The organism is Amycolatopsis silviterrae, from assembly GCF_042684085.1.
Taxonomy (GTDB): domain Bacteria; phylum Actinomycetota; class Actinomycetes; order Mycobacteriales; family Pseudonocardiaceae; genus Amycolatopsis; species Amycolatopsis silviterrae.
Window position 1 is genome coordinate 170,301 of sequence record NZ_JBHUKS010000015.1, and the last position, 57,671, is coordinate 227,971.

At 69.7% G+C, this 57,671-nt stretch carries 45 protein-coding genes (2 of these 45 cut by a window edge); 25 read left to right on the plus strand and 20 right to left on the minus strand.

The features are described 5' to 3' along the window. Positions 1–682 carry the 3' portion of a class I adenylate-forming enzyme family protein gene (locus ACFSVL_RS21445; RefSeq protein WP_378306783.1) on the plus strand. It extends 674 nt beyond the left edge of the window, so only the last 682 of its 1,356 coding nucleotides appear in the window; its start codon lies beyond the left edge, outside the window; the stop codon is at positions 680–682. Here the strand turns inward: ACFSVL_RS21445 and ACFSVL_RS21450 are convergent. The 5 genes from ACFSVL_RS21450 to ACFSVL_RS21470 all read right to left on the minus strand — a co-directional run bounded on the left by ACFSVL_RS21450 (position 583) and on the right by ACFSVL_RS21470 (position 6,785). After that, a complete protein-coding gene (locus ACFSVL_RS21450; RefSeq protein ID WP_378306785.1) occupies positions 583–1,512 on the minus strand; it encodes an AfsR/SARP family transcriptional regulator in 930 nt (309 codons plus the stop codon). The two genes, ACFSVL_RS21445 and ACFSVL_RS21450, sit on opposite strands and share 100 nt — an antisense overlap. A 4-nt stretch (positions 1,513–1,516) precedes the next feature. Continuing rightward, a complete protein-coding gene (locus ACFSVL_RS21455; RefSeq protein WP_378306787.1) occupies positions 1,517–2,539 on the minus strand; it encodes a methyltransferase in 1,023 nt (340 codons plus the stop codon). Next, positions 2,536–4,152, minus strand: a complete 1,617-nt coding sequence (locus ACFSVL_RS21460; RefSeq protein WP_378306789.1) for a class I adenylate-forming enzyme family protein — start codon at positions 4,150–4,152, stop codon at positions 2,536–2,538. Before ACFSVL_RS21460 ends, ACFSVL_RS21455 begins: the two co-directional genes overlap by 4 nt. Positions 4,153–4,250: 98 nt before the next feature. Further along, a complete protein-coding gene (locus ACFSVL_RS21465; RefSeq protein ID WP_378306791.1) occupies positions 4,251–5,489 on the minus strand; it encodes an FAD-dependent monooxygenase in 1,239 nt (412 codons plus the stop codon). Between the two features lie 51 nt (positions 5,490–5,540). Beyond that, complete coding sequence (locus ACFSVL_RS21470) at positions 5,541–6,785, minus strand: MFS transporter (protein WP_378306793.1); 1,245 nt, start codon at positions 6,783–6,785, stop codon at positions 5,541–5,543. Positions 6,786–6,877: 92 nt separating this feature from the next. On the opposite strand from ACFSVL_RS21470, the gene ACFSVL_RS21475 reads away from it, so the two are divergent. The 3 genes from ACFSVL_RS21475 to ACFSVL_RS21485 all read left to right on the plus strand — a co-directional run bounded on the left by ACFSVL_RS21475 (position 6,878) and on the right by ACFSVL_RS21485 (position 11,750). Then, complete coding sequence (locus ACFSVL_RS21475; protein WP_378306795.1) at positions 6,878–7,354, plus strand: RrF2 family transcriptional regulator; 477 nt, start codon at positions 6,878–6,880, stop codon at positions 7,352–7,354. Positions 7,355–7,894: 540 nt separating this feature from the next. Next, positions 7,895–9,388 carry an FAD-binding oxidoreductase gene (locus tag ACFSVL_RS21480; RefSeq protein WP_378307294.1) on the plus strand — a complete coding sequence of 498 codons (1,494 nt, stop codon included), beginning with the start codon at positions 7,895–7,897 and terminating at the stop codon, positions 9,386–9,388. 4 nt (positions 9,389–9,392) lie between these two features. Next, a complete protein-coding gene (locus ACFSVL_RS21485) occupies positions 9,393–11,750 on the plus strand; it encodes a penicillin acylase family protein (RefSeq protein WP_378306797.1) in 2,358 nt (785 codons plus the stop codon). Positions 11,751–11,809: 59 nt separating this feature from the next. On the opposite strand, the gene ACFSVL_RS21490 is transcribed toward ACFSVL_RS21485, so the two are convergent. The 3 genes from ACFSVL_RS21490 to ACFSVL_RS21500 form a co-directional block, all read right to left on the minus strand. Beyond that, positions 11,810–13,234 carry a class-II fumarase/aspartase family protein gene (locus tag ACFSVL_RS21490; RefSeq protein WP_378306799.1) on the minus strand — a complete coding sequence of 475 codons (1,425 nt, stop codon included), beginning with the start codon at positions 13,232–13,234 and terminating at the stop codon, positions 11,810–11,812. Next, positions 13,231–15,216 (minus strand): FAD/NAD(P)-binding protein, encoded by a 1,986-nt coding sequence (locus tag ACFSVL_RS21495; protein WP_378306801.1) that lies wholly within the window; start codon positions 15,214–15,216, stop codon positions 13,231–13,233. Before ACFSVL_RS21495 ends, ACFSVL_RS21490 begins: the two co-directional genes overlap by 4 nt. 117 nt (positions 15,217–15,333) lie before the next feature. Beyond that, positions 15,334–16,872, minus strand: coding sequence for an MFS transporter (locus ACFSVL_RS21500; RefSeq protein WP_378306803.1), 1,539 nt, complete (start codon positions 16,870–16,872; stop codon positions 15,334–15,336). 82 nt (positions 16,873–16,954) lie between these two features. On the opposite strand from ACFSVL_RS21500, the gene ACFSVL_RS21505 reads away from it, so the two are divergent. Next, positions 16,955–17,503 carry a TetR/AcrR family transcriptional regulator gene (locus ACFSVL_RS21505; RefSeq protein ID WP_378306805.1) on the plus strand — a complete coding sequence of 183 codons (549 nt, stop codon included), beginning with the start codon at positions 16,955–16,957 and terminating at the stop codon, positions 17,501–17,503. On the opposite strand, the gene ACFSVL_RS21510 is transcribed toward ACFSVL_RS21505, so the two are convergent. Beyond that, positions 17,504–18,436: an AsnC family transcriptional regulator gene (locus ACFSVL_RS21510; RefSeq protein ID WP_378306806.1), complete on the minus strand. Its 933-nt coding sequence runs from the start codon at positions 18,434–18,436 to the stop codon at positions 17,504–17,506. Positions 18,437–18,515: 79 nt separating this feature from the next. Between ACFSVL_RS21510 and ACFSVL_RS21515 the strand changes: the two genes are divergently transcribed. From ACFSVL_RS21515 to ACFSVL_RS21530, 4 genes are read left to right on the plus strand one after another with little or no spacing between them, the layout of a single operon-like run. Continuing rightward, a complete protein-coding gene (locus ACFSVL_RS21515) occupies positions 18,516–19,148 on the plus strand; it encodes a nitroreductase family protein (protein WP_378306808.1) in 633 nt (210 codons plus the stop codon). Between the two features lie 29 nt (positions 19,149–19,177). After that, the gene (locus ACFSVL_RS21520; protein WP_378306810.1) at positions 19,178–20,089 is read left to right on the plus strand and encodes an aldo/keto reductase; all 912 of its coding nucleotides are present in this window, start codon (positions 19,178–19,180) and stop codon (positions 20,087–20,089) included. 1 nt (position 20,090) lies between these two features. Beyond that, positions 20,091–20,699, plus strand: a complete 609-nt coding sequence (locus tag ACFSVL_RS21525) for a hypothetical protein (RefSeq protein WP_378306812.1) — start codon at positions 20,091–20,093, stop codon at positions 20,697–20,699. Continuing rightward, positions 20,696–21,802 (plus strand): FAD-dependent oxidoreductase, encoded by a 1,107-nt coding sequence (locus ACFSVL_RS21530; protein WP_378306814.1) that lies wholly within the window; start codon positions 20,696–20,698, stop codon positions 21,800–21,802. Before ACFSVL_RS21525 ends, ACFSVL_RS21530 begins: the two co-directional genes overlap by 4 nt. Positions 21,803–21,814: 12 nt before the next feature. Here ACFSVL_RS21530 and gdhA read toward each other — a convergent pair whose 3' ends face one another. From gdhA to ACFSVL_RS21555, 5 genes are read right to left on the minus strand one after another with little or no spacing between them, the layout of a single operon-like run. Beyond that, positions 21,815–23,149, minus strand: a complete 1,335-nt coding sequence (gene gdhA, locus ACFSVL_RS21535) for an NADP-specific glutamate dehydrogenase (RefSeq protein WP_378306816.1) — start codon at positions 23,147–23,149, stop codon at positions 21,815–21,817. A 13-nt stretch (positions 23,150–23,162) separates the two neighbouring features. After that, positions 23,163–24,602: a TIGR00366 family protein gene (locus ACFSVL_RS21540; RefSeq protein ID WP_378306818.1), complete on the minus strand. Its 1,440-nt coding sequence runs from the start codon at positions 24,600–24,602 to the stop codon at positions 23,163–23,165. A 31-nt stretch (positions 24,603–24,633) separates the two neighbouring features. Further along, the gene (locus ACFSVL_RS21545) at positions 24,634–24,825 is read right to left on the minus strand and encodes a hypothetical protein (RefSeq protein ID WP_378306820.1); all 192 of its coding nucleotides are present in this window, start codon (positions 24,823–24,825) and stop codon (positions 24,634–24,636) included. A gap of 31 nt (positions 24,826–24,856) precedes the next feature. Further along, positions 24,857–25,798, minus strand: a complete 942-nt coding sequence (locus tag ACFSVL_RS21550; RefSeq protein ID WP_378306822.1) for an ornithine cyclodeaminase family protein — start codon at positions 25,796–25,798, stop codon at positions 24,857–24,859. A 10-nt stretch (positions 25,799–25,808) separates the two neighbouring features. After that, positions 25,809–29,156, minus strand: coding sequence for a molybdopterin-dependent oxidoreductase (locus tag ACFSVL_RS21555; RefSeq protein ID WP_378306824.1), 3,348 nt, complete (start codon positions 29,154–29,156; stop codon positions 25,809–25,811). Positions 29,157–29,255: 99 nt separating this feature from the next. Here ACFSVL_RS21555 and ACFSVL_RS21560 point away from each other — a divergent pair, with 99 nt between their 5' ends. Beyond that, on the plus strand, positions 29,256–29,912 hold the full coding sequence (locus ACFSVL_RS21560) for a GntR family transcriptional regulator (RefSeq protein ID WP_378306826.1): 657 nt from the start codon (positions 29,256–29,258) through the stop codon (positions 29,910–29,912). Positions 29,913–29,928: 16 nt separating this feature from the next. Here ACFSVL_RS21560 and ACFSVL_RS21565 read toward each other — a convergent pair whose 3' ends face one another. Together ACFSVL_RS21565 and ACFSVL_RS21570 are read right to left on the minus strand one after the other, a co-directional pair. Next, positions 29,929–30,576, minus strand: a complete 648-nt coding sequence (locus tag ACFSVL_RS21565) for a response regulator transcription factor (protein ID WP_378307296.1) — start codon at positions 30,574–30,576, stop codon at positions 29,929–29,931. A gap of 17 nt (positions 30,577–30,593) precedes the next feature. Next, the gene (locus tag ACFSVL_RS21570; protein ID WP_378306828.1) at positions 30,594–31,796 is read right to left on the minus strand and encodes a sensor histidine kinase; all 1,203 of its coding nucleotides are present in this window, start codon (positions 31,794–31,796) and stop codon (positions 30,594–30,596) included. Between the two features lie 171 nt (positions 31,797–31,967). Here ACFSVL_RS21570 and ACFSVL_RS21575 point away from each other — a divergent pair, with 171 nt between their 5' ends. The 3 genes from ACFSVL_RS21575 (at position 31,968) to ACFSVL_RS21585 (ending at position 37,953) form a co-directional block, all read left to right on the plus strand. Next, entirely contained in the window at positions 31,968–32,549 is a 582-nt protein-coding gene (locus tag ACFSVL_RS21575; protein WP_378306830.1) for a DUF4190 domain-containing protein, read from the plus strand. A 332-nt stretch (positions 32,550–32,881) separates the two neighbouring features. Continuing rightward, complete coding sequence (locus tag ACFSVL_RS21580; RefSeq protein ID WP_378306832.1) at positions 32,882–36,949, plus strand: phage tail protein; 4,068 nt, start codon at positions 32,882–32,884, stop codon at positions 36,947–36,949. Next, entirely contained in the window at positions 36,946–37,953 is a 1,008-nt protein-coding gene (locus tag ACFSVL_RS21585) for a hypothetical protein (protein WP_378306834.1), read from the plus strand. Before ACFSVL_RS21580 ends, ACFSVL_RS21585 begins: the two co-directional genes overlap by 4 nt. 17 nt (positions 37,954–37,970) lie before the next feature. Here the strand turns inward: ACFSVL_RS21585 and ACFSVL_RS21590 are convergent, their stop codons facing one another. Next, positions 37,971–38,774: a hypothetical protein gene (locus ACFSVL_RS21590; RefSeq protein ID WP_378306835.1), complete on the minus strand. Its 804-nt coding sequence runs from the start codon at positions 38,772–38,774 to the stop codon at positions 37,971–37,973. Positions 38,775–38,871: 97 nt separating this feature from the next. Between ACFSVL_RS21590 and ACFSVL_RS21595 the strand changes: the two genes are divergently transcribed. From ACFSVL_RS21595 to ACFSVL_RS21615, 5 genes are all read left to right on the plus strand, one after another. Continuing rightward, positions 38,872–39,696, plus strand: a complete 825-nt coding sequence (locus tag ACFSVL_RS21595) for a hypothetical protein (protein WP_378306837.1) — start codon at positions 38,872–38,874, stop codon at positions 39,694–39,696. Between the two features lie 29 nt (positions 39,697–39,725). Next, a complete protein-coding gene (locus ACFSVL_RS21600) occupies positions 39,726–42,785 on the plus strand; it encodes a BTAD domain-containing putative transcriptional regulator (protein WP_378306839.1) in 3,060 nt (1,019 codons plus the stop codon). Positions 42,786–42,877: 92 nt separating this feature from the next. After that, positions 42,878–44,092 carry a cytochrome P450 gene (locus ACFSVL_RS21605; protein WP_378306841.1) on the plus strand — a complete coding sequence of 405 codons (1,215 nt, stop codon included), beginning with the start codon at positions 42,878–42,880 and terminating at the stop codon, positions 44,090–44,092. A 499-nt stretch (positions 44,093–44,591) separates the two neighbouring features. Beyond that, positions 44,592–45,425 (plus strand): helix-turn-helix transcriptional regulator, encoded by an 834-nt coding sequence (locus tag ACFSVL_RS21610; RefSeq protein WP_378306843.1) that lies wholly within the window; start codon positions 44,592–44,594, stop codon positions 45,423–45,425. A gap of 128 nt (positions 45,426–45,553) precedes the next feature. Next, positions 45,554–45,907 (plus strand): hypothetical protein, encoded by a 354-nt coding sequence (locus ACFSVL_RS21615; RefSeq protein ID WP_378306845.1) that lies wholly within the window; start codon positions 45,554–45,556, stop codon positions 45,905–45,907. 2 nt (positions 45,908–45,909) lie between these two features. Here the strand turns inward: ACFSVL_RS21615 and ACFSVL_RS21620 are convergent, their stop codons facing one another. Together ACFSVL_RS21620 and ACFSVL_RS21625 are read right to left on the minus strand one after the other, a co-directional pair. After that, on the minus strand, positions 45,910–47,067 hold the full coding sequence (locus tag ACFSVL_RS21620) for an FAD-dependent monooxygenase (RefSeq protein WP_378306847.1): 1,158 nt from the start codon (positions 47,065–47,067) through the stop codon (positions 45,910–45,912). Next, complete coding sequence (locus tag ACFSVL_RS21625) at positions 47,064–48,437, minus strand: MFS transporter (RefSeq protein WP_378306849.1); 1,374 nt, start codon at positions 48,435–48,437, stop codon at positions 47,064–47,066. The genes ACFSVL_RS21620 and ACFSVL_RS21625 overlap by 4 nt, the downstream gene beginning before the upstream one ends. A 168-nt stretch (positions 48,438–48,605) precedes the next feature. On the opposite strand from ACFSVL_RS21625, the gene ACFSVL_RS21630 reads away from it, so the two are divergent. From ACFSVL_RS21630 to ACFSVL_RS21645, 4 genes are all read left to right on the plus strand, one after another. Next, complete coding sequence (locus ACFSVL_RS21630) at positions 48,606–49,757, plus strand: sensor histidine kinase (protein ID WP_378306851.1); 1,152 nt, start codon at positions 48,606–48,608, stop codon at positions 49,755–49,757. Then, positions 49,754–50,407, plus strand: coding sequence for a response regulator (locus ACFSVL_RS21635; RefSeq protein WP_378306853.1), 654 nt, complete (start codon positions 49,754–49,756; stop codon positions 50,405–50,407). Before ACFSVL_RS21630 ends, ACFSVL_RS21635 begins: the two co-directional genes overlap by 4 nt. 248 nt (positions 50,408–50,655) lie before the next feature. Next, positions 50,656–51,525, plus strand: coding sequence for a serine hydrolase (locus ACFSVL_RS21640; protein ID WP_378306855.1), 870 nt, complete (start codon positions 50,656–50,658; stop codon positions 51,523–51,525). A 278-nt stretch (positions 51,526–51,803) separates the two neighbouring features. Beyond that, positions 51,804–52,820, plus strand: coding sequence for a S1 family peptidase (locus ACFSVL_RS21645; RefSeq protein ID WP_378306857.1), 1,017 nt, complete (start codon positions 51,804–51,806; stop codon positions 52,818–52,820). A gap of 53 nt (positions 52,821–52,873) precedes the next feature. Here the strand turns inward: ACFSVL_RS21645 and ACFSVL_RS21650 are convergent, their stop codons facing one another. Continuing rightward, on the minus strand, positions 52,874–55,810 hold the full coding sequence (locus tag ACFSVL_RS21650) for a S8 family serine peptidase (protein ID WP_378306859.1): 2,937 nt from the start codon (positions 55,808–55,810) through the stop codon (positions 52,874–52,876). Positions 55,811–56,275: 465 nt separating this feature from the next. Between ACFSVL_RS21650 and ACFSVL_RS21655 the strand changes: the two genes are divergently transcribed. The 3 genes in view from ACFSVL_RS21655 to ACFSVL_RS21665 are tightly spaced (at most 53 nt apart) and all read left to right on the plus strand, a layout consistent with a single transcriptional unit that may run on beyond the window. Continuing rightward, on the plus strand, positions 56,276–56,845 hold the full coding sequence (locus ACFSVL_RS21655) for a papain-like cysteine protease family protein (RefSeq protein ID WP_378306861.1): 570 nt from the start codon (positions 56,276–56,278) through the stop codon (positions 56,843–56,845). Between the two features lie 3 nt (positions 56,846–56,848). Then, a complete protein-coding gene (locus ACFSVL_RS21660) occupies positions 56,849–57,601 on the plus strand; it encodes a hypothetical protein (RefSeq protein WP_378306863.1) in 753 nt (250 codons plus the stop codon). Positions 57,602–57,654: 53 nt separating this feature from the next. After that, a protein-coding gene (locus tag ACFSVL_RS21665; RefSeq protein WP_378306865.1) for an Lrp/AsnC family transcriptional regulator crosses the window boundary here: on the plus strand, positions 57,655–57,671 show its 5' portion. Its footprint extends 1,003 nt past the window's final position; 17 of the gene's 1,020 nt are visible here — the first part of the coding sequence; the start codon lies at positions 57,655–57,657; the stop codon falls past the right edge of the window.

The window sequence follows — 57,671 nt, forward strand, 5'->3', positions numbered from 1 at the left end:
TCCGCGGCATTTCGAACTCCTCGCCGCCACCCCGGACGCGCTGTCGCTGCCCAGGCTCCGGCTCGCCGTGTCCTGCGGGGAAATCCTGCCGCAGCGCGGGTACGACGATTTCGCCGAACGTTTCGGGGTGCTCATCGGACAGGCCTACGGCACCACCGAAACCGGGATCGTCGCGACCGATCTCGGCGGCCGGTCCGGGCCGCGGAGCATCGGCCTGCCGGCGCCGGGAATCCGGATCGCCATCACCGGAGGCGTCCTGCACGTGCACGTTCCCCAGTCGCCGTACCTCTACGAGCACCATCCGTGGGTCGGCGGCTGGCTGTCCACTCAGGACCTGGTCGCCTGGAACCCGGAGCACCGCGCGCTGCGGTTGCGCGGGCGCGTCGACGCCGAACGCGCCCGGGGCACCGACGTCGACCTGCTGGAGATCGAGACCGTGCTGCGCGCGCACCGGCTGGTGTCGAACGCGGTGGTGCTCGGCGATCCGGTGGAGGCGCACGTCGTCGGCGCGGCCGGACTGGACGAGGCGGAGCTGCGGGCGTGGTGCCGCGGGGTGCTGCCGGACGGGAACATCCCGTCCCGCTACCACCTCATGCGCGAACTTCCCTTGACTCCCAACGGAAAGACCCTGCGCAGCCGGAGCGGGCTGCGGGAGCACCGGCTCGCGGTGGAGAGCCGCTGAACAGGTCCCTCGGGGGGNNCCCCCCCGAGGGCGCCGACCATGTCGAGGGAAAGCCTCGACGGAGTGCTCGACGGCGGATCCAGGGTGGCGTCGGCGGACAGGATGTTGGTGTAGAACTCGTGCAGCCGCCGCGAAAGCGCGCCGCCCGAATCCTCGGCCACCGCCTTGCGCAGCTGGTGGAACGCGGCCAGCGCGTCCACCTGGCGGCCCGAACGGTAGAGCGCGAGCATCAGCTGCGCGGTGAACTCCTCGTGCGTGCGGTGGTGGTGCACGAGCGCGGTCAGTTCGCCGATCAGGTCGTGATGCCGCCCGAGCGCCAGATCAGCGTCGATGCGGTGGCTGATCGCGTCGAGCCGTTTGCGCTGGAGCACGGTGATCGCGGCCCGCAGGATCGGCCCGGCCACCACGTCGACCAGCGCAGGCGCGCGCCACAGCCGCAGTGCCTCGCGCAGATCGTGCGCCCGCATCGCGGTGTCGCGCACGGCCAGAGCCGCGCGCGCCCGGTGCTCGAACACGTCGAGGTCGAGTTCGCCCGGGTGCACCACGAGTTCGTACCCGCCCTTGCGGGTGAGCAGCCGCGCGCCGGACCCGTCGGGCAGGCGCAGCTGTTCCAGCGCCTTGCGCAGTTGCATGACATAGGTGTGCAGGGCCGCGACGGCCCGCACAGGCGGGGCGTCCTCCCACAGTTCCTCCACGAACTGCGGGAGCGGCACCACGCTGTTGGCCTTCAGCAGCAGCAACACGAGAGCCTGGCGCTGCTTCGCCGCGGTGGGCGTGCGGCAGCAACCACGGTCCTCCACGGACAACGGCCCGAGTACCCGGAAGATCATCGGCTCATCCCGGGATCGTCGCCGGAGCCGCGACCAGGAGATGGGTCTCCAGCGGCAGTGCGTGCACCGAAGTCAGGGTGAACCCGGCCTTGTCGAGCATCGTGCGGTACTCGGCCTCGTCCCGTTCGCGGCCGCCCCCGAGCACCACCAGCATGTGCATGTTGAAGCCCAGCGCCAGCGACGCGTCCTCGCCGGTGATGAGCCGTTCCAGGATCACCAGCTTCCCGTCCGGGGCCATGGCGCGCCGGATGTTGGCCAGGATCCGGTGGCACGCCTCGTCGTCGAAGCAGTGCAGGATCCGGGACAGCAGGTAGACATCCCCGGATTCCGGGACCGACACGAAGAAATCGCCGCCGACGCGTTCGCAGCGGTCGCCGTGGTCGAGGGCGATCGGGTACCGCTCGGACTCCTCGATCACGTGCGGCGCGTCGAACAGCACCGCACGCGGTTCCGGATTCTCCCGCAGGAGGCGGTCGAGCAGCGACCCGTGGCCGCCGGCGACGTCGACGATGAGCCGGGCCCGCGAGAAGTCGCAGGCGCGGCCGACCTCGGCGAAGAACGGCGCGCCCGCGTCCATCATCCGTTCGTAGGCGTGCGAAGCCTCGGGATTCTGCCGGAGGTAGGAGAACAGGTCGCTGCCGAACACCCGGGAGAACGCGGCCCCGCCGCCGCGCAGCGAATGCGCGAGCTCGCCCCACGCGCGGTAGAAGTGGTCGCCGTAGAGGCGCATGTGGTGGCGCATGGCGCTGGGCGAATCCGAGCGGAGCAGCTCGCCGACCTCGCTGAGCGCGTAGCCGTCGGCCTCGTTGCCGCGCACCACCCCGAGGCTGCCGAGGTAGGCCAGCAACCGGCCCAGCGCGTCCGCGTCCAGATCCAGGGCCAGCGCCAATTCGGTGCCGGACATCGGCTTCGACCCGGTGAGGCGGTCGATGACGCCGAGCTCGGTCGCGAAGTAGACGGCCTCGGTCTTCCAGAAGCCGGTCATCAGCTCGATCAGGTGCCGTTCGGCGGAACTCGCGGTCGTCATGCGCCTTTCCCCTTTCCAGTCGCGGTGCGCGCGGCCGCGCCACGGTCTTCCCGCACCAAGGTGGCCAGCTGGTGCCGCTGGATCTTCCAGGTCGAGGTCCGGGGCAGCTTGGCGAAATCGAGCTGCCACGGCGGAGCCATCGCGGGCAGGTCGCCGGTGGCCCGCCGCCAGCGCTCCCGGTCGAGCGGGCCGTCGTCGCGGGTGGCCACCACCGGCACCGGTTCGCCCTGCGGCCCGGCCACGATCACGATCTCCCGCAGTTCGTCGAGCCGCGACATGAGGATGTCCTCGACCTCGAGGTTGCTGGTCATCGACTCGATCTGGTCGACCTCCCGGTCGAGCAGGTGCAGCAGGCCCCAGCGATCCCGGTAGCCCATGTCGCCGAGCCGCCACCAGCCGTCGCGGACCTCCTTCGCGTACCGCGCGTCCTCCCCGAGATAGGTGAGGATGCGGGTCCGGCTGCGCACCTCGAGATGGCCGACCGCACCGGTTTTCACCCGGGTGCCGTCCGCCCCGACCACGCGCATCGAAATGAATCCGGGCAGCGGCATCCCGACGCACCGGCCGTCGGCGTTCTTCGCGCTGCGCCGGGTGTACCACCGGCCGGCCACCGGGCCGATCTCGGATTGCCCGTACGCCTGCAGGAAAAGCGGCCGCCGCCGGTGCGAGGCCCCCAGCATGCGCTGGATGGTCCGCGGGTGCATCGCGTCGAAGGTGGCCCCGAAGTAGCGCACGCCGGACAGCGGTTCGGCCGGATCGTCCGCGAGCACTTCCCAGTCGACGAAGTTGTTGGGATGCGTCTCGACGTAGCCGGGCCGGGTCCGGGCGAACAGCGGGCCGATCCGGCGCGGGTCCGCGTCCACCGCGATCACGAGCGGGTTGCCCAGCTCCAGCCACATCGCCAGGCCCTGGTAGAACCGCGAATGCACGAACGTCATGCACAGCGCGGCTTTCTCCTTGCGCCGGACCGGCCAGGCCACGAGCTTCTGCGGGATCAGGCGGTGGTAACCGGCTTCCGGGCAGTGCACCGCGAGCTTCGGGATCCCGGTCGTGCCGGAACTGTGCGAGATCAGCGAAGGCTGGCGCGGATGCAGCAGAACCGCGTCGCGGCGCGGAGCCTCGGCGATGGCGGACAGGTCGACGGTGCCGACCCGTTCGGTCCCCGCCGCGAGCAGCACGCCCCGGGTCGCCGCGGCGACCGGGATCTCGTGCAGCGGGCCGTCGATCGTGTCGCCGTCGGTGAGCAGCCACGGCCGCTCAAGCCGGTGCAGCAGCGTGAAGACGATCTCGCCGTCGAGGAACGGCGACAGCAGTGCGGGCACCGCGCCGATCCGGGCCACCGCACAGGCGAACAGCGCGATGTCGAAGTTGTTGGTCTTGTACAGGGCCACGCGTTCGGCCGGTCGCACCCCGGCCGCCCACAATCGGGCGGAGAGGTCGTCGACGAGGTCGGCCAGCTCGGCGACGGTGAATTCGGTGCCGCGGTCGGGTGCCCATCGCAACGGCTGGTCGAGGGTCACCTCGAGCCGGGGATAGCGGCGGGCGGCTTCTTCGAAGATCGTGCCGATGTAGAAACCGTTTCCGCGCAACATGCGGCGGATCAAAGAATGCATCAGTCCTCCAGGACCGCTGAATGCGAATACTCGCCCGGCGCCGCAAAGACCACCCCAGATGCGGTGTGCCGGGTTCGCTGACCGATCGCGCGCGAGGTCTAGGAAACGACCTCGGGCCGATGGTCCCCCAGCGCGGCCCTGCCGTTCAGCGCTTCGCGCTGCGCCGGGGTCAGTGCCGCGTCAAAACCGTAAAGCCATGCCAGATCGTTCAGCGTTTCGCCCGCCAGGCGGAAATCGCGTTCGCGCTGCCGCGTCCCGTCAGCGAGATGGAAGGTCTCCGCCCGGGCCCGGGACTGCCGGTGCACCTCGGCGGTCCGTGGCCGGCGCAGCGCCTCGTAGTGCCTCAGCGACCGCACTGGATCACGGCCGGCGTCGGCGAGACAATCGGTCAGCACCACGGCGTCCTCGAGCGCTTGGTTCGCGCCCTGGGACAGATACGGAAGCATCGGATGGGCCGCGTCCCCCACGAGCGCGAGCCGTCCGCTGACATACCGGTCGGCGAGATCCCGGTCGAACAACCCCCAGCGGGTCACCGAAGCCGCGGCGGTGACCACCCGCCGCACCTCCGGATTCCACCCGGCGAACGCCGCGGCGAGTTCTTCGGTTTCGGTGCCCGTCGTCGAAGCGCCGGACCGTCCGTCGCCGGTGGCGCACACCGCGCTGAAGTGGACGGTTTTCCCGGCGGAGATCGGGTAATACGTCACATGCCGCTGCGGGCCGAGCCAGAACAGCACCCGGGGATCGGCCGCGAAGGAAGGCACCACCTCGGCGGGGATCAACCCGCGATACACGGAATATCCGGAAAACTTGGGCTCGTCCCGCACGACGGCGCGGCGGACGGCGGAATGCACTCCGTCGGCGCCGATCACCAGCTCCGCCGTCGTATGGCCCCCGTCGGCGAAGTGCAACTCGACGTGGTCGGCACGCTCGACCACGCGAGCCACACTCCGCCCGAGGTGAACCGTGCCGGGGGCGAGCAGGTTCACCAGGCAGCGCTGAAGATCAGCGCGATGGATCAGGTAGTACGGCGCGCGGAACAACTCCTCGCACGCCGTCCCGTGCGGGACCTTGGCCAGCAATCCGCCGTCGTCCCAGCGCCTGGTTTCGATCGAACGCGCTTGCACGCCGTTCTCCGCCAGTGCCGGGGCGACGCCCAGCCGGTGCAGGATCCGCACCCCGTTCGGGGAAAGCTGGATTCCCGCGCCGACCGCGTCGAACACCGGAGACTGTTCGTACAGTTCGCATCGCACGCCACGTCTGCGCAGGACGGTCGCGATCACCAGCCCGGCGATTCCCGCGCCGACGATCGCGACCCGTGCTCTTCTTTCGGAAGCCACCTCGTCCAAACCCCCCAGCTCGGATTTTCGATTGAAGGTGTCCGGTTCCCCTTACTTCGACCGGGCCAGCCGTCGGGGCGACAGACCCGCGATCGGGAGAACCATCAGTGCGGTGACCGCGGCCAGCAGGATGAACGCCAGCTTGAAATCACCCGAGGCGTCCCGCAGGAAGCCGACGAGCAAAGGACCGACCGCGGCGCAGGCGTAACCGATGAAGAACGCCATTCCGCTGATCCGCCCGGCATGCGTCGCGTCCCGGGCCGCGGTGACCGGCAGCGCGAGCACGAGCGGGAACAGCCCGCCGTGGCCGACGCCCATGAGAATGATCCACAACCAGGTCCCGGTACCCGGGCTCAGTGCGAAGCCGAGGAATCCGGCGGCCGTCATCAGCGTGGTGACCGCGAGGCCGAGCCGCTGGTCGGTCCGCTCGCCCAGCAGCGCGGGCACCGCGAGCATGGCCACCACCTGGATCGAGATCATCGCGGTGAGCAGGCCGCCCGCGGCGGAAACGCTGCGTCCGCCGTCGTTGGTGAGCAGCGGCGCCACCCAGGCCAGTTCGCAGTAGTACAGCGCGGAGTTGCCCGCCGAGATCGCGGTGATCTTCCACGCCGTCGCGCTGCCCCAGGGCAGGCCCTTCGTCGCGAGCTTGCGCGGGGCCGCGTCGCCGAGGTTCAGCGACCGTTTGGCCGCCGACCACATCACCATTCCGGCGAGCGCGAGGACCGCCCACGACCCCACGGCGATCGGCCACGAGCCGAACGCGTCGGCCAGCGGCACGGTGACGCCGGCGGCCACCGCGCCGCCAAGGCCGAGACCCGCGGTGTAGATGCCGGTGACCAGTCCCGCGCGGCTGGCGAACCGCGCCTTCACCACGGCCGGAAGCAGGGTCTGGGCGACCGCGATGCCCGCGCCCACCACGAACGCGGTGGTCAGCTGCAGCCAGGTGGCGTGCCCGAGCGCCCTGGCGATGGTGCCCACGCCGATGATCGCCAGCCCGATGAGGACCCCGCCGTGCAGCCCGGACCGGCGCGCGACCACCGCGGCCGCCGGGGCGCACAGGCCCATGGCCAGCGTCGGGATCGTGGTGAGCAGGGAAGCGCCGACGGCGGACAGGCCGAGATCCGCCCGGATGGTGTCCACCAAGGGGGAAATGGCGGCGATCGCCGGCCGGAGGTTCACCGCCGCGACGAACAGCGCCACCGCGGCGAGTCCCAGCGCGGCCCGGTCGGCCGTCGTCGCGGTGCCGGAGTCCGCGGCGGGACTCGGCGACCGAGGCTGATTCTCAGTGTTGGTCAAGGCAAACCCCTCAACTCGGACAGTTAGTGTCCGGACCGTACCACGCAGCGGGGCGACTTGGACATAATTTGTCCGAGACGTACGATGAGGCCATGAAGCTGTCCAACGGCATCGAGTGGGTGCTGCACTGCTGCGTCACGCTCAGCCAGGCGCAGGGCCCGGTGCCGGCGCAGCGGCTCGCCGAATTGCACGACATCCCGCCGGCGTACCTCGCCAAGCACCTGCAGGTGCTGTCGCGGGCCGGGGTGGTGCACTCGTCGCAGGGGCAGGACGGCGGATACGGGCTCACCCGGCCGCCGGGGGAGATCAGCGTGCTGGACGTCGTCGCGGCGATCGACGGGCCGGGAGGATTCTTCCGCTGCACGGAGATCCGCAAGCGCGGCCCGCTCGCGGCGGCCCCCGAACGCTGCACGACGCGGTGTTCCATCGCCCGCGCGATGGCGGACGCCGAACTCGCCTGGAACGAAGCCCTGTCCAAGATCACGATCGCCGATCTGGCCGAGAACATCGACGCCGACAGCGGCGGCACCGCGCTGGGCGACGTCCGGGAATGGCTCGAAGCGCGCTGACCCGGATATCCCGCTACGGCACGTCCTCGGACACGGCACGCTCCAACGGGATCGCACCGGCGCCGGCACGCGGTCCGTCTTCGATACCGGATGCGGTACGGGATGGACAATGGTTTCCCCCTTGTCGCCACTGATACGACAGCCGCGATATTCGCGCCGTCGGATTTCGTTGCGGGATAAGGCGATCAGGTCGTTTTTCTCAGTCCGGTCGAGGCCAGGAAACTTACCGCGCCGCTCTGAATTATTGGTCAAGCCGCCGCGGAAACAGGTCCCCCAGATCAAGGGACGCCGCCGCACTAGGCTGGATGTCGTAATCACCGCCGGCTTGCCTTGACGGCCTCGTCCGCCTGCCGCTAGCGTGCGTGGACCCGCCAAGCGCGCACATATCACTCTGGGGCCGAATTCCATCGGAAAGCATTGCGCTTTTGGCTGACTTCATTCCGTTCTCTTGCAGGCTGCCCGGTCCACGCAAATGGCCGGCGCCTGCGCACGCGGTAAGAAAGAGGCAATTGCATGTACACGCGAAGGTCATTCTTGCGAGTGGGCTCCGGGGTCGCCGCGGCCGGCGCGCTGAGCGGGGCCGGAGTGTTCGGCCACGTCTCGAGTGCGTCCACAACGGACTGGAGCCAGCTGCGCGCACAGCTCGCCGGCACTCTGGTCCTTCCCCCGGATTCGGGCTACCTGGAAGCCAAACGGCTGATCAGCGCGGAGTTCGACCCGGTCAACCCGCAGGCGATCGCCTACTGTGTGTCCACTGAGGACGTCCGCCGGTCCGTGCTGTTCGCGCGAGAGCACGGGGTGCCCGCGACGCCCCGCAGCGGCGGGCACAGTTTCAACGGCTGGTCCACCACCCCCGGGCTGATCATCGACACCTCGAAGATCAACCACGCCGCGGTGGGCTCGACCGTCCGGTTCGGTCCCGGGCTCAAGGGCGTGGACTCGATCCCCGCGCTGAAGGCGCACGGGGTCACCCTGCCCATCGGCGGCTGCCCGACGGTCAGCCCCGGCGGGTTCCTCCTCGGCGGCGGTCTCGGCTGGCAGACCCGGAAATACGGCCTCGCCGCCGACCGGCTGGTCTCCGCCCGCGTGGTGCTCGCCGACGGCCGCGTGGTGCGCGCCTCGGCGAGCCAGTACCCCGACCTGTACTGGGCGCTGCGCGGCGGGGGCGGCGGGAACTTCGGCATCGTCACCGAGTTCGAATCGCGCCCGACCGTGGTGGACAAGGTGATCAGCTACCGGGTGACCTGGCCGTGGGCCAAGGTCGCCGACGTGATCGCCGCCTGGCAGCCGTGGCTGATCGCGGGCCCGGACGAACTGGCCACCACGCTGGTGATCGTCCTGCCGGACGCCGCGCCCGGCGCGGTCCCGATCGTGCAGGTGGTCGGCGCCTACCTCGGCCCGAAGGCGGACGCGGACGCCGCGATCAACGGCCTGATCTCCGCGGTCGGCTCCCCGCCCGCCACCAACGCGGCCGAGGAACTGCCCTACGACACGGCGATGATGCGTGCCTTCGGCTGCGGGGACAAGACCGCCGACCAGTGCCACGTCGTGGGCCAGACGCCCGGGGCGCTGCTCGGCCGGACCAAGTTCGTCGCACACCGGTACCGCACGTTCACCGGCCCGATCCCGGCGGCCGGGATCAACCCGGTCGTCACCGCCTTCGACGCGGACCGGCGGTCCGGGCAGAACCGCTCGCTCGTGTTCGCGGGCTGGGGCGGGCAGGCCAACCGGGTGCCCGTCGGCGACACCGCCTGGCCGCACCGGGACGCCCAGTTCGCCGTGGGCTTTTCGGGCGAAGTCACCAAGGCGGATCCCACCCCGGACGACACCGGCTCGGCGACGGCATGGGCGAACAACGGTTTCGCGGCCATCGACCCGTATTCGAGCAGCCACACCTATCTCAACTACGGCCACAACGGACTGCCCGACTGGCAGTGGGCGTACTACGGGTGCAACTACGACCGGCTGGTGACCGTGAAGCGGAAATACGACCCGGGCAACTTCTTCAAGTTCTCGCAGAGCATCGGGAGCTGAGCGCATGGGAAGACGTCGCCGGTTCTCGATCACGATCCTCGCCGGTGTCCTCCTCGGCGGCGGGCTGAGCCCGGTCGCGCAGGCGAGCGCGGAGGGCACTGGGTTCTCGGTACCCGGGCTCCGGCAGCCCGTTCAGCTCATCGTGGACACCTGGGGGGTCCCGCACATCTACGCGGCGAACACCGACGACCTCTTCCTGGCACAGGGGTTCAACGCCGCCCGCGACCGGCTGTTCCAGATCGACCTGTGGCGCCGGCGCGGGCTCGGCGAGCTTTCCGCCGTCCTCGGACCGTCCTATGTGGACCAGGACCGGGCCACCCGGCTGTTCCTGTACCGCGGGAACATGCGGCGGGAATGGGAAAGCTACGGGCCGGAGGCGAGGCAGGCGGCGACCCGGTTCACCGAGGGTGTCAACTCCTACGTCGACTGGCTGGCGAAGAATCCGGCCGCGATGCCGGAGGAGTTCCGCAAGCTCGGCTACCTGCCCGCGAAGTGGAGCCCGGAGGACGTGGTGCGCATCCGCACGCACGGGCTCAGCAAGAACCTCACCAGCGAGGTGCAGCGCGCCAAGGTGGCCTGCGCCGGGGACGTGCGGCTGGACAAGATCCGGGTGAAGCTCGAGCCCGACGTGGATCCGGCCGTCCCGGCGGGACTGGATCCCTGCACGGTGACCGACGACGTCCTGAACACCTTCAAGCTCGCGACCCAGGACGTCGTCTTCGCCAACGGCGCGGTGCGGGCAGCCGCCGCGGAGGACGACGCGCCCGCCGAGGGGTCCAACAACTGGGCGGTCTCCCCCACGCGCACCACGACCGGGCGGCCCATCCTCGCCAACGATCCGCACCGCGCGCTCAAGGCGCCCTCGCTGCGGTATCTCGCGCAGCTGTCCGCGCCCGGGATCGACGTGGTCGGCGCGGGCGAACCGTTCCAGCCAGGCATCTCCATCGGGCACAACGGAACCGTGGCCTTCGGGCTCACGGTCTTCGGGCTCGATCAGGAGGATCTGTACGTCTACCAGCTCGATCCGAACGACCCGTCCCGGTACCGGTACGGCGACGGCTGGGAATCCTTCCGCACGGTCACCGAGCAGATTCCGGTGGCCGGGCAGGCGTCCCGTCCGGCGGAGCTGCGGTTCACCCGGCACGGCCCGGTGCTCAAGGTGGACGAACAGCGACACCTCGCGTTCGCGCTGCGCACCGGCTGGTCCGAACCCGGGATGTCGCCCTATTTCGGCAACCTCAAGCTGATGCGGGCGCGCAACCTGGACGATTTCACCCGCGCGATGCGCAACTGGGGCGCGCCCGCGGAGAACCAGGCGTACGCGGACACCAGCGGCACCATCGCCTGGATACCTGGCGGGCTGGCCCCCAAGCGCTCCGGCTACGACGGCCTGCTGCCGGTGCCCGGCGACGGCCGCTACGAATGGACCGGGTTCTACTCCGGCGACGAGCTGCCCCGTTCGGTCAATCCGCCGGAAGGGTTCGTCGCCTCGGCCAACCAGTACAACCTGCCGCCGGATTACCCGGCGCGGGAACGGAAACTAGGCTTCGAATGGGCGAATCCGTCGCGGTACCAACGCATCACCGACGTGCTGTCCGCCACGCCACGCAGTTCGGTGGAGAGTTCGATCGCGTTGCAGAACGACCAGCTCGACCTGCCCGCGACCCGGTTGCGCGCGGTGGCGGCCCACCTCGCCTCAGCCGATCCGGACACCCGCGCCGCACTGGACCTGCTGCGCGGCTGGGACGGGGTCGACCGCGCGGATTCCGCCGCGGCGGCGCTGTACCAGGTGTGGTTCTCCCGTCAGCTGCTGCCCGGTTTCTCGCGTGCCGTGGTTCCGCCCGCGGTGCAACCACTCATCCCGGTCCCGGACGCGGCGGTCGCCGTGGAGGCGCTGGAACATCCCGAGCCCTGGTTCGGCCCGGACGCGGCGGCGAAGCGGGACGCGCTCCTGCTGTCGACCCTCGCGGCCGGCTACGCGGACACGAAACGCCTGCTCGGGCCCGACCCCGCCGCCTGGCGCTGGGGCAACCTGCACCAGACGACCTTCGGACATCCGCTGGGTGCCAACGTGGGCCCGCTCCCGCGCGGCGGCTCGGCGTACACAGTGGACGCCTCGACCTATCCGGCGAACGGTGCCTTCGGCCAGACCAACGGGGCGAGCTTCCGGATGGTGCTCGACGTCGGCGGCTGGGACAACTCCCGCGCTGTCAACGCTCCCGGCCAATCCGGCGATCCGGCCAGCCCGCACTACCGCGATCTCGCCGAACGCTGGCACGCCGGTGGGGTGTTTCCGCTGCTCTACACCCGGGCGGCGGTGGAACGGAACGCTGAGCACCGGTATCTGCTCCGGCCCTGGTGAGCGGGGTTCGCGGTCCGTGAGGGGAACCCTGAGGGAATCTGATTCCCTCAGGGTTCCCCTCACGGACGCGAAAATACCGTTACGCGAGCATAAGTGCCGAGAACGGCGGCGGCGCGAGCGAGGACCCGGCCAGTCAACTCCCCCGAAGCGCCCAGATACCGTTCCGGGTCAAGAAGTTCCGCGACATCCACCCGGCCAGCGAGGCCGCCGGCGAGTTCCGGGGCCGCGGCGAGCAACTCGGCGAAGGGGCGGCCTTCCTCAGCCGCGCGGCGCGCCACCCCGGCGAGCAGTTTCTTCGCGTTCGCCTTGCCCAGTGCCCCGGCCAGTTCGGCGTTGAGCCGTTCGGAGACGATGCTCCCGCCGGTCAGCCCGAGATTTTCGCGCAGCCGCACCGGATCCGCGGTCAAGCCCTCGGCGAGTTCGGCGGCGGTGCGCGCGGCCCCGGCGGTGAGCCGCAGCGATTCCCGCAACGGCTGCCATTCCGCGTGCCAGCCGCCCGCCGACCGCTCGTCCTCGGACACCAAGCTCTGCACCAGGATCGACGCGTACGCCGGTGCCTGGCGCGCCGCGGAAACCAGCAGTGTGGCCAGCACCGGATTCCGTTTCTGCGGCATGGCCGAGGAAACTCCCCGGCCGTCGGCCGCCGGTTCGGTCACCTCGCCGATCTCGGTGCGGGACATGATCTGCACGTCGGCCCCGAACTTCCCGAGCGCCGCGGCCACGAACGCGCACACCGATCCGAGATCCGCGATCGGCGTGCGCAGCGCGTGCCACGGCACGACCGGTTCGGCCAGCCCCGTCTCCTCGGCGAAGGCACGCATCAGCTCTGCGCCCCCGCCGGCCGGGGACCCGGTGGCGAGCCGGGCATAGGCCGCATAGGACGCACACGTACCCGCCGCGCCGCCCAGTTGCGCCGGAAGCACCACCCGCGACACGCGTTCCAGCGCGTCAAGCGTGAGCTGCAGCCATCCGGCGGCCTTGAGCCCGAACGTGATCGGCACCGCGTGCTGGGTCAGCGTGCGCCCGGCCATCGGGGTGTCCCGGTGCTCGGCCGCGAGCCGCGCCAGAGCCCGTCCCACCCGCCGCAGATCCGCCTCCACCGCGGCAAGCACCTGGCCCGACAACACCATCGCCGCCGAGTCGAGGATGTCCTGGCTGGTCCCGCCGCGGTGCACGAACTCCGCGGCGGCCGGATCCCGTGCGGCAACCGCGGCGGTGAACCGCTCCACGAGCACCACCACCGGATTCGCCGCGCCCCGCGCCCGTTCGGCGACTTCGAGGAGGTCGACCCCGTCCTCGCGCGCGACCGAAGCGATGACCGCGGCCGCCGATTCCGGCACCACGCCCAGCCGCGCCTGTGCCCGGGCCAGCGCCGCCTCGACGTCCAGCATGGCCCGCAACCAGGCCTCGTCGGACACCAGCGCCCCGAGCCCGGTGCCCGCCCACACCGGGGCCAGCAGACCGGAATCGGTGCCGGGAGTCACGGTCGGTTCTCCTCGCGCCGCGGCCGGGTTTCGCTCAATGCGTCGGGCTGGTCCATCGCCAGCGCGGCCCGTGCGATGGCGTCGGCGTCGCCGAGGATCACCGAGTTCACCCCGGGCCGGATTCCCGCCGCGGTCAGCCAGTGCACGGTCTCGGTGGGCACCCCGAACGCGAACCGTTTCGGATGCGCCCGGCCGGTGACGTCGACCAGGCGGTACGGGCGCGGGGTCACCATCAGCCCGCCGGTTTCGTAGGCCACGGCAGGCGTGTGGTCGCCTTCGGGAATCCGGTATCCGCGGCCCTGTCCGGTGGAAACCAGGTAGCGCAGCAGCGGATCGGTGGTCCGCGCGATGTCGTTTTCCGGCAGCCGCGCCTCGACGAGGGTCGTCACGTCGTAGTGGGTGCCGGGCAAACTCGTCGCGCCGACGCGGAACTTCCGGCCGCTCGGCGCGGGCCCGGCCACCATGCCGGGCGGCAGCACGCGCAGCACGCCCGCCTCGATGAGCGCGATCATCTCCTCGATCCGCCGCACCGGCGGGCCGATCGACAGGAACGCGTTGAGCGGGTTGTACCACTGCTCGAGTTCGTCGCGGTACGAACTTCCGCTCAGCCCGCCGTGGTCCACCACGAGCCGGATCTCGTTGCGCAGATCGCGCAGCACGTCCACGGCGGCTTTCAGCGGGCCGCGCACGTTGCCGAGTTTGGCCTGTGCCACGTCTTCGGCCAGATAGCCGAGCAGCCAGCGCAGGTACTCGTCGTGGTCGCGGAAGAACCGGGGGCCCCACGGCCGGGTCACCCGGTCCCAGTTCCACCGGTGCACCGGCGCGACCCGGTACCGGTCCAGCAGCGCCGACTCGGACAGTCCGTCGACGTCCAGTTCGGCCAGCGCCACGTAATCCCGCGCGAACGCGTCCCCGGCGGCCGCGCCGTCCCGTTCGGTGAGAAGGGTGCGGTGGTAGGCCAACTGCACCTCGCGGGTGATCAGCGGCCACAGGTCGCGCCGGAAGCGCAACGGTTTTCCGTCGGCGACCCGGGAGCGGAACCAGCGGATCACCTCCGGGGTAAGGAACATCGGCTCGTGCCGCCCCGAGGCGCCCTTCTGGTTCTCTCCCCTTGCGTGGTAAGGAATCCCACGCCGCGAACCGGCGTACATCAGGGGTTCGCGGCCGGACGGCCGGTACTTCAACCGGCCGGACGCCCGGCGAAAGGTCCCGCCGCGGCCGACGGTCAGCAGGGCCAGGTAGTCGAAGAAGTTCAGGCCCATTCCGCGCAGTGCCACGGATTCGCCCGCGCGGATCCGGCTCAGATCCACATCGGCGGGATTGCCCGGCGGGAAATACCGGAGCCCGCGTTCCCCGGCGAACCGCAGCAACGCGCGTTCCGGTTCGGCCGGCTCCATGCCGACATGCCCCTGCGCCAGCACCACCACGTCCACGTCACCGAGCCGGGTGCCGTCGTCGAGGGTCACCACCTGCGTGCCGTCGACGTTGTCGTCGAGCGCGACCGCGACCCGGCGGTGCGAGACGACCGAAACCCTCGCTGGCGCGGTGCTCACCACGCGCCGCAGCACCCAGCCCACGTAATGGCCGTAGAACGACCGGGACGGATAGGAGTCCGGGGTCAGCCGCCGCGCTTCGGCGTGCACTGTCTCGGGATACTCGTCCAGCCCGTCCATCACCATGACGACCCTGGCCCAGTCGTACAGGCTCGGTCCGGTCACCACCGGACCGCGGCAGTCCACGCTGTCGTCGGTGAACATGGTCACCTGCGAGGCCACAGTGTTCATCAGCAGCTCGCCGGGCTGCGCGGTGCGCCACACCCGGCCACCGCCGTCGCAGACCGCGTCGACCAGGTGCACGACCACCGGTGCGCCGGGCGCGAGCGCGGCATTGGCGCAAACGCGTTCCACCACCGAGACGCCGCGCGGGCCCGCACCCACGACACAGATCACCAGGGAAGCAGAACCGACCTCGTCGACCGACATCATTCCTCCGGCTATGTGCCGTACTCGATCCCGGCGGCAGTTGACGTGTCCCACCTTCGCATCGCCCGCTAAAGAACCGAGCGAGCGCGGTCGGGAAGCCCCCGCCCGACACTCGCCTCAGTGCTCGACCTCGGCAAGATCCGCCTGCGCCGACACCCCGCGAAGCATCCCTCCAGCGAAGATCGCTACCGCGAGCAGGATGAGCGCGGCGATTCCGCCGGTCCACGCGAGCGCGCTCGTGAACGACTCCGTCGCAGCCGTGTACAGCGCTGCTCCCATCGCACCCGGCAAGTCCTTGGCATACAGAACCGCTGCAGCAAGGGTTTCCTTCGCAGACTCAAGAATGCCGCCGGAGAGCCCGGCCGGGGCGGCGTCCACCAGGCCCGTGCGGTAGAAGCCGAGCAGTACGGAGCCGAGGATCGCGGTGCCGAACGCGGTGCCGAGTTCGTATGCGGTTTCGCTGATCGCGGCGGCCTGGCCGGACTGCTCGGGGCGCACCGAACTCATGATGAGGTCGTTGGTGAGCGTCATGCCCACCCCGGCACCAAGCCCGACAAGGCACAGGGAAATGGCGATGACCCACGGTTCGGTGGCGGGCGTGATCGTGAGCAGAATCGCGAAGCCCCCGGCGGTGACGAGTCCGCCGGCCGCGACAACGGTCGAGGTCGGGATGCGCTTGACGAGCGCTGCGGCCAGGAAACCGGCGCAGGCGGACACGGCGGCCTGCGGCAGCATCCACAGCGCTGACTCGATCACGCTGAGGCCCGCGACGATCTGCAGGAACTGGGTGAGGGCGAACAGCGCGCCGACCAAGGCGAACACCGACAGCAGGTCGGCGGTCACCGCGCCGGTGAAGGCCCGGACTCGGAAGAGCCGGACGTTGATCATCGGCTCCGGCATGCGCAACTGGCGGCGGACGAACAGCACGAGCAGGGCGAGTCCGGCGAAGAAGGTGATCAGCGCGATGCCCGGTTCCTTGCCCTCGGCGAAGGTCTTCACCCCGTAGACGAACGAGATCATGCCCGTGAGCGAGAACGCGATGCTGGGAAGGTCGACGCGGCCGGGGTGCGGGTTTTTGCTCTCCGGGACGAGGAACGGCGCCAGGCCGAGCAGCAGCACCATGACCGGGATGTTCATCAGGAATACCGCGTGCCAGCTGAAGACCTCGATGATCCAGCCGCCGACGATCGGGCCCGCCGCCGCGCCGAGCGCGCCCGCCGCGGACCAGACCGCCATGGCCGTGCGGCGCTGACCGCGGTCCAGGAACATGTTGCGGATAAGGGAAAGTGTTCCCGGCATGATCGTCGCGCCGGCGACGCCGAGCAGGGCGCGGGAGGCGATCAGCATCCACGGCGCGGTCGAGAGGGCGCCGAAGACCGAGGCGATCGCGAAGACGACCGCGCCGATGAGCAACACTTTGCGCCGGCCGAACCGGTCGCCCAGCGACGACATGGTGATGAGAAGACCCGCCAGCATCAGCGAGTAGATGTCGAGAATCCACAGCTGCTGCGTGCCGGTCGGCCGCAGGTCCCCGGCGATGTCGGCGAGGGCGAAGACCAGCACCACCCCGTCGATCGCGATGAGCAGCATCGGCAGCACGAGCACCGCCAACCCCACCCAGGTGCGGGCCGTCGCCCGCGGAGCGGTTTCGTTCATGAGTCGTCCCCTGTCGCAGTTACTTCACCAAACAGTGTACTACACCAAAAGGTATACTAACTGCGTCGACAGGAGAGCACTGATGGCACGACCGAGCGCACGGCCCAAACTGATCGAGGCGGCACTGACCGTGGTAGCGGAACGCGGGATCGCCGCGCTCACGCTCGACGCGGTCGCCGAGGAGGCCGGGGTGACCAAGCGCGGCCTGATCTACCACTTCCCCAGCAAGCACGCACTGCTCACCGGCATCCACGAGGACCTCGCCGCGCGCATGGAACGGGAACTCCTCGATGCCACCGGACAAGAACCCGAGGGCGCGAGCCTCCTCGAGCGCACGCGAGGCTATGTGCGGGCCGCGACGAGATCGCCGACCAACGTCGAGATGCGGCTCATCATGGAAGCCGCCAACGAACCCGACTGGATCGCGCCGTGGGAGCGGGTCTACCGGCGCTGGTTCCCCGAGGAAGAGCAGTCCGTCGAGACTCTCGACGAACTGTCGCTCCGCTGCCTGGTCGCGCGGATGGCCGCCGATGGCTCGTGGGGATACGAGAGCATGCTGACCTCCCCGCTGTCCCCGCGAGCGCGCGAGCGGCTCACGGCGAGCATTCTGGACGTGCTCGGCGAAGAGTGACTAGAGATCCACAGTGGACTGTCCGGCGAAGCGCGGAAGGTGCTTGCCGAGCGTGTCGGCCAGTTCCTGGACCTGGCGGACCAGATCCTCGCGATAGGCGATGACGCTGTCCCAGTACAGGCAAATGGTGCCGCGCTGCTCGTCCCCGCTGCACACTGGCATGCCCAGCCAGCCATGGAAGCCTTCGGAGACCACGAGATCGGTCGCGGACCCGAAGAGCGGGTCGGTCTGGGCATCGGCCGAGAAGACGTGCTGGTCGTGCTTGACGATGTTCGGCAGCACGGCCCCCTCGGTCCGGCCCTTGGCGAGGATCTCCTCGACGTAGCGGGAGGAGAGACCCCGCCAGCGCATCGTGGCCGGATCGGCGCTCCCGGCGGCCACGTGGACCCGGTCGGCGCCGAGTGAGGCGGTGGCCACGTCGCAGGCGAGGTCGAGTAACTCAGGCAAGCTGCCGATGGCGGACGCCTGCTGGTCGAACTCTTCGAAACGGTCCGGACGGGAGGCGGCGGCGCCGGTGATCGTCTCGACGACGTGCGTGGAGAGCGACTCCTCGACCCCTGCCCCCTGCTCGATGTGGCGGACGTAGAACTCGAGGGCGTCGCTGTCGGAATCGAACGACGCCCGGACGATCAGTTCGTAGGCCCCGGTGGTCAGGTGGACCTCGTCGACCTGGGGCATCGCCGCGAGGCGCTCGGCGACGACGAACCGCTGGCCCGGCTCCACCCTCACCAGGACGATCAGCCGCGACGCCGGCGCGGCGCTGTCGATGGTGGCCGTCACCCGCATGCCGTCGCGCTCGATCAGCCGCCGGATGCGGTGGCGGACGGTCTTCTCCGACACCCCGGTCTTGGCGGCGATGTCGAGGTTGGACATCCGGCCGTTCTCGGCCAGCAGTCCGAAGATCTTCTTGTCCAGCGCGTCCAGCTCCGGCACGCCAACCTCCTTGACTCGGACCATGGAGCTTACTAGTCTCCGAATATCGGACCTTCACTTCCGTTATTCGGAGATCGAGATGACCAACGACGTCGACGGGCAGACCATGGACGTGTTCGAGGCGATGGGCTCGGCCATGACCATGCGCTGGCTGACCGGGGAGCCGGTGCCGGACGAGGTGGTCCGGAAACTGATCTGGGCCGGCACCAGGGCGTCGACTCCGGAGAACTCCCAGCTCTGGGACTTCGTCGTGGTCACGTCACCGGAACAGCGCGCGCGGCTCCACGAGACCATCCTTCCCGACACCTCGGCGCTCGACGGCGTCAAGGCGCGGACGGCGAGTGTCACCGACCCGGTGAAGCGCCGCATGTACGACGGCGGCTCGCACCTGCTGACCACGCTTCGGGACGCTCCGGTGCTCATCTTCATCTGCGCGTCGTCGTGGGTTCCCGGTGACCCGAGGGAGGACCGCTACCAGTTCGCCGCGATCTACGGGGCCGCGCAGAACATGCTCGTGGCCGGACGCGCGATGGGCTTGGGGGTCGCCCCGACCGGGATTCACACGCTCAACACCCGAGGCGTCCGCGCGGTGCTCGGCGTGCCGGACCACAAGATCATCGGCGTGACCATGGCGGTCGGGTGGGCGGCCCGCCCGTTCGGCCCGCTCAAGCGGAAGCCGGTCGAGGACGTCCTGCACTTCGAGACCTGGTGACCGGCGTTCGCGGACCGAGAGGAACGGACATGCTCCGAACGATGAAGACCGGCCGGATCGCCGGCCGCGACGTCGCGCGCGTCGGCTTCGGCGCGATGCAGCTGGGGGAACTGCCAGGACGCCCTGCGGTCGACCGCGCCACCGCGATCGACGTGGTGCGCACCGCCGTCGAGCTGGGTGTGAACCACATCGACACCGCCGCCTTTTACGGCCCTGGCACGGCGAACGAGGTGCTCCGAGAAGCGCTTTCCCCATACGGCGACGACCTCCTGCTCGTCACGAAAGTCGGTGCCGTGTACCAAGGCGAGGGCAGGGTCCTCGCGCAGCGGCCCGAGCAACTGCGCGCCCAGGTGGAGGACAACCTGCGCGGCCTCGGCGTCGACCAGGTCGGCGTGGTCAACATCCGGAGCGTCCAGCACGGCCTCCGCGGCGGCTTCGCCGTCCCGGCCGACCAGATCGCCGATCTGGACGACCAGCTGGCCGAACTCATCGCGCTCCGCGACGAGGGCAAGATCGGCGCGATCGGCCTCAGCTCCGTCGATTCCGGTCAGCTCCGCCGCGCGCTGCCCGCCGGGATCGTGTGCGTCCAGAACTTTTACAACCTCCTCCACCGGGCCGATCACCCGGTGCTCGAACTGTGCCGCGAGAACGGAATCGCCTGGGTGCCGTTCTTCCCGCTCGGCTCGGCCACGTCCGAACACCGGAACGTCCTGGCCGAACCGACCGTGCTCGACGTCGCCGCCCGGCTCCGCGGCACGCCCGCACAGGTCGGGCTCGCGTGGCTGCTCGCGCACGATCCCTCGACGCTGCTCATCCCCGGCACCGCCAGTGTCGGCCATCTCCGGGAAAACGTCGCGGCTGCGTTCGTCGAACTGGACGATTCGGCGATGGCCGTCCTCGACGGTCTTGTTCCGGACGCTCGCTCGGACGAAAGGAAATGACATGGGAATTGTTCCGTGGCGGAGAGTCTTGCTCGGAGAGGTCGAGACCGGGATATCGAAGTTCGAAATCGCGGAGGTCGAGTCCGCGGACCCGGACGGTTTCGGCGCCGCGTATCTGTGGGGCTACGACAAAGCCCCGACCCTGCCCTACTATCCGGATGAGCCGTACCAGGCCCGCAGTGTGCTGGCCAATCCTGGCGGGCTGCGCGTGTTCGGCGCGAGCTTTCCCCCGCGCTCCCGCCTGGCGGAGATGAAGTGGTCACCGGCCTCCCCGGAGCAGCAGAAACTCATTGCCGCGCAGCCCAGCGGGATCCATTGGTACGACGGCGTCGGATTCGGGAGCTTTCATTCGCACGACAGTATTGCCATCGATACGGTGGTCAGCGGAACGATCGCGCTCGAAGCGTCCGACGGAACTCGCGAAATCCTGAATCAGGGCGACGTGGTCGTCCTTTGCGGTTCGAACCACCGGTGGCAAGTGATATCCGACGAGCCGTGCACCGTAGCCGTCACGGAATTTCACGCGACGCGCCGCGAGGGCGAAGAGCCGTCCGGAACGATGGAAGACGTGCGGAAGCGCATCGCTTCGCTAGCGCGGCCCCGCCCATGAGCAACGGCACGAGGACGCGCGGCCGGGCGATCGTGGCCGGTGCGGGCATGGTCGGGTTGAGTGCCGCGTTGTCGCTGCGCCGGGCGGGGTTCGAGGTCGCGGTGCGAGAACGGGCACCGCACATCAGGGAGACCGGTGCCGCGCTCGGAGTCTGGCAGCACACGATCACCGAACTCGAACGTCTCGGGCTCGGTCCGCGGCTGTCGGAGATCAAGGCCGAACAAAACTTCCAGCGCGTTCGGGGCCCCTCCGGTGCCGTGCTGGACGTAGCCGGCATGCCGCCGGGGCGGGTGGTGCATCGGCAGCGGCTCAGCGCGTTGCTCGTCTCCGCGGTCGGCGAAGAGAACATCCGCACCGGCAAGGAAGTGGTCGGCTACACCGAGGACGAGGTCGGCGTGACCGTGCACTACGCCGATGGCGAACGGGAGCGCGGGGATCTGCTCGTCGGTGCCGACGGTCTGAACTCCCACGTCCGCAGGAAGCTCATTCCCGGCTCGGAAAGCCACTATTACGAAGAGGGTCACCATGTGTGGCGAGCGGTGCTGCCGTTCGATGGGGATCTCGGCGACGGCTGCGCGACTGTCGGGCATCACCGCACCCGCGGCACGGTCACGCGGCTCGCCGACGGCTCCTGTTTCTGGGTGCTGGCCCAGTTCGGGGTCACCGGCGAGTTCGCCGGCAGCCCCAAACAGGAAGCCGTTGCCCGGGTGGAGAACCTGCACGACGGACCGTCCCGGTTCGTGCTGCGCGAGGTCGTCCTGGCCACCCCGGAGGATGCGGTGATGGACAACCAGGTCGCCGTCGTACCGGAAATCCCGCGCTGGAAGAGCCACCGGGTCGTACTGGCCGGGGACGCCGCGCACGCCATGTCCCCGCACATCGGATCCGGTGCCTCGCTGGGCATCGAAGACGCATACGTGCTCGGCGACCGGCTCAGCCGAGCCGATCTCGGACCGGCGCTGGACAGCTACCAGACCGACCGCATCGCCCGGTACCGGCAGGTGCGCTGGCACGCCAAGGCGATGGCCATCGCACCCACCCCGGTGTCCTATGTGGAGCGATTCTCCCGCTACCTGAACTGGCTGAACACCACCGCGGCCTAAGGAAGTCCGCCGTCAGGCGACGCCGAGGGTGATCATGGCGTCGGCGACGGTGAGGAATCCGGCGATGTTCGCGCCCGCCTCGTAGTCCCCTGGCCGGCCGTACTGGTCGGCGGTGGCGAGGCAGGTGTCGTGGATGTCGCGCATGATGGCCGCGAGGCGCTGGTCGACGGTCGGGAAGCCCCAACGGTCCCGCGTGGAGTTCTGCTGCATCTCCAATGCGGAGGTGGCGACGCCGCCGGCATTGGCGGCTTTGCCGGGGGCGAAGGCGATCCCGGCGTCGCGGAAGACGTCGATCGCGGCGGGGGTGCACGGCATGTTGGCGCCTTCGGCGAGCGCGCGCAGTCCGTTCTTGGTGAGGGTGATCGCGGCGGGTTCGTCGAGTTCGTTTTGGGTGGCTGCGGGAACGGCGATGTCGCACGGGATGTCCCAGGGCGCTATTCCCGGCACGAACCGCGCGCCGGGAACCAGGTGGGGGTAGGCGTCGACTTTGCGTTGTGTGGCCTTCAGTTCGTGTAGCACGTCCAACCGGACGCCGGCCGGATCGTGGAGGGTGCCGGTGGAATCGGAGCAGGCGAAGACGGTGGCGCCCGAATCGTGGAGCTTGGCCATCGCGTAGAGCGCGACATTGCCGCAGCCGGAAACGACGGCGGTTTTACCTTCGAGGTTGTCGCCGCGGGCGGCGAGCATCGCGTCGAGGAAGTACACGACGCCGTAGCCGGTGGCCTCGGTGCGGACGTGGCTGCCGCCGATGGCGAGGGCTTTGCCGGTGAGGGTGCCCGCGTCGAAACGGTTGGTGATGCGCTTGTACTGACCGAACAGGTAGCCGAGTTCGCGGGCGCCGACGCCGATGTCGCCGGCCGGGACGTCGGTGTGCGGGCCGATGTGCCGGTACAGCTCGGTCATGAAGGCCTGGCAGAAGCGCATCACTTCGCCGTCGGAGCGGCCGGCCGGGTCGAAGTCGGCGCCGCCCTTGCCCGCGCCGAGGCCGAGCCCGGTGAGCGCGTTCTTGAAAATCTGTTCGAAGGCAAGGAATTTGACCGTGCCGAGGGTGACGCTCGGGTGGAAGCGCAGCCCGCCCTTGTAGGGGCCGAGCGCGGAGCTGAAGCCGACGCGGTAGCCGCGGTTGAGCTGCGGGATGCCGTGGTCGTCGGTCCACCCGACCCGGAACATCACCTGGCGTTCGGGTTCGCAGAGCCGTTCGAGCAGCCGGAGTTCCCGCAGGTCAGTGCGGCGGGCCAGCACCGGTTCGAGCGACGAAAGGACTTCGGCGACAGCTTGGTGGAATTCGGGTTCGGCGGGGTTGCGGCGCACGATCTCTTCGTGGATGCGTGCGGTGTCCGGGTTCATGGGGCGACCTTTCTCAATGGACAGGCGGGTGATAGGCGAGAGTGGGAGCAAGAAGGGTGAGCAGGGCGAGTACGAGCGGCAGCAGCACGATCAGGTAGGTGAAGGTGAATCCGACGATGTCGCGCGCCTTGAGGGACAGCACGCCCAGCAGCGGGAGCATCCAGAACGGGTTGATCAGGTTGGGCAGCGCTTCGGCCGCGTTGTAGATCTGCACGGTCCAGCCGAGGCTGACGTGCGCGTCGTTGGCTGCCTGCATGACATACGGCGCCTCGATGACCCATTTCCCGCCGCCGGACGGGATCAGGAAGCCGAGCACGATGGAGTAGCCGCCGATGAGCAGCGGGAACAGCCCGCCGACGGTGGCTCCGGTGAACGCCGCCCCGAGGTAGTGGGACACGCTGTGCCCGGCGCTGTCGGTGGCTTTGGTCAGGATCGCGGCGATGCCGGCGTAGAACGGGAACTGGATGAGCACGCCGCCGGTCGCGGGGACGGCTTTGGTGACCGCGGCGAGGAACCGGCGCGGACGCCAGTGCAGCAGCAGGCCGAGCGCCAGGAACAACAGGTTGTAGGTGTTGAGCCCGGAGATCGCGGCGATCGGGTCCTTGCCGCCGAACTCCCCCACCGCCCAGCCGCCGACGAGCGCGACCACGACGATGGTCAGCAGCGGGCTGTACTCCAGCCACTCCCCCGGCCGGCTGCGGGGCGGGTCCTGCTCGACCGGATCGCGCGGGTCGACGCCGAGGTCGTCCGCGGTGCGGATCAGGCCGCCGCGCGGGGCGGAGAAGAACGCCACCGCGACGCAGACCGACACGACGACGGCGGCCAGCAGCAGCGACTGCCAGGAGAAGATGGTCTCGCGGAACGGAATCACCCCGGTGACCGGCAGCAGCGACGAGGGGATGCTGGCGCGGTTGGCCTGCAGCTGCGCGGCCGAGGAGCTGAGCCCGAGCGCCCAGCTGCCGCCGAGGCCGAGGTAGGCGGCGGCCCCGGCGGCCCGGTAGTCCATCCGCAGGTCCGCCCGCGCGGCGAGGCGGCGGACCAGCAGCGCGCTGAAGATGAGGCTGAAGCCCCAGTTGAACAGCGCCGAGACGAGGCTGAGCGCGGCGACCATCGCGATCGCGCCGCGTCCGGTGCGGGGCAGCCGGGCGAGCCGGTCGATCACCTTGCGGATCGGCCCGGCGGTGGCGACGACGTAGCCGCCGATCGCGACCATCGCCATCTGCATGGTGAACGGGATCAGGTCCCAGAACCCGCCCCCGAAGGCCGTGGCGACCCGCATCGGGGACGCGCCGATCGCGATCGCGGCCACGGCGACCAGCGCCACGACGAGCAGGGCGAACACGAGCGTGTTCGGGAACCAGCGTTCGGACCAGTTCGCGGCGCGGATCGCTGTCCTGGCTAGGAATCCGGCTTTCGGCGGTGCTGGTGGGGACGCGGGGGCGGGCTGGGACATGGCAGCTCCTTTGCTGCTCGAGGCGGGTCGGTCAGGCAGCGGGCTGGGCGAGAGTGCGCAGGACGTGCTCGGCGGCGGCGAGGCCGCTGCCGACGGCTTTGAAGAGGGTGATCTGATCCGGATCGCGGCGTTCGGCGACCTCAGCGTTCGGACAGATCGCCGTCCTGGCGAGGAATCCGGCCTTCGGCGGTGCGGGCGGGGACGCGGGGGCGGGCTGGGACATGGCAGCTCCTTTGCTGCTCGAGGCGGGTCGGTCAGGCAGCGGGCTGGGAGAGGCTGCGCAGGACGTGTTCGGCCGCAGCGAGATCGGCGAGACCACTCCCCACGGCCTTGAAGAGCGTGATCTGATCCCGATCACGACGCCCGGCGACCTCGTCACGGCAGAGCTGCCCCAGCGTGCCCGCGATCGTCGCCGGATCGAGGACTCCGGCGGCGGCCGGCTGGACGAGGTCGCCGGATTCGGCCAGCGCGGTCGGGGTGTCGATGTACACAGTGGACAGACGAAGGCAGTCGTCGTCGGCTTCGCGCATGTGCGGGCGGAAGCTGCCGATGAGGTCGAGGTGGGTGCCGGGGCGCAGCCACGCGCCGCGGATGATCGGCGTGGTCGCCAGAGTGGCGCAGCTGACGATGTCGGCGCGCGGGACCGCGTCGGCGAGATCCGTGACCACCTCGGCGTCGATGCCGTCGGTCCGCAGGGCGTCCGCCAGCCGGTGCGCGGCGGCGGGATCGGTGTCGTGGACCAGGACCGTGCGCAGGTCGAACTGGCTGCGGTAGGCGGCGGGGAGCATCCCGCCGATGTGCCCGGCACCGACGACGAGCAGCACCCGGCTGTCCGGGCGAGCGAGGTGCGACGCCGCCAGTACCGAGGTGGCGGTGGTGCGCCGGCGGGTCAGCTCGTCGCCGTCGAGCACGGCGAGGTGCTCGCCGGTGGTGGCGCTGCTGAGGATGTAGGCGGAGGACAGCGCGGGCCGGCCGAGCGCGTTGTTGCCGGGAAAGATGGTGACGAGCTTGACCCCGAGATACGCGTCGTCGCTCCACGACGGCATCAGCAGCAGTGAAGCCCCGGAGGCCTCGTCGAGGGAGTGGGTGTGCCGGTCGGGCGTGTGCGCGCCCCGGCGGAAACCCTCGCGCAGTGCGGGGATCAGCGCGTCGAAGTGCAGTGCGCGCGCCGCGTCGTCGGCGGTGATGGTGAGCAAGGGTGCCTCCTCAGGCGTCGAGAGTCAGGTCGGTGAGCGGTACGGCTTGGCAGGTCAGGCAGGAGTTCTCGGGAAGGTCGTCGGCGGGGGCGACCAGATGCGCGACGCGTCCGGCCAGCAGCGTCACCGCGCAGCTTTCGCACTGTCCGACCCGGCAGCCGCTGGGCAGGGCGATCCCGGCGCGGCCGGCCAGGTCCAGCAGCGTGCCGTCGGCGCGGTGCCAGCGCAGCGTCCGGCCTGACCGTCCGAAGTGGACATCGGCCTCGGCGTCGGCCGGAATGTCGACGGTCTGGGGTGCGGCGTGGAACTTCTCGGCGAAGATGTCGAACCGGGGGACGCCGCGGGCGACGAGTCCTGCGGTGAGTTCGGCGAGCATGACCTCGGGGCCGCACAGGTAGAACCGGGCCCGGCTCCGGATCAGCTCGTCGTCGATGTGCTCGGCGCGGATCCGGCCGGGCACGGCGTGTTCCCGTTCGGCGGCGGACGGCCTGCTGTAGTGGTCGACGACGGTCAGCCGGTCGATCCGCTTCGCAAGTTCCCGGATCCGGTCGGCGAACGCGTGCGTCGTCGAGTCGCGGTTGCCGTGGTGCAAAACGACTTTCGGCACGGTACCGCCGTGTGCGGCAAGGGTCTCCAGGTAGCCGAGGAACGGGGTGATCCCGATTCCGGCGGCCAGCAGCACCACCGGGAACTCGATGTCGGCGGGGATCACGAACGGGCCGTCCGGGGCGGTGACCTCGACCCGGTCGCCCGGCTGGAGTCCATTGTGGACATAGGTGGAGAAGCTGCCGCCGTCGACGCGGCGCACCGCGACGTGGTAGTCGTCGCCGGGACGGGCGGGCCCGGTCAGCGAGTAGCTTCGGCTGACTCCGCCGCTCTCGGTGAGGGTGAGGTGCTGTCCCGGCCGGAATTCCGGCAGCGGCCCGCCTTCCGCCGGGGACAGGCGCAGCGCGCGGACGTCGGCGGTCTCCTCGGTGATGTCGGTGAGGACGAACTCGCGGCGTCCGCTCCACCGCGAGTCGGACAGGGGGCGGATGTCGCACGCGGCGGAGCGGAACGGGACCGCGCCGCTGAGCGGGTCGTGATCGGTGTCGTCGACGAGCAGGTTGTAGTTGGCGCCGCCGGTCTGCTGCGGGTCGGAGCCAGGGAGGCCGAGGTCGGGGGCGGACTGCCACCACCCGTACTCGGCGACGACCACCCGCGAGTCCAGCGCGGGGTCGATCCTCGCGCGCATCCGCGCCGAGCCGTTGCGCGTGGAGATCGTCGCCCACTGCCCGTCTTCGATACCGCGCTCGGCGGCGAGATCCGCGGCGATCTCCACGATCGGTTCCGGAAAGCGCTTCCGCAGTGAGGTGATCCCGCGGTGCTGGCTGTGGCAGAAGTAGCCGTTTTTCGCGCACGTCAGCAGGAGCGGGAAGCGCGGGTCCGCCTCGTCGCGAGGGGTGTGTTCCGGGACCGGCGGGTAGCCGTGGTCGGCCAGCAGCTGCGAATACAGCTCGACGCGGCGGGTGGGAGTGGCGAAACCGGCCACCGTCCCGTCCGGCGCGACCTCGGCGTACTTGCGGTGCCGGGTTTCGAGGGGAATGCGCAGGCCACCGGGCTGGGCGCGCAGGTCCGCCGTGGTCAGCCCGAGTGGAGCGAGGACGTGATCGCGGGCTGCTGTGATGTCTCCGCCGAAGAAGTCGTCGGCCATGCCGAGGCGGCGCGCGAGGTCGAAGACGATCTCGGTGTCCGAACGGGACTGCCCAGCTGGCTCGACCATGCGCGGCCGGAACTGGACGTGTTCCTGCGCGCGGCCGGTGATCTCGAAGCCCGCCTTGATCGCGTCGTGTTCCCACGGGCTCGTGACCGGCAGGACGATGTCCGCGAAGTCCGCGGTGGGATTGGCGAACAGGTCGAGGTGCACGAAGAATTCGAGCTGGCGCAGCGCGTCCGCGGTCCGCCGCGGATCCGGCTGGGACAGCACCATGTTGCCGCCGAAGCCGACCATCGCCCTGGTCCGGTACGGCTCGCCGGAAAGGATGGACCGGCACAGCGCGCGGGCGCTGACCCAGCCCTGCGCGGGCGGTCCCAGCGGATGCTCGCTGAGCCCGAGTGCCTTCGCGCGCTGGGCGGGTGCGAGCTGGTCGGGCGAGGTGACCGCGTTGACCGGCAGCCGGGGCAGCACGACGTTGCCGCCGGGTGCGTCGAAGGATCCGGTCAGCGCGTAGAGCGTGGCGATGGCTCGTTCGGTCTGGGTGGCGTTGGCGTGCTGGCCGACGCCGGTCCAGCCGTGGTAAGCGACCGAGCGCGCTTTCGCCAACGCGTCGGCGAAGGCCGCGATGCCGGACGCTTCGACTCCGGTGACTGCGCTGGTCCGTTCCATCGGCCACGCGGCGCAGGCCTCGGCGTACCGCTCGAACGCGGGAACACAGTCCGCCACCCCGGACCGGGTGCGGATCCTGCGTTGTCCGCGCAGCGCGAAGTTTTCCGGGCGCACGGCCGGATAACGCGGGTCGTACGGTCGCGGAGCTGCCGCCTGTTCATCCCAGACGACATACCCGTCCAGCCCCGGTTCGAGTTCGCCCGCCCGCAGGAAACGCCCAGTGTCGGCGCGGACCAGCAGCGGCGCGTTCGACCACGCGCGCACGAAATCGGCGTCGAATCGTCCACTGTGGAGCAACAGGTTGGCGGTTCCCAGTGCCAGCGCTGCATCGGTGCCCGGCAGCACCCGCAGCCAGTGCTCGGCATCGCGCGCCGCGGCCGAACGCCGGGGATCGATGACCGCCAGCGCCGCACCCTTCGCCCTCGCCTCGGCCAATGCCGCCGACTGCGCCAGCCACGATTTCGCCGGGTTGTGCCCCCACAGCACGGCGAGGTCCGTGCCCGCGTAGTCCGGAGCCGGCAGCCCGCTCCCGAACGTGAACGCGTGCGCGAAGTCCTTGTGCCAGTTGCAGTTCTCCGTCGAGTAGCAGATGTTCGGGCTGCCGAACAGCCGGGCGAACCGTTCGATCCAGGCGATCGAGTCCGACAGCGGCGTCCCGCTCGGCGAGGTCACCGCGAAGGCCACCGCCTCCGGACCGCTTTCGGCGGCGATGCGGCCGAGCCGCCCGGCGATCTCGTCGAGTGCTTCGTCCCAGCCGATCGCTTCCCACTTCGGGTCCGGATCGGACTTCGGCGTGGTGCGCCGAAGCGGCGTGGTCAGCCGCCGTGGGCTGTGCACGATCTCCGGCGCCGCCCGGCCTTTCGGGCACATCGCCGCTCCGGTCGGGTGTTCGGGATCCGGCCGGACGCCGGTCATCGCGCCGTTTTCGACGGTGTAGACCGCGCCGCACCGCGAGCGGCACAGCGTGCAGTAGCCGCGTACCTCGGACTTCATTGCTACTCCCGGGTAATCGGTCACCGGTAACCGCATACCGGTGACGTGTAAGATGCATCGCGGAAGCCAGGAAGTCAAGAACGAACCAAGGGAGAACGCGTGGCCGAGCCCACCGCCGGCCTGCTGCGGCACACCAGCCTGCGGGATCAGGTGCTGGAGGTCGTCCGGCACGCGCTGGTGTCCGGCGAGATCCGGCCCGGCGACATCTACTCCGCTTCAGCGCTGGCCGCACGGCTGCAGGTGTCCAGCAGTCCTGTCCGGGAAGCGATGCTCACGCTGGTCAACCAGGGTCTGATGGAACCGGTGCGCAACCGCGGGTTCCGGGTGGTCCCGATGAGCGATCAGGACCTCGACGAGGTCTACGAGATGCGAGTCCTGCTGGAACTGCCCGGCACGCTCAAGGCCGCGGCCCGGATCACCGAGGCCGACCTCGATCGGCTGCGCGCGCTCGCCAAGGACATCGAGGCCGCCGCGGAGGAGGGCGACGTCGTCCGCTTCCTCGACGCCGACCGGCACTTCCACCTCGACCTGCTCGGCTGCGGCGGCAACAAGCGCCTCGTCGACTCCGTCGCCACCCTGCGCGACCAGACCCGCCTCTACGGCTTGGAAAACCTCGCCGAACGCGGGGTGCTCACCGACTCCGCCCGCGAACACCGCGAGATCCTCGCCGCCATCGCCGACAACGACACCGCCCGGCTGGAAGAACTCCTCCGCGCGCACCTGCGGCACATCCGCTCCGACTGGGCACGAAGCTGAAGACCGCCCCGCACGATCAGGGGGCGACCAGCCCGGCCTCGTAGGCGAAGATCGTCAGCTGGACCCGGTTGGTCGCGTCCAGTTTCGCGAAGATCCGGGTGATGTGGGTCTTCACCGTGGCCTCGCTCAGGTGCAGTTCCATGCCGATCTCGGCGTTGGTCCGGCCCCGGGCCACGGCGGCGACGATCTCCCGTTCGCGGTCGGTCAGCGTGCTCAGCCCGGCTTGCGCCCGGTGCCGCCGCGGGCTCATCCGGGTCGCGACGAAGTGGCCGATGAGGGTGCGCGTCGTCCGCGGGGACAGGATCGCCTCGCCGGCCGCGACCACGCGAACCGCGTCGATGATCTCTTGCGGTGAGCCTTCTTTCAGCAGGAAACCGCTGGCACCGGCACCGAGAGCGTCGAAGACGTACTCGTCGAGGTCGTAGGTGGTCAGCACGAGGACCTTCGGCGGGTTGGCCAGCGCGACAACGGCGGCCGTCGCGGCGAGACCGTTCATGCGCGGCATCCGGATGTCCATCAGGACGACGTCGGGGGCGTGCATGCTCACCTTCGGCACGACCTCGTCGCCATCGCCCGCTTCCGCGACGACCTCGAGGTCGTCCGTGCTGGACAGGATCATCGACAGTCCAGTTCGAACGAGGGGGTCGTCGTCGACGAGCAGCACGCGTACTGGGCGCTGGTTCACCCGGTCAGATTAGTGCCGTCCCACGGCAGCCAGGCCCGAACGGCGAAAGTGCCTTCTCCGGTCGGCCCGGCACTGACGTTTCCGCCGATCATGGTCACGCGTTCGCCGATCCCGGTCAGGCCAGCCCCGCCCGTCCCCGCGGCGGCCGTCGGGGGAAGCGGATTGACCACTTCGACGATGATCCCCGTGCCCGGCCCGCCGCGGACGGAAACCTCGGCCGTGGCGCCCGGCGCGTGTTTCAGGATGTTGGTCAGCGATTCCTGGACGATCCGGTAGGCGGTCATGCCAAGCAGCGCCGGCGCGCCGCCGACGTCGTCGATCAGGATCGTCACGTTCGCGTTCAGCCCGGACCGGCGGGCGTTGGCGACCAGCTCGGGGATGTCGGCCAGCGCCGGCTGCGGCGGTTCAGGGTGCGGCCCGCGCTCGTCGCGGTCCCCGAATCCCTGCCCGTCGCGGAGGACGCCGATGACCTGCCGGAGGTCTTCGAGCGATTGGCGGGCAGTCGTGCGGACGGTCTTCGCCGACTCCGCGGTCGCCGGCCCCTTGCTGACTTCGAGCGCGCCGGCTTGCAGCGACAGCAGCGAAAGCCGGTGCCCCAGGACGTCGTGCATCTCGCGCGCGATCCGGGTGCGCTCCGCGCGACGGGTCATCTCGGCGCGGAGTTCCTCTTCCTTCGCGTCGCGGATCGCCAGCGTGTCCCGCATTCCGCGCACTACGCCGACGGTGAGCGGCACGGCCATCATCACGGACGCGAGCACCAGCGTCGCGATCACCTGCACCACGGAGAACTGCTTGCCGACGATCTGGCCAGCGATGGTCACGTCGGGATGGCGATTGGCATCACCGAACAACGCCCACGCCGTGGCGAGGTAGACCAGCACACTCCCGATCCACAAGAGACGGTCGCGGCGGCGGGCAGCCAGCGCCGCGAGCGCGATCAACGCGGCCAGCGCGTCGGAACGGAAGAACAGCGGCGGCACCAACGCGATCGCGAGGACGAGTTCCGGCCACTGGTGGCGCCAGCAGAGCATGACCGCCGCCCCGATCCCGGTGCAGAACCCGAGCACGGACCACCAGGTCGCGGTGAACGACCCGGTAGCGGGCAGATACCCCTGGGTGCTGAAGACGAACACACTGCTGATCACGCTCGCCGCGACCGCCACCACCGTGACCACCACGCTGAGCACACGCCTCCCCATGCGGTGAGCCTACGCGGACAGGCCAGGCCGCTCGCGTCAGCGGAACCGATTCTTCTGCGCGCGCCGTTGACGACTTTCGTCGTAACGGGTCCGCGCGCCGAGTACGACGTGCGCGCCCGGTGATCGCTGGTTGGGTGCTGCCGCGATCATCCGTTCGGAAAGGAAAACCCTGTGACCCAGCAAACCCCCTACCCCTCCGCGGTGGTGCCGCGCAACGGCATCGGCATCACGGGCTTCGTCCTCGGCCTGGTGGGGCTGGTCTTCTCCCCGATCCCGTTCGTCGGCGTCGTCGCCTGGCCGCTGGTGATCCTCGGCCTGGTCTTCTCGATCGTCGGGCTGGTCCGGGTCAAGAGCGGGAAGGCCACCAACAAGGGGCTGTCCATCACCGGCATCGCAGTGTCCGCCCTCGGCCTCGCGGTCTGCATCGTGTGGGTGTTCGTCTTCAACGCGGCGGTCGATGAGGTGAATACCGAACTCAATCGCACGGCGAAGGTGTCCTATGAGGTGACTGGTGACGCTAAGAATGTGGATGTTGTTTATGGCGAGGTCTTGAACCCGGTCAACGAGACTGTTCCGGCGCTGCCTTGGAATAAGGAAGTGGAGAATAAGGGGTTTTATAAGGGGGGCACGCTGACGGTGACGACCAGTGAGACTGGTGGGTCGGTGACGTGCAAGATCACGGTTGACGGTGCGGTGGTCTCTACCAAGACTGCTTCGGGGGAGTTCGCGACGGCTGCTTGCACCGGGAAGTGACGGAGGTTTGGCTGGAGCCCCTCGGGATGACCGGTCGTGAGGGCCACCCCGAGAGACTCTGATTCCCTCAAGGTGGCCCTCACGGACCGCGATCCGGTGACGTTCCGGAGACGCCCGGATCGCGGTACGGCGACGGGAGGAATGCCATCCTCCTGCTCCGAGCTGACCAGCGAAGGCACCAGATGCCCCCACTCGTGAAGGTCCGCGGTCCGCGACCGCCTACTCCGACGACGGCATCGCCGGTCGTCCGGCGGCGTCCGGAAAAGCCCAGTGCGACGGACCCGGGTACGGCGGACGTCGTCCGGGCCCGGACGCAGGTGGGGAACGCGGCCGTGACCGCGGCGATGGGTGGGCTGCCGAAAGGCGCGGAGCCCCGGCAGTCCGCCTGGACCGGGCAGATGATGCTCGCTGCCCAGAATCTGGTGGGCAATCAGGCTGTCGCGAGCCAGGCCGCGGCGGTCAAGCCCCAGCCCGCGCCGAAGAAGGCTCCGCCGGCCAAGCCGGTCGTCCGGAAGGCCGAGGCACCGCCAGCATCGGCCCCGGACAAGAAGGACAAGAAGGACGAGGCACCCGAGGAACGCCCGGAGAAGGGGGCCAAGAAGGAGAAGGCCGCTGGCCCGCGTTCGCCGGGTGCGGACCCGAAGTTCCAGGCTCTGAAGAAGGACGTCAACGCCAAGAAGAAGGCCGTCGGCGCCAGCCATCCGCCGGCGGCCGCGGAGGCGGGGGCGGCTCAGGGAGCGGCGGAAGCTCCGGCGGACGACCAGGAGGCTCGCGGCAAGGCGGCGCACGCCGAGGACATGGACGCTGCTCAGCCCAAGGAGTTCAACAAGCAGGAGTTCATCCAGGCGGTCAAGAAAGCACTGGCGGACAAGGCTCCGAAGAACCTCGACGAGGCGGACAAGTTCGGTGAGTCGGGCAAGGCCGAGGAGGTCAAGACCGAGGTCCAGGGCAAGGTCGGCCAGGGCAAGGACGCTTCGGCGCAGGAGATCGCCGACACGACCGCGGCGCCGCCGGAACCGGCGCCGGATGCCAAAGCGGTCGTGCCGATGGCTGCGGACAAGGTGCCGGGCAAGCCGGGCGCCCCGGACCCGGCGCAGGCGACGCCGGATCAGCTGCCGCCGTCGGCCACGGACCTGTCGGACGGTCCGGAGCAGGTCAACCGGCAGATGGCTGACGCACAGGTCACCGATCAGCAGTTGTCGTTCAAGAATTCCCGCGAACCGCAGTTCGACAAGGCGGTCAAAGAGAAAAAGACCATGGAGGCGCACTCGGAGGCCGCGCCGAAGAAGCTGCGCGCAGGCGAGGCTGGGGAACTCAAACAGGTCAAGAACACTGCCGCTGTACAGGGTTCCGCCGCGATGGCGGGCATCCACGCGACCCGGGTGGCTACCGGTCAGCAGGTCGGCACTGGCAAGAAAGGCACGAAGAAAACCGACGAGGACAAACGCAAAGAGGTCACCGACCTCCTGCAGAAGGTCTTCGACCAGACCAAGTGCGACGTCGAGAAAATCCTGGCCGACCTCGATAAGAAGGTCGACGAGCAATTCACGAGAAAGGAGAAGGAGGCACGCGACCGCTTCACCCGCGAACACGAAGAAGGCATGGAGCGGTACAAGGACGAGCGTTACGGCGGCGCGTTCGGCTGGGCGCGGTGGACGAGGGATCTGTTCGCGGGTCTCCCCGACGAAGCTAATCGCATTTACGAACGTGCGAGAGATCATTATCTAACGGCGATGGACCAGATCGTCACCGAGATCGCGGACACGGTGGAAGCGGAGCTGAAACGCGCCAAGGACCGCATCGCCGCGGGTCGCAAGGAGCTGAAGGCGGCGGTCGACAAGCTTCCGGCTGACCTGAAAGCGATCGGCCGCGAGGCGGCGACGGAGTTCGAAGGCAAGTTCGACGAGCTGAAGGACACGGTCAACGACAAGGGTGCGGAACTCGTCGACACCCTGGCCACCAAATACGCCGACGCGGTCAAGTCGGTAGACGACGAAATAGCCGCCGAGAAGGAGAAGAACAAGGGACTGGTGGCCAAGGCGGCCGACGCGATCGGCGGTGCCATCAAGGCCATCATCGAACTGGGCCGCATGCTGCTGGGCATCCTCAGCAAAGCGGTGGCGGCCATCGGCGCGATCCTCAAGGACCCGGTCGGTTTCCTGGGCAACCTGGTCACCGGCGTCGGCGGCGGGCTGAAGCTGTTCATGAAGAACGCGGGCCGCCATCTGGAGGCCGGCGTGCTGGCCTGGCTGCTGGGCACGGGCGGGACGATGGGCCTGCAGCTGCCCAAGACGTTCGACGTACTCGGCATCCTGACCCTGATCGCCATGATCCTCGGACTGTCCTGGCCGAACATCCGCGCCCGGCTGGCCCGCAAGGTTCCCAACCAGGCCCTGGCGGCGGCCGAGACCGCGGTCCCCTTGGTGGCGCAGGTAAAGACCCGGGGCGTGGCCGGGATGTGGGACGACCTGAAGACCAGGGTCGGCGATCTGAAGAAGAACCTGATCAGCAATCTGGTCTCGTATTTGCTGCCCACGATCATCATCGCGGGCATCACGTGGATCGTTTCCCTGTTCAATCCCGCGTCGGCGTTCATCCGCGCCTGCAAGATGATCATCGACATCATCCGCTTCATCGTCACCAACGCGCGCCAGATCATCGAATTCGTCAACGCGGTACTGGACGCGGTACTGGCCATCGCCCGAGGCGGCACCGGCGGCGTGCCCGCATTGGTGGAACGGGCGCTGGCCCGCGCGATTCCGGTGCTTATCGGGGCGCTGGCGGCGTTGCTGGGCATCGGCGGCATCGCCAGCAAAGTGAAGGAGATCTTCCAGAAGATCGCCCGGCCGGTGAATCGGGCGATCGACTGGGTGATCGACAAGATCGCCGGGTTGGTGAAGAAGCTGTGGGCCAAGATCAAGCCCAAGAAGCGGCCCGCGAAACCAGGGCACCCCAGAAAGCCGAAGCGGCCCAGAAAGCCGGCGAAGGCACGCAAGCCGGACCGGCCGCGGCGACCGAAACGGCCGAGACGCCCCGGGGAGCGGGCAAGCCGCCGGGACAACACGCCGGACGGCCAGCGCAAGCGGTTGCGGGCCGCGGTCAACGCCGGCGTCCGCGCGGTCAACCGGCTGAGCGGGAACGCGGTCGCGCGCCGGCTGATCGAGCCCCTGCTGACCGCGATCCGCCTCCGGTACGGGCTGTCCGTGCTCCGGCCGGTGGACCACGGCGGCCGGTGGGCGGTCTACGGGGTGATCAACCCGGAGATGACCGGACCGACCGCGAAGAAGACCGACGGCGGCGACAACCCGAACTTCAACGCGGACGCGAAGAAGTTCGAGGCAGTGCTGGGCGGGAAGGCAGCCCAGCATCACGCATCGAACTCCGCTCTGGCGGGCATGGCCGCGAAGGTGAAGAAGTACCTCATCGAGGCCGCAGGTGCCTGGGACCACGCGAACACGGCGCTGCACGCGCTGATCAAGAAGATCGCGGCCGTCAACGTCGAACTGGCGACCCGTGCCGGTTCGGTGGTCGACCTCGATGCCGTGCAGGCGGAGGCGGACGAGGCCGTGCGGCAGGTGATGCTGATGAAGCCGGTCATGGCGGTCTTCGATGAGGGCACGCTGACCGAGCGGTTCACCCACATCATCAGCTTCTACAGCAACGTGCTCGCCGCCGACCTCGTCGATCCGAAGCGGTTCCGGCGCACCGTGACGGGCTGGGTCATCGCGGTGGACCTGGACCTGCGCGAGCTGAGGATCCGGGCAAAGGCCGTGCGGAGGCCAGGACGGCGCAGCCTCCGGGGAGCCATGGCCACTGTGCGGAGAGGATCCGAAGTCGAGTTCCAGGGACAGTCGAGAATCAAGCGGGACTCGGGCGGGAGCAAGGAGGTCGGCCTGCGCGCCGACGAACTCGGCCTGCCGATGAGCCCGCGCGAGGTGGCGCAGCAGCGAACGCTCCAGCCGGATTGGGACCCGAACCTGCACACCCTGAAGTGGGAGGCAGGATCCAAGGAGTGGCGGATCAGGAAGGACGGCGAGTTCGAGACGCACCTGGTGCGGGGCAGGAAGGCAAAGGAGTGGGCGGAGCGGCTGCGGGCGCTCGGCATCCCGCTCGCCGCCGGCCCGTCCGGAACCACCAATGCGATGATGAACGTGGCAGTGGTGTTCCGGGCCCCGAAGTACGACGCCCGGCTGGCCTGCATCGGTTTCCTGGTCGGCGCGCGGCACCATTCGCTGGTCGAGGTGCTGGCCGCCGCGGAGCCGTTCGGCTGCTCGTACACCAAGGGGCGGAAGATGTACCGGGACATCCAGCCCCTCAGCACCGAGACGTTGCGCTCCTACGGCGGCGGTAAGTTCCCCGACGAGAAGGCCGAACCGGGGAAGAAGGGAGGCGCCTCGTGACGAGACGGTGCCGCCCCCAGCCGCAGCTCGTCGGAGCGGACTACTGGCTGCCGGTCGAGCCCTTCGAGGTCGGCTGGGCCATCGCGGTCGGCTGCAACCACCTGCGCTGCCGGGATTGCGGGGAGGCAGTGCGGACGGCCGGGCCGTCGGGCCGCACGGTTCGCCGCTACCAGTGTGCTTGCCAGGAACACCTGGAGACCTGGACCTATTGGGTCGGCGGCGAGCCGGAGGACCTGTACCCGGAAAAACTCGCCTGGTACTGCGCCGGTCACCCGGATCTGACGCTGCCGGCGGTCCTGGACGGCGTGCCGCTGGAGACCGGGACCGACTGGGCCGACGTCGCCTCCGCCGCCATGCTGGAGGAACCGTTCCGCCCGCCCGGCATCGAGATCAGCCAGGCGTGGCTGGTCCGGCTGTTCCACCTGCTCTCGCGGGAACGGGCGGCGTTGAGCACGGCGATCGCCGGCCTCTTGTCCGCCACGGACCCACGCCTGGTTTCGGGTGCCCTCAGCTTCTTCACCACCGAGCGGAAGGCTCCCGGCGCGGAACGCGTCACCGACCTGATCCTCGCGCGCCGGGACTGGCTGGCCGAGACTCCCGGCCCGGGTGCCCCGTCCGTGCCGCTGCTCGACGACGCGGTGCTCTTGCTGCACACCCGTCTCCTGGACACCGGCCGAGCCGCCGACCAGCCAGCGCTGGCTCTGGCGAAGGAGCTGGCGCTGTCGGGCATCGGCGCGGACGACACCGCGGGCACGCTGCTCGATCACGATCCGAAGTGGGTCTGGGCCAACGCACACGCGCTGATCCACGCTAATCCGGACTGGGCGGCCGATCTCGCTTTCCACGCCACGCAGCAGCGCGCCTCGATGCGACCCCGGCTGTTACGCGATCTCGCCGCCATCGCGCCGGATGCGGTTCGCAAGGCGGTCGCGGAACGCACTCTCGAGCCGGAACGGCAGCGGCTCCTCGACCTGCTTCCTGGTGGCGACGCGGAAGCCGACTGACCGCGGTCGCGCATCCCTCATCGCGCTGGACGCGGCGGCGGCGTGCCGAGCGGGCTGCGGTCGGTGCAGCCGCTGGCTCCGCATTCGCAGGCCCATCGGTACGGCACCGTGGTGCTGCCGGGGATCACGGCCTGTCCGGTGGCCGCCGCCCAGAGCCGTCCCTGCCGGGCGGCGATGTCGTTCTCGAACGCTCGCTGCGAGGCCAGTTCGCGCCCCGCCGCCAGCTTGCCGGTAATGCCAGGTTCGAGAGCGGAGTACACGGCGTCGTACGTCGCCGGCCAGTCCGGGTTCTCGGGCACCTCGATCACTGGGAGACCCGCGGCAGCGGCCTCGCTGCGGATCAGGTCGGCGAGCACGGTGTCGCGAGCGACGAGACGTTCGAACCGCTCCGGAGGAGTATCCGGCCGAGACGTGCGCGCCGCCCGCGTCCGCTCCGGCGTGGGGAGGAGAAAGACGGCGCTTCCCATCGGCAGCGAGGCGGCCATCGACGGCATCAGCTGCGGCCCCTCGACCAGGACGGGCACCGGTTCCGTGGCTCGGGCGCGCACGTCGGCGATGACGAGCGGCAGGCGCGCGTGCGTGGTGGCGACGAAGGCGGAAGCGGCCTGCTCCGGGCCCTGCGCGAGTTCTTCGTCGAGTGTGGTGCTCGCGGCGGGCAGCCGCTCCAAGTGGTCGTAGGCCCACAGGTCCACGGGATGCAGCGGCAGGTCGAGATGGCGGCTCAACAGCCACGCGATCGTTGACTTCCCCGCGCCCTGCGCGCCGCCGAGCCAGAGCATCGCCGGCCACGAAATGTCCTCCGCTGACACCGGTCCTGACACCGGCTCTCCCCCGCGTCCGCGCCATGACAGCCCCATGTCCGCCCGGCTGGCGAATGTGGTCACAACGAACCGCAAACCCAACCAGGGAGAACCCAAAATGTCCACGTTCACCACCCCCGCCCCCATCACCGCCACCGTCACCACCGCCGGTGCCCGCGTCCGGATCACCGCTGGTCAGAGCACCGAGACCGTCGTGCGGGTGCGGCCGGTCGACGCGGCGAACTCCACCGATGTGAAGGTCGCCGAGAAGACCAAGGTCGGCTTCGACGGCGGTGTGCTGGCCGTCAAGACCACCAAGTCCGGTCGTCAGACCGGCTCCGTCGACATCTCGATCGAGCTGCCCGCCGGGTCCAAGCTGGTCTTGAACACGGCCTGGACCGAGGTGCGGGCGGACGGCGTTCTCGGCGATTGTGCGGTCAACATCGGCTCGGGGCAGGTCCAGCTCGACCAGGTCGGCGCGCTGCGCGGCAACCTCGGCGCGGGCGGGCTCGCGGTCGGGCGGGTCGCTGGGGACGCGGTCATCGAGGGCAGCGCGGCGGGTCTGCGGATCGGCGAGGTCGACGGCGAGATCCGCTACCAGGGCACCAGCGGCGAGGTGTGGATCGGCCACGCCCGGTCCGACGTGGACCTCGGCGGGTCGAACGGCAGCTTCGCCATCGAGACGGCCGACGGGAGCGTCGTCGCCAAGGCGGCCAACTGCCCGATCCGGATCGGGCGGGTCACGCGCGGGCAGGTGGAGCTGTCGAACGCGGCTGGCGGGATCGAGGTCGGCGTCAGTGCGGGCACGGCCGCCGACGTGGACGCGAAGAGCACGAAGGGTCTTGTGCGGAGCACGCTCGGCACGCCGGAGGGCTCGGGCGTCACGCTCAAGGTCCACGCTCGCACGCGGCTCGACGACATCGTGCTCTATTCCGCTGCCTGACCGTCCGGGCGGATGGCAGGATCTAGCAGGTGCAGATCAAGATCCTGGGCCCGTTCGAGGTCCGCGACGGCGACCTGGCCGATGTGCCGGGCGCGCGGTTGCGCGGGTTGCTCGTCGCGCTCGCGCTCCGGCCTGGGCAGGTGGTGCCGAAGGCGACGTTGATCGACTGGATCTGGGGCGAGCACCCGCCCGCCGACGCGGCGAATGCCCTGCAACGCCTGGTGTCCCGGCTGCGCAAGGCACTGCCGGGTGCCGTCGTCGAAGGGCTGACGGACGGGTACCGGCTGGCGATCGACGCGGACGCGGTCGACGCGGTGCGCTTCGAGCGGCTCGTCGCCCAGGCTCGGGAGGACCGCGGGCCTGGGCGGCTGCGCGAGGCGCTGGAGTTGTGGCGCGGGCCGGCGATGCAGGACGTCGGCTTGCAGGAGAGCGAGGCGTTCGACGCGGCGGCCACCCGGTTGGAAGGCCTGCGTCTGGCGGCGATGGAAGACCGGTTCGAGGCGGAGATCGATCTCGGGCACGGCGCGGATCTCGTCGCGGAACTGACTGACCTGGTGGCCGCGCACCCGGTTCGGGAACGGCTTGTCGCCGCGCTGATGCGTGCGCTGGCTGCCGCGGGTCGCAATACCGAGGCGTTGCAAGCGTTTCAGCGCATCCGGGAGACGCTGGCCGACGAGCTGGGCGCCGACCCGTCGCCCGAGCTGTCGGCGTTGCACGTCGCGTTGCTGCGGGGCGAGGTGGGGCGGCGCGAGGAGAGCCGCAAGACCAACCTGCGCGCCGAGTTCACCAGCTATGTCGGCAAAGCAGCGGATGTCGCCGCGGTCCGCGATCTGGTGTCGGGGCATCGGCTTACCACCCTGATCGGACCCGGCGGCTCGGGAAAGACCCGGCTGGCCACGGAAACCGCCCGCACGTTGGTCGGCGAGCTGCACCACGGCGCGTGGCTGGTGGAGCTGGCCGCCATCGGAACCGGCGACGACGTCGCGCAGGCCACGCTGTCCGGGCTCGGGCTGCGCGACGCGTTGCTCGGCGAAGCGTCCGCGGCGGATCCGGTCGACCGGCTCGTCTCCGCGATCCGCGACCGCGAAATGGTGCTGGTGCTGGACAATTGCGAGCACGTCATCGAGTCCGCTGCCGCCCTCGCGCATCGGCTGCTCGGCGAGTGCCGCGGGTTGCGGATTCTCGCGACGAGCCGGGAACCGCTGGGGATCACCGGCGAGGCACTGTGGCCGGTCGAACCGCTCGCCCGCGCCGAGGCCGTCCAGCTGCTGCGGGACCGGGCGACGACGCGACGTCAGGACCTCGTCGACGACCGGACGCTGGGCCGGATCTGCACTGCGCTGGACGGGATGCCGCTCGCGATCGAGCTGGCCGCGGTCCGGCTTCGCACGATGTCCGCCGAGCAGCTCGCGGACCGGCTGGCCGACCGGTTCCGGCTGCTGACCGGCGGCAGCCGCACCGCGCTGCCCCGGCACCGGACGTTGCGCGCGATGGTCGACTGGAGCTGGGAACTGCTCAGCGACGGCGAACGGCTCGTGCTGAGCAGGCTGTCGGTGTTCGCCGGCGGCGCGAGCCTGGAGGCTGCGGAGCGGGTCTGCGCGGGCGAACTGGTCGACGAGTATGAGGTGCTGGACCTGCTCACCGCGCTGAGCGACAAGTCGCTGCTCGTCGCGTTCGGCGAAGGCGCGCCGCGGTATCGGATGCTCGGCACGATCAAGGAGTACAGCGCCGTCCGGCTCGCGGAGGCCGGGGAAACGGACCTCGCCCGGCAGGCGCATCTCGCGTACTTCACCGAGCTGGCCGAGACCGCGGAACCCCATCTGCGCCGTGGCGAACAGCTGGAGTGGCTCGCCGTTCTCAAGGCAGAGAACGACAATCTCGTCTCGGCGATGCGCGGCGCGCTCGCGGACGGCGACGCGCGCTCGGCGATGCGGCTCGCGGCCGCGTGCGGCTGGTACTGGTGGCTGGTGGGCCACAAGGCCGAGGGCATGGAGCTGATCAGCGCCGCGATCGCGATTCCGGGCGAGGTCCCGGACGAAACCAAAGCCGTGGTGTATGCCCTGACCTCGATGTTCGTCACGTCCGGTCCCGGCGACGTGCCGGAAGCCGCGGAGTGGATCCACAAGGCGTACGAGTTCGGCAAGCACGTCCGGCACAGCCACGCGGCGCTGCGGCTGGCGGTGCCGCTGGAAATGATGCTGGGCGACACGGACGCGCTCCTGCCCGCCTGGGAGTCGCTGCTGGACGACGACGATCCGTGGGTGCGCGCGTTGTCCCGGCTGCACATCGGCAAGATCCGGATGGCGCTCGGCCAGGACAGCGAATCCTGGTTCGACGAGTCACTGGTCGAGTTCCGGGTGCTGGGCGAACGGTTCGGCATCTCGTTCGCACAGACCGAACTGGCTGGCTGCGTGGCCATGCGCGGCGAGTTCGCCGAGGCCAGCGAGCATTTCGACCAGGCAATCGCGGTCGTCGCCGAACTGGACGCGCTGGACGACGTCGTCCAGATGCGCATGCGGCAGGCCCGGCTGCACTGGCTCGCGGGCGACAAGGACGCCAGCGCCGCCGCGGTGGCCGAGGCGGAAAGCCTCGCGGAAGGCGTCACCTGGCCGGGGACGCTGGCCTCGCTCGCGCTGGTCCGGGCGGAGCTGGCCCGGTGGAACGGCAACGCGCGGGACGCCTTCGACCAGTTCGGCCACGCGATGAGCCTGCTGGGCGAGGAAGCGCAGCAACCGCATCTGCGGGCCGCGACCCACGACCTGCATGCCTGGTTCGCCGCCGACCTCGACGAGGCGCGCGAACACCGTGCCGCGGCCTGCCGGGCGGCGGCGGAAACCGGACGCGCGCCGGAGATCGCGCAGGCGCTCGTCGGGGTCGCTGACCTGGCGTTACGGCAGGAACAGCACGACCACGCCGCGCGCCTGCTGGCGGCGAGCGCGCGGGTGCTCGGGCGGAAAGACCTGGCAAACCCGGACGTACCGCGGATCGAACAGCAGGCGCGCAGCCACCTCGGCGACGAGGCGTTCGACCAGGCCGCTCGGGAGGGCGCGGCGGGCGAGTGGACCGAGCTGGTGACGCTCGTTCTCTGACACGGCGCCCAGCTCGTGTCAGGGCGGTGACAGTCCGGTGTCTGGCCTCCCGGAGATCGTGGTGACATCAAGCCACCACGAGAGGATTTCCGATGAGCCAGCAGGTTTCCCCGGTCCGCGGCCTGCCGATGGACCGCGACGCCGGCCCGTTCGACCCGCCCGCCGCGATCACCGCGCTGCGCGAGACCCGCCCGGTCAGCCCGATGCTCTTCCCGGACGGCCACGAGGGCTGGCTGGTCACCGGGTACGACGCGGTCCGCCAGGTGATGTCCGACGCCCGGTTCAGCAGCCGCGGGGACCTCGGCGTGACCCACGTGCCGTACGAGACGCCGGGGATGCCGGTCGCCACCGAACCGTCGCCGCAGATCCCCGGCCTGTTCATCAGCATGGACGCGCCCGACCACACCCGGTTGCGGCGCAAGCTGACCGGCGCGTTCACCGTCAAGCGGATGAAGCAGCTCGAAGACGGCATCATCGCGATCACCGAACAGCAGCTGGACGCGGTCGCACAGCTCGCGCAGCCGGTGGATCTGGTGCGGGAATTCGCGCTGCCGGTGCCGTCGCTGGTGATCTGTGAACTGCTCGGCGTCCCGTACGCCGACCGCGAGACCTTCCAGGCGAACTCGTCGAAGTTCATGGAACGGGACGTGAACCTGGAAGACAAGATGGCCGCCTTCGGCGCGATGATGGGCTACCTCGGCCAGCTGTGCACGGACAAGCGCGCCGAGCCCGGCGACGACATCCTCTCCGACCTGGCCCGCGACGAGGACCTCAGTATCGAAGAGCTGACCGGCATGGCGTTCCTGCTGTTGCTGGCCGGGCACGAGACCACCGCGAACATGCTGTCGCTCGGTGCTTTCGCGCTGCTCGAGAACCCCGCGCAGCTGGCTGAACTGCGCGCGGATCCGACGCTGTTCCCCAATGCGGTGGAAGAGCTGATGCGGTATCTGTCGGTGGCGGACATTTTCTATCGGTACGCGACGGAGGATATTGAACTCGGCGGCGAATTGATTCCGGCTGGTTCTACTGTCGTGGTTTCGCTGCTGGCTGCCAACCGTGATCCGGGGCGGTTTGAGAATCCGGATGTGCTTGATGTGCATCGGAAGGTGCGTGGGCAGGTGGCTTTTGGGCATGGGATTCATCAGTGCTTGGGGCAGCAGCTGGCCCGGATCGAGATGCGGGCTGGGTTCGAGGGGTTGCTGCGTCGGTTCCCGGGGCTGCGGCTGGCGGTGCCGGCTGGGGAGGTGCCGTTGCGGACCAATATGAACATTTACGGGGTGCATGAATTGCCGGTCGCTTGGGGGTGATCGGGGTGCCTGCCGAGGAGCACGGCGAACGCAAAGCCCAGCAACGAGGTACCCGAATTTCGGGGTCGTCGTCGCTGGGCTTTGCCCCGTCCGGACTGGCGGTGCCGAACAAGAGACCGCCGCCGAGCAGGCTTAGCCGTAGCAGACCGCGATCACGGCGGCGCTCAGCGTGGAACTCGGTGCCAAGCTCTTCTGAGCGCCCGCCGGATCGAGCACCTGCACCGGCCCGAGCAGCCGAAATCCCACCCCCCGCTCCCTTCGACAGGCCCATCCCCGAGGTTCACTTCTAGCCGTCGGGAGGTTGTGCGGCGTCGCGAGCGCACACCGCACAACCAACTCCGCACAACCTCCCGTCCCCCTTTGCCGGCCACGCACGATAAGCCGGAACACCGACCGCGGTCTTGGACAAACGCACGATCTTCCGCCCCCGGCGCCAACCGGCTACGGTCGTCGAAAGCAGCGCTTCGCACCCAGGGCACCGACCGCGGACGGAGAAGGCATGGACCGATGGGCGGGAGGGCTGTCCCGCCGCGAAGGACAAGAACAGGCAGGCGAAAGCGTCGCCGCACGCCCCGACCCGCGGCTGTCGGCCCACGTCTTCGGATACGCCGGATCCAGGTTCCCCGGCACCGGCCCGGCCGTCCGGCGGATCGCGCCGATCGACGGGATCAAGGTGATCCTCGACTTCGAGCGCCTCGACCGCCGGATGCTCGCCGCAGACGCGCGCGAACCGCCCTCGCCGGTCGTCGGAATCCAGTCCGGCCCCCTGGTCTTCGAACAATCCGGCACCGACCACGGCATGGTGATCGGCTTGACCCCGCTCGGCGCGCACGCCCTGTTCGGAATGCCGCTCAAAGAACTGCCCGCCTACGCCGGAATCACCGAACTGCTCGGCACACCCGCGGCACACCTCATCGAACAGCTGGCCGAAACCCCCGGGTGGACGGCCAGATTCGCCCTGCTCGACCACTGGCTCACCGAACGACTGCACCCCGACGCACGACTGGCCGCTCCGGTCCAAGCCGCCTGGGACCTGCTCGGCGCCGCCCACGGCCGCACGCCGATCGCCGCTGTCGCCGAGCAGGTCGGCTGGAGCCGTTCCCACTTCGAAGCCCGCTTCCACGCCCAGATCGGCATCCCGCCCAAAACATTCGCCAGAATCGCCCGCTTCCACCACGCACTACGACTGCTCGCACGCCCCGAACCCCCGCGCCTGCCGGACGTCGCCCTCCGCTGCGGCTACACCGACCAACCCCATTTCAACCGCGAATTCCGCGCGCTCACCGGTTGTGCGCCTACCCGATTCCTCGCCCTCGCCAACCAGGAAACCTAGTACCGGTCGAATGCGGCACAGCGGCGTCGCGCGCCGAAAATTCACCACGTTGCCGTACTGACGGTGATCAATAGTCTCGATAGACTCTCTTGCGTCTGCGTTCAGGGGGAATGTGGGGAGTGACAGACATGATCAATCGTTTTCGCAAGGTACTGGCGAGCCTCGCGATGGCCGCGGCCATGGCCGGAACACTCGCGACGCCCGCGCAAGCATCGACTGAATCCGGCGGGTTCTGGGACTTCGTGTGCCACGCGGGGCGGGCCTGCATCAGGCTGGCGCATCATGCCCCGTCGCAGCCGGAATGGTGGAACCTGGACGGCTGCGACGGGCATCCCATCCGCGACTATTACGACGCCGCGATAGCGCACGGCAACTCGTTCCGGGTCATCTATTGGGACTACAAGTGGGACGATACCGCCGCGTGGACCTCACGGCTGCTGGATTCCCGCAAAACGATCACCACCGCGTGGGTGTGGTGCTGACCTCACCTCATCGGCAGGAATTCCGGCAGCGCTAGGGCCGAGTGGGCCGCTCGTGGCTCACTCGGCATGGTGCTGAGTTTGCGCAAGCGGTCGTTGCGTTGTTTCAGGGCTTGGGCGGTGGTCGGGAACAGCGTGGCGCCGCCGTTGCCGACTAGTTCCTGGTTGGCTGTCACGAAATCACGGGTGTCGCGTTCGTAGGCGGCCAATCCGGCAGCGGCGACGGAGCCAGCGAGCATGTAGGCGCCGACCAGGGCGAGGCTGGATCCTTGGCCGGTAAGGAAAGACGGCGCGTACGCGGCGTCGCCGACCAGTGCGACTCGGCCCTTGTGCCAGTGGGGCATGCGGATTTGGCTGACGCTGTCGAAGAACACGTCGTCGGCCTCGTGCATGGCGGTCAGGATGCGCGGGACTTCCCATTCCGCGTCGGCGAAGACTGTGGCGACGAGGGAACGCGGGGTTGTGCCGAACGGAGGTTCCGGCTGGGCGAAGTTCAGGAAGGCGTGGACCTCGTCGTCCTTTCCGGTGGCGTAGAGCGCGGCGGCCCGGCCAGGGGTGTTCCACATGACGGTCTCGCGGGAGAGGCCGAAGATGTTGCGCATGGGGAAAATGGCGAAGCAATAGCCCAGGTATCGGTGGAATTGCGGTTCGGGGCCGAACACTAGTTCCCGGGTGCGCGAGTGCAGGCCGTCTGCGCCGAATACCAGGTCGAAGGTGCGTTGGCGGCCGCTGCGGAAGGTGACGTCGACCTGGTCAGCAGTTTGGTCCAGGGTGTCGATGGAGTCGTTGAACAGGAATTCTGCGTCGTCGCGGGCCGCGGTGTAGAGGGCGTCGGTTAAGTCGCCGCGGCGTACTTCGAGGTCTCGGTCGCTGACGCCGCCGGTGACGGCGTGGGGGTGGATCGAGGCTACTTCGCTGCCATCGCCGGCGAGGAAGGTTAGGCGGCGCAGGTCGATGTGCGACTCGCGCAATTGCGGCAGGATTCCCATTCGCCGGACGACTTCCAGTGCGGTGCCGCGGATGTCAATGGGGTAGCCGCCGCTTCGGACTGTGGCGGCTTTTTCTACCACCGTGACGGTGTATCCGTAGCGGGTTAGCCAGTACGCGAGTGCGGGGCCGGCGATGCTGGCCCCGGAGATCAACACCTTAGGCGACTGGGTCATGCTTTGGCTCCTTTGTGCATAGTGCGGGTAATAAGCAGGGCCAGCGACGTGACGACGCCGGCGAGGAGAAAGCCGGTGGCGTAAGACGATTCGGACGAGTTTCCGGCGTCTAGGAGAACGCCGCCGAGCATTCCGCCGGTCGCCATGCCGAGCACGCGGGTCACCAGGACCAGGCTGGTGGCGACGCCGGTCTCGGTCGAGGCGACGGAGGTGGCGACGCTGGTCGTCATCGCGGTGACGATCAGGCCGTTGGCGAGCGCGACCAGGGCCTTGCCGACCACGAGATGCCACGCGGCGGAGTGCACGGCCGCCATGCCGATCAGTGCGACGGCCATGACGACGACTCCGATGGTCGCTACCGCGCGGGAGCCGGAGCGGCGTTCCCAGCCTCCGCCAAGCGGGCCCGCCAGGGTCGCGGCTACCGTGCCGGGCACCAGGAACAGGCCGATTTCGGTGGGGCTGGCGGCAAAGCCGTATCCGTCGCCGGACGCGCTCCACAGCTGCGTGACGAGGAAGATCGACATCGCGGTGCCGACGCAGATCAGGAATGTCAGGACGCTCGATTTCCACATCATCGGCCGGGCCAGCAGGCGCAGGTCGATCATCGGCGAGGCCGCGCGGCGTTCGACGGCGATCCAGCCGGCCACGAAGGCGGCCAGCAGCAAGACCAGGCCGAGAAGCGCGAGCGGCCCGAGGTCGGGGGCGAGGTTGAGGCCGAGCATGAAGGTGATCAGGGCGCCGCTCAGCAGGGCGAGGCCGGGCCAGTCGAAACCGGCGTCGTCCGGGCGGTCCGCCGGATCTTTCGGGACCAGCCGGAGCACGAGAAGGGTGGCCGCGATGACGGCGAACGTCGGGAGCGCGAACATCCAGTGCCGCGACAGCTGTTCCGCCACCGGACCGGCCAGCAGCGTGCCCGCCATTCCGCCGCCCACGAAGAATCCGCTGACGACTCCGATGGCCACCTTCGACTCGCCCGCGGACAGGTATTTGCGCACGATGACGAACGACAGCGGCAGCGCACCGACCATCGCGCCCTGCAGCAACTGGCCGATCAGCAATACGGGCAGGCCCGGCGCCAGTGCGGACATCAGGCCGCCGACACACACCACGATCATCATCGGGACCAGGACGCGTTTCCCGCCGTAGCGGTCGCCGAGCCGGCCGGCCAGCGGCGTGGCCAGCGTGCCGGCGATCGGGAGCAGGATGCCGAGCAGGGCGCCGCCGGTCGGCCCCATGCCCAGTTCTCGTTGCAGGAGCGGGATTGTCGGCTGCACCACCGATTCAAGGGCGCCGCAGGACACCGCCAGCAGGCCGAGGGCTCCGACTGCGGCCTTCCCGATCCGGGCCGGGAGAGCCGGGGTCATGGTCATGAGATTCCTTTCCGCGCCGGGCGTTTCCGTCCTCAACCCTGTCGGCCGCCGTGGTGGCGCACATCGGTTGCCGACACCGTCTTCGGCTGGTGCGCGCGCACTAGAACGGCCCGCATTTGGTGCAGACGCACTACTCAGGCGCGAGACGATTTCCCGTACGGTGAAAGTGTGTGGCGGGGGACGGAATGGCAGCGCGAGGGAACGCTGGTCACGATCGCGTTCGCGCTCTGCCTGCTCGGCGGTTCGCTGCAAGTCGACGACACGGTGGCACCGCCGTCGGCGCTGGCCTATCTCATCGCCGCGGTGTCGTCCGGGATGCTGCTGGCGCGGTTCCGCGCGCCGGTGGCGACCGCGATCGGCACGACCGCCTGCGGCATGCTCATCGCGCCGCTGGGTTTGCTGCCGACCCCGCTCATGGTGGCCCCCGCCGTCATCTGCGCGTACTCGCTCGCCGTGCACACCGAACGGCTCGCGGTCCTGCTTCCCTCGGCGGCGATGCTGATCGTCGTGCCGCCCTTCTTCGAGGCCGCCTTTTCGTGGGCAGACACGAGCAGGCTGGCGACCGTCGCCGCGGCACCGCTCGTGGCCGCCGTGGCCGGTCGCTCGACGCGGCACCGGCGGGCCAACCTGGCGCTGATGGAGGAACGGGCACGCCGGGCCGAGGAGAGCCGCGAACGCGAGGCGCGCCGCCGGGTGGCCGGGGAGCGGATCCGCATCGCCCGCGAGTTGCACGACCTGGTCGCACACCAGATCACCCTGGCCAACGCACAGGCCACCGTCGCCGCCCACCTCTTCGACACCCGCCCGGACCAGAGCCGCACCAGCCTCGACGAACTGGTCAAGACCACTCGCCAGGCTCTCGACGAGCTGCGGGCCACAGTCGGTCTCCTACGCCAGCCCGACGACACAGCCGCGCTCTCCGAGCCAGCGCCCGGGTTGTCGCAGCTCCCCACGCTGTTGAGCGCGTTCCGGCGCGCGGGCTTGGCGGTGTCGATGCACGAAAACGGCTCAGCCCGACCGTTGCCGCCAGCTGCGGATCTCACCGCCTACCGCGTCATCCAGGAGGCTCTGACCAACGTGACCAAGCACGCCGCCACGGGGAACGCCGAGGTTCGCCTGGATTGGAATCGCGACCAGGTGATCGTCACTGTCACCGACGACGGCGGGGGCTCCCGCACGTCTCCGGAACGCCCGCCCGGCTACGGCCTGCTCGGGATGCGGGAACGGGCAGCCGCGGTCGGCGGAACCCTTACGGCGGGAGCGCGGCCCCAGGGTGGTTTCGCCGTTGCCGCGCAGCTGCCGTTGCGTGCGGAACAATGACCGGCATCCGGGTTCTTCTCGCGGACGATCAGGCGCTGCTCCGCGGTGCTTTCCGCACCCTTCTCGACAGCGCCGACGACATCACCGTGGTCGGCGAGGCCGCCGACGGCAGAGAAGCGGTAGCCCGGACGCGCGAGTTGCGCCCGGACGTGGTGATCGCGGACATCCGGATGCCCGGCATGGACGGTCTCGCCGCCACGGCGGAGATTTGCGCCGATCCGGACCTGCGTGCCACCCGCGTGCTGATCCTCACCACGTACGAGACCGACGAGTACATCGCGCAGGCCCTGCGCGCGGGGGCCAGCGGATTTATCGGCAAAGGGATCGAGGCGACCGGCCTGCTGGACGCCGTGCGCACGATCGCCAACGGCGACACCCTCCTGTCCCCCACCGCGACCCGCTCCCTGGTGGCCCGTTTCCTCGCCACTCCAGCTCCGCCACGCGATCCCGAACGGCTCGCCGCGCTCACCCCGCGCGAACGCGAGATGGTCGCTCTCGTCGCGACCGGGCTGTCCAATGTGGAGATCGCCGACCGGCAGTACCTCAGCCCGTTCACCGTCCGCGCGCACGTGCAGCGCGCGATGACCAAACTGGGCGCACGTGATCGCGCGCAGCTCGTGGTCATCGCCTACCAGACCGGGTTGGCCTGAGCCGCTGCCGGTTGCGTCCGCTCGCGTGGATTAGCCTCGACAGGAAGGGCTTCTGCCCCGCAGTACCCCTCGATTCGGCATCGACGCGCCCGGCATCGGCCAGATGGCCGATGCGCCGCCGGGGTTGCCCGCCGACCGGCCGGAATGGACCGACTTTTCGGACGATCCAGCGCTCCCATCCGCCGCAATACCTTCGGCTCGCTCCCGCTTCCCGAGGAAGCGGACTGTCGCCGAAGGAGTTCGCGCCAATGAAGCTGCTCGTGGGGATCGCCGCACTCGTCGTCGCGGGAGGCCTGGTCGCCGCGATCGTCGTGGCCAGCAACTCCGGCGGCACCGACTGGCACGCCGCGTGCGAATCAGCGCCGGCCCAGGTCGCGGGGAAGCACCCGAACGCCGTCTCCGAAGCCAGGAAAGCCCTGCTGAGCAACGGAAACGACCCGCGGCTGGAAATCGAGGTCGCCGACCTCGACTCGTGCGCGGTGGAAGTGAGCTGGAAAGCCGACCAGCCGCAGCCCACCGCGTCGGTGGTGAAGCTGCTCATCGCGCTCGATCTGATCGACCGTTCCGGGGTCCCCGACGACAGCGAGGCCAGCGACGTCCAGGCCATGCTGTCGGCCAGCGACGACCGCGTCGCCAGCCGGCTGTGGCAGCAGCTCGGCGGGCCGGCGATCGTCCAGCGGCAGGCCGGGAAACTCGGGCTCAAGCACACGACTCCCCCGGACAAGGCCGGTCAATGGGGTTCCACCGAAATGTCGCCGGAAGACGTCATCACGATCTACCGGCACATCACCGCGGAACTGCCCGAGGACGAACGCGAGTTCATCACCGAGGCGCTGGAAAGCGCTCCGCAGAACGCCGCCGACGGTTTCGACCAGCACTTCGGGATCCCGCGCGCGTTCCCCGGCGCGAAATGGGCGGTCAAACAGGGCTGGGGCACCTCGGACGGACGACGGGTGCTCAACACGACCGGCCTGGTCCGGATCGGGTCCCGGACCTTCGCGGTCGCGGTGATGAGCACCTGGGACGACAGCGTCGGCCTGCCCGTCGCGACCAAGGCCCTCACCGCCGCCACCGGAGCGTTGAAGAACTCGCTCGCCGGTGCCAGCAGCCTGACCTGAACCGCGGCGAGAAAACCTTCCCCTCTAAAGTCGCGTCCTCGCCGGTTGTCCGGAAGGCATCGAACCCCGCTGGCGCGCGGAATCGCTTTCTGCTTCGCGGGCCCCGCCGGATTCCGTCGCTTTCCGAATCGATGATCGGGTTTTCCTCCGCAGGCTGCCCCTTTGGTGTGATCTTCGCCGTTGAAGCGGCCGTACTCCGACCTTCGTAGGTGGTGCGCGCCGTTTCCCGGACCGAAAGTATCCGGCGTCCCGTTTCCGTTGATCCGGAGGACTATTCGATGAATTCCCGGAAAACTCTCCTCGCCGGTTTCACCGCGTTTTCGGCCGCGGCACTGGCCGCGGGCGTGTGCGTGAACGCCGCCTCGGCCAGTCCGCTCGCCTTCTCGCAGATGCAGGCCCAGTCGATTGCGCAGGCGGGCAGCGTCGCCGACAGCCTCGGTGCGGGCAATGGCGGCGTTTACCTGGTGCGCGGCAAGGCTGTGGTCACGGTGACCGACGCCGCCGCGCAGGAAAAGGCCGAGGCCGCTGGCTTCGCCACGAAGCTCGTCAAGCACAGCTTCGCCGAGCTGACGAGCGTCAAGGAAGGCCTCGACTCCGTCAAGAATGTTCCGCAGACCTCGTGGGGCATTGACACCAGAAGCAACCAGGTCGTCGTGAAGATCTATGACGCCGCTTCGCCGACTGCCGCAGCCAAGGTGCGCGCCGCCGCGGCCAAGTACGGCGATTCCGTTCGGGTGGAACAACATTCGGGCAAGCTCTCGACCTACATTTCCGACGGCGACTCCATCACCAACGGCCAGTACACCTGTTCGCTCGGCTTCAACGTGACCCGCGGCGGCCAGCCGTTCATGCTCACCGCCGGGCACTGCACCAACCTCGGCGGCACCTGGCGCGGCGGCAACGTCACCGGCGCGCAGATCGTCGAAAGCGACTGCCCCGGCGCGGATTCCGGCCTGCTGACCCGCCCGAACGGCACCGGGCCCGGCGCGATCAACACCGGGCAGCGGATCACCAGCGTCGGCACCCCGACCGTCGGCGAGCAGATCCGGAAGATGGGCCAGACGACCGGCGGCGGCAGCGGCGAGGTCACCTCGGTCGACGAGTCGGTGAACTTCGACGTCGGCGTGCTGAACCACGAATTCGGCACCACCGCGCACACCGACCACGGCGACTCCGGCGGCCCGGCGTACGACGGGTCGGCCGGGCTCGGCACGCTGTCCGGCGGCAACACGCAGACCAGCTACTTCTACCCGCTGTCCCGGGAAATGTCGTCCTACGGACTGCGGCTCGCCTGAGCCACCCCGCGTCGGCCCGCCGCTCTTGGGGAGGAGCGGCGGGCCCTCGCGGGTCAGGTGGTGATCGGCAGCAGCGTACTGGTCGGCGCGACCGTCGAACCGTCCGAATAGGACAGCCGCGCCAGGTAACGGCGGCCGGGGTCGAGACCGGTCCAGCGAGTAGTCAGGTCGACCGGTTTCCCGTTGGTCGCCGAGACTTTCGCCGGGTCGACGCTCAGCGTCCCATTGGCCGCGCCGAGCATCCAGGTCTGCACCCGAACGGTCTGATCACTCCCGGCGGACAGGTCGACGTACACGTCGTAAGCACCGGAGGGCGCGTCCTGCGCGACCCATTCGTTCGATCCGGTCAAGGAGCTTTGCGCGACCAGATCGGCGGTTCCAGCGTGGTAGACGTACAGGTCGACATCGGTTTCGGGCGGCACGTCGGCGGCGAAGGTCGCGAAGCGCGCGTACCGCGTGCCCGGCGGCGTGGTGACGGTGAACTTGGCGACGTGCTCGTTGGCCGCCGGAGCGGTCAGCGGGAAGGTCGCGCCGGTGGCGTGCTTCAGCGGAGCGCTGTTCTCCGTCGCGGGCGCCGGTCCGTCGACGGTCGTGGCGAGGGTGCCGGAGTAGCCGGGCCGCACGGAAACCGTTGCGGTGCCAGTGGTTCCGTTACCGCGCACCTCGGCGGGTGCCGCGACTTGCGCCGGGCGCACCGCGATCGGGCTCCGCACGTCCGGGCCCGGCGTCCACGGCCGCCAAGCGAGGCTGCCGAAGACGAACTGGCCGTAGGACGCGGTGGTCCGGGTGAACGTCACGGTGAACTTCTGCTTGGCACCCGGCGGCACCACCAGGATCGACGGCTGCACCCGCACGGTCACGCCCGGCGGCTCCTGCACGCTCACGCGCCCGGCCCACGCCTGACGGCCCAGGTTCGTCAACGTGCGCGTCACGGTCTGGGTCCCGGCGAGCGAGCCGACGCCGAACGACGGCACGTTCAGATCCGTGGCGGGCATCGACGCGGAGCACCTCCCCGACGGCGGCACCGAACCCTGGCCGCACAGGAACGCGTCCCAGTCCTCGGCGGTACTGTCGTAGACCAGCCCGGACGCCAGCGCCGCGCCCGGCGTGACCTGACCGGCTCCTCGGTCGAACGGCGTCGCCTCGGCACCAGAGTCGGTGCGGATCGGCTTACCGTCCGTGCCCTGGGGGTTCGCGGTGGTCATCAGAGCCGACTTGATCGCCATCGGCGACCAGTCCGGATGCGCGCCGGCCAGCAGCGCGGCCAGGCCGGCGACGTGCGGCGTGGCCATCGACGTGCCGGATTCGAAGTCGAACTGCCGTCCCTTGTGGTTCACCGGCGCGACCGCGGCGAGCATGTCCACGCCGGGCGCGAGCAGATCGGGTTTGAGCAGGTCGCCGCCGGTCGCCTGGGCCGGGCCGCGGCTGGAGAACGACGCCACGAGGGGTGCGGTGACCTGGTCGTCGCGGCTGGCCGACAGGGCGGCGGTCGGGTTCGCGGTGCTGGCGGCGTAGGCCTTCACCGGGGCGCCCGCAGCCGGGTCGAGGTGCACGGTGGGGACCGCGTGCAGGTCGGCGTTGAGCGTGTTCGGCCCCGGGTTGACCAGCACCATCCCGATGCCGCCCGCTTCGGCGACCGCGCGGCTCTTGTCGACGCGATCGTTGGCGCCGCGATCGCAGACCACGATCTTGCCCTTGACCTTCGCCGGGTCGAGCACGCCACCAGGCAGCGACGGGTCCCATTCCTTCGAATAGCACTGCGCGAGCTTCACCGGATCCGCGCCCGGCAAGCCGACCTGCGCGGGCAGCGCGACTGGAGCCGACGGAACCGCGGAGCCGAGGCCGACGCCGACGTAGGTCGCGCCGTTGCCGAGGGTCAGCGTGGTGTGGTGGGCGACGTTGTCCGTACCCGCGGCGACGGTGGTCACCCACGGGTAGTTGCTCTGGACGGTGCTCGCGCCGGCCCCGTTGTTGGAGGCAGCGGCTGAGACGAAGACGCCCGCCTTGGCCGCGTTGTAGAACGCGTACGCGACCGGGTCGTCGACGGTGCCGGTCGAGGTGGTGATGGAGTAGTTGATGACGTCCACGCCGTCGGCGACCGCTTCGTCGATCGCCTTGACGAGGTCGCTGGTGTTGCCCGAGGTCGTGTTGTCGGCCTTGTGCCACAACGCCTTGTACATCGCGACCCGGGCGGCCGGGGCCATTCCGCTGAACTTGCCGAAGTCCTTGCCGTCCACGGTCATCCGCACGCCGTAGTCGCCCGCGGCGGTGCTGGCGGTGTGCGTGCCGTGGCCGTCGTAGTCGCGCGGCGAGCCGAAGTACTCGTCCGGCACCGCGTCGACCGTGCCCGGGCCGAAGACCTTCGCGCCGATGAGCTTGTTGTTGCAGACGATCGCCGGGCCGGTCTTGCCGGGGTCGCACGAACCGTGCCAGCGGCGGGCGATCGCGCGGTCGCTCGGCGACGGAGGGAGCGCGGCGAACGCCGGGTTCTCCGGGGTGATACCGCTGTCGATGTCGCCGATGATCACGCCGTCGCCGGCGCGAGCGGTGCCGCCGAGGCGGTTCCACACGCCGTCGCGGCCGGTGAGGCCGAGATACGACGGCGTTTCGTAGTCAGCGCCTTGACGTTCGGTGTCCGGGGCGACGAAGAGGACGTCCGGGCGCGCGGCGAGCGTCGAAGCCTGCGCCTGTGTCATCTTCGCCGCGAACCCGGCGCCCGCGTAGCTGTAATCCGCGACCCGCTGGGCACCGGGAACCCGGGCCAGCAGCGCGGTCTTGCGCGCGCCGAGCTGTCCGACGTAGTCGCGGACCGACGGCGCGGTCCGGTCGAGCCGGGCGCTGTGCGGGACCGCGGCGGCCGCCGGCTGGTCCTTGAGCATGACGACATAGACGCCGTCGTGCGCGGCCGGGACGGCGGCGGCGGGCGCGCCCGCGGCGACCGCCCCTCCGGCGACGACGAGGGCGGCCAGCCCGAGGGAAACCCGTCTCATGAACACCTTCCGGGGAAACAAGTGCGGCGCGACGGCCGGTCCGGTTAGGACGGACCACGGGAAAATACGGCGCCGCGCGCCGCGGCGCACCCGGCGGACGACGGGATCCGATCAACGGAAAAAGACCATACTGAGGTCGGCTTGACAATAGCCGCGCTATGCCGTCGCGCCGGGAATTCGCCCGGTCCGGGACCGGCATAAAATTGGTCTCGACCATTCCACCGTCCCACATCGCGGACACCAAAGGGCAGTTCCGGATTTCCGCACGCAGCATTTCGCCGCCCGGCCGGGGTGCGGAGCCGGAATCCGCCGCCATGGCCGTGCCGGTATCCGGTGCGCGGCGCCGATCCCTCCGTTCGTCGGTAGTCGGCGTGATCTCGGCGCGCGGATCATTCCGGTCTGCCCACCTTTCCCCGCTGGCCCCGGGCGCCCAGTCCCGGACCGGCCGTCCCGCTGGAGGACTCAGTGAAAGTTCCCGTTCAGGTTCGGCGCGGAATCGCGGTGCTCGCCGCCGCCGCGTGCGCCGCGCTCGCCGTTCCGGCCGCGGCCGTCGCCGGCGAGACCAACATCTCGATGCAGGCGCAGGAGAAGGACAACTGGTGCTGGGACGCGAGCGGCAACACCATCGCCGCGTTCTGGGGCTATTCCCTGACGCAGACGAAGTTCTGCCAGATCGCGCACAACGAGTCCGGCAGCGACTGCGCCAACAACCAGGGCTACCTCAGCGACGAGCAGACCGTATTCCGCTACCTCGGGTTCCGCAGTGTGGGAACCTACAATTCCAGCGGCTACCGGCTCGCGTTCTCCGGCATCAAGAACCAGATCGACGCCGGACAGCCCATCGGCACCCGGATCGGCTGGACGTCCGGCGGCGGCCACATGCACGTCCTCTACGGCTACGACGACGCCAGCGGCACCGTCGAATACGGCGATCCGTGGCCCTCCAACAACCGCTACAACTCGATGAACTACAACTCCTACCTCTCCAACAACCAATTCACCTGGACCCACACGGTCTACGGAATGGTGGGCTGACCCATGAAGCGAACTCTCGTCCTCGCCGGAGCGATCGCCGCCGCGGTATTCGCCGCCACGCCAGCCTCCGCCGCCACGCCGGCCGGCCCGTCTCCGTCGGACACCGCCGCGATCTCCGGAGTGCTCGCCAGCCCCGGCACCGCCGCCCGGCTTGCCCACACGAAGTTCCCCGGAGCCGCACCCGCGGCCGCGCACGCCACCCGCGCGGCCGCGGACACCAGCACGCAGATCCCGGTCTACGAACCGACCGCCGCGTTCATCAGCGGCGCCTCCGACGTCCCGGCCGCCCTGGCCTATGTCGCGTCTCCGGCGCACCTGGCCGACGGGCGGGACGCGACGGTCTGGACTCAGCCCAGCGCGTCGGGCTGGCAGGTCATCAACGTCGCCTCCGGCAACGACGAACAAGTCCACGCCGCAGCCGCACACGGCGGCTACCTCCTGCACGAACCCCAGGTCAACGCCTGGTACTCCGTCAACGGCGACACCGTCACCGTCCTCGACGGCGCAGTATCCGGCGTTCCGGCAGGGACCCGCGTCACCCTGGCGACGTACCAAGCCGAACTGCAGAAACGCTACGGCGACAAGCTCCCCGGCTCCACCTACGACAAAACCGGCGCAGGCGGCGGCTACGCCGCTCCCGCACCCAACACCAGCCCCGACAGCCTCCCCGTGCTCGCCCTCGCCCTCGGCGGCACGGCCGTGGTCGTCGGCGGCGGGGTGTTGTTCCTGCGCCGCCGGCTCAAACACGACAAGTGACCACTCCGGCAGGGGCGCCCGCCGCGCCCCTGCCGTGGACCGGGACTGACCACTTGAGCACAGAATCCTC

Excerpts from the sequence above, each read along its gene's own strand:
- ACFSVL_RS21475 (WP_378306795.1), top strand. The coding sequence starts at position 6,878 with ATGAAGCTGTCCAACGGCATCGAGTGGGTGCTGCACTGCTGCGTCACG.
- ACFSVL_RS21595 (WP_378306837.1), top strand. The coding sequence starts at position 38,872 with ATGTCCACGTTCACCACCCCCGCCCCCATCACCGCCACCGTCACCACC.
- ACFSVL_RS21545 (WP_378306820.1), bottom strand. The coding sequence starts at position 24,825 with ATGTCCCAGCCCGCCCCCGCGTCCCCGCCCGCACCGCCGAAGGCCGGA.
- ACFSVL_RS21650 (WP_378306859.1), bottom strand. The coding sequence starts at position 55,810 with ATGAGACGGGTTTCCCTCGGGCTGGCCGCCCTCGTCGTCGCCGGAGGG.
- ACFSVL_RS21460 (WP_378306789.1), bottom strand. The coding sequence starts at position 4,152 with ATGCATTCTTTGATCCGCCGCATGTTGCGCGGAAACGGTTTCTACATC.
- ACFSVL_RS21540 (WP_378306818.1), bottom strand. The coding sequence starts at position 24,602 with ATGTCCCAGCCCGCCCCCGCGTCCCCACCAGCACCGCCGAAAGCCGGA.
- ACFSVL_RS21570 (WP_378306828.1), bottom strand. The coding sequence starts at position 31,796 with ATGGGGAGGCGTGTGCTCAGCGTGGTGGTCACGGTGGTGGCGGTCGCG.
- ACFSVL_RS21610 (WP_378306843.1), top strand. The coding sequence starts at position 44,592 with ATGGACCGATGGGCGGGAGGGCTGTCCCGCCGCGAAGGACAAGAACAG.
- gdhA (WP_378306816.1), bottom strand. The coding sequence starts at position 23,149 with ATGAACCCGGACACCGCACGCATCCACGAAGAGATCGTGCGCCGCAAC.
- ACFSVL_RS21620 (WP_378306847.1), bottom strand. The coding sequence starts at position 47,067 with ATGACCCAGTCGCCTAAGGTGTTGATCTCCGGGGCCAGCATCGCCGGC.
- ACFSVL_RS21505 (WP_378306805.1), top strand. The coding sequence starts at position 16,955 with ATGGCACGACCGAGCGCACGGCCCAAACTGATCGAGGCGGCACTGACC.
- ACFSVL_RS21485 (WP_378306797.1), top strand. The coding sequence starts at position 9,393 with ATGGGAAGACGTCGCCGGTTCTCGATCACGATCCTCGCCGGTGTCCTC.
- ACFSVL_RS21515 (WP_378306808.1), top strand. The coding sequence starts at position 18,516 with ATGACCAACGACGTCGACGGGCAGACCATGGACGTGTTCGAGGCGATG.
- ACFSVL_RS21555 (WP_378306824.1), bottom strand. The coding sequence starts at position 29,156 with ATGAAGTCCGAGGTACGCGGCTACTGCACGCTGTGCCGCTCGCGGTGC.
- ACFSVL_RS21660 (WP_378306863.1), top strand. The coding sequence starts at position 56,849 with ATGAAGCGAACTCTCGTCCTCGCCGGAGCGATCGCCGCCGCGGTATTC.
- ACFSVL_RS21530 (WP_378306814.1), top strand. The coding sequence starts at position 20,696 with ATGAGCAACGGCACGAGGACGCGCGGCCGGGCGATCGTGGCCGGTGCG.
- ACFSVL_RS21495 (WP_378306801.1), bottom strand. The coding sequence starts at position 15,216 with ATGTCGGTCGACGAGGTCGGTTCTGCTTCCCTGGTGATCTGTGTCGTG.
- ACFSVL_RS21635 (WP_378306853.1), top strand. The coding sequence starts at position 49,754 with ATGACCGGCATCCGGGTTCTTCTCGCGGACGATCAGGCGCTGCTCCGC.
- ACFSVL_RS21615 (WP_378306845.1), top strand. The coding sequence starts at position 45,554 with ATGATCAATCGTTTTCGCAAGGTACTGGCGAGCCTCGCGATGGCCGCG.
- ACFSVL_RS21455 (WP_378306787.1), bottom strand. The coding sequence starts at position 2,539 with ATGACGACCGCGAGTTCCGCCGAACGGCACCTGATCGAGCTGATGACC.
- ACFSVL_RS21500 (WP_378306803.1), bottom strand. The coding sequence starts at position 16,872 with ATGAACGAAACCGCTCCGCGGGCGACGGCCCGCACCTGGGTGGGGTTG.
- ACFSVL_RS21520 (WP_378306810.1), top strand. The coding sequence starts at position 19,178 with ATGCTCCGAACGATGAAGACCGGCCGGATCGCCGGCCGCGACGTCGCG.
- ACFSVL_RS21525 (WP_378306812.1), top strand. The coding sequence starts at position 20,091 with ATGGGAATTGTTCCGTGGCGGAGAGTCTTGCTCGGAGAGGTCGAGACC.
- ACFSVL_RS21605 (WP_378306841.1), top strand. The coding sequence starts at position 42,878 with ATGAGCCAGCAGGTTTCCCCGGTCCGCGGCCTGCCGATGGACCGCGAC.
- ACFSVL_RS21625 (WP_378306849.1), bottom strand. The coding sequence starts at position 48,437 with ATGACCATGACCCCGGCTCTCCCGGCCCGGATCGGGAAGGCCGCAGTC.
- ACFSVL_RS21645 (WP_378306857.1), top strand. The coding sequence starts at position 51,804 with ATGAATTCCCGGAAAACTCTCCTCGCCGGTTTCACCGCGTTTTCGGCC.
- ACFSVL_RS21640 (WP_378306855.1), top strand. The coding sequence starts at position 50,656 with ATGAAGCTGCTCGTGGGGATCGCCGCACTCGTCGTCGCGGGAGGCCTG.